Origin of the sequence: Paenibacillus sp. FSL P2-0136, assembly GCF_037975325.1 — a bacterium.
GTDB classification, from domain to species: domain Bacteria; phylum Bacillota; class Bacilli; order Paenibacillales; family Paenibacillaceae; genus Paenibacillus_AQ; species Paenibacillus_AQ silagei.
Map to the genome: position 1 here is coordinate 4612241 of NZ_CP150244.1, position 56227 is coordinate 4668467.

At 53.4% G+C, this 56227-nt stretch carries 63 protein-coding genes (2 of these 63 cut by a window edge); 13 read left to right on the forward strand and 50 right to left on the reverse strand.

The window, feature by feature from the left end; all coding sequences use genetic code 11:
• The 3 genes from spoIIM to NYE26_RS19705 all read right to left on the reverse strand — a co-directional run.
• Nucleotides 1-409, reverse strand: partial view of a stage II sporulation protein M gene (spoIIM, locus tag NYE26_RS19695; RefSeq protein ID WP_339249478.1) — the 5' portion only. Its footprint begins 227 nt before the window's first position; only the first 409 of its 636 coding nucleotides appear in the window; its start codon is at nucleotides 407-409; the stop codon falls past the left edge of the window.
• 67 nt (nucleotides 410-476) lie between these two features.
• A complete protein-coding gene (locus tag NYE26_RS19700) occupies nucleotides 477-1670 on the reverse strand; it encodes an endonuclease Q family protein (protein WP_339249480.1) in 1194 nt (397 codons plus the stop codon).
• Entirely contained in the window at nucleotides 1661-2233 is a 573-nt protein-coding gene (locus NYE26_RS19705) for an NUDIX hydrolase (protein WP_209871107.1), read from the reverse strand. Before NYE26_RS19705 ends, NYE26_RS19700 begins: the two co-directional genes overlap by 10 nt.
• 77 nt (nucleotides 2234-2310) lie before the next feature.
• Here NYE26_RS19705 and NYE26_RS19710 point away from each other — a divergent pair, with 77 nt between their 5' ends.
• Nucleotides 2311-2484 (forward strand): hypothetical protein, encoded by a 174-nt coding sequence (locus tag NYE26_RS19710; protein ID WP_209871109.1) that lies wholly within the window; start codon nucleotides 2311-2313, stop codon nucleotides 2482-2484.
• A 166-nt stretch (nucleotides 2485-2650) separates the two neighbouring features.
• Here the strand turns inward: NYE26_RS19710 and NYE26_RS19715 are convergent, their stop codons facing one another.
• On the reverse strand, nucleotides 2651-3778 hold the full coding sequence (locus NYE26_RS19715) for a M20/M25/M40 family metallo-hydrolase (RefSeq protein WP_339249485.1): 1128 nt from the start codon (nucleotides 3776-3778) through the stop codon (nucleotides 2651-2653).
• A gap of 99 nt (nucleotides 3779-3877) precedes the next feature.
• Here NYE26_RS19715 and prli42 point away from each other — a divergent pair, with 99 nt between their 5' ends.
• Entirely contained in the window at nucleotides 3878-3979 is a 102-nt protein-coding gene (gene prli42, locus NYE26_RS19720) for a stressosome-associated protein Prli42 (RefSeq protein WP_143803916.1), read from the forward strand.
• On the opposite strand, the gene lipB is transcribed toward prli42, so the two are convergent.
• The 5 genes from lipB to lpdA form a co-directional block, all read right to left on the reverse strand.
• Nucleotides 3976-4707 (reverse strand): lipoyl(octanoyl) transferase LipB, encoded by a 732-nt coding sequence (gene lipB, locus NYE26_RS19725; protein WP_339257544.1) that lies wholly within the window; start codon nucleotides 4705-4707, stop codon nucleotides 3976-3978. The genes prli42 and lipB overlap by 4 nt on opposite strands.
• 60 nt (nucleotides 4708-4767) lie before the next feature.
• Nucleotides 4768-6207, reverse strand: coding sequence for a dihydrolipoamide acetyltransferase family protein (locus tag NYE26_RS19730; protein ID WP_339249487.1), 1440 nt, complete (start codon nucleotides 6205-6207; stop codon nucleotides 4768-4770).
• A gap of 367 nt (nucleotides 6208-6574) precedes the next feature.
• Nucleotides 6575-7561, reverse strand: a complete 987-nt coding sequence (locus tag NYE26_RS19735; RefSeq protein WP_036698320.1) for an alpha-ketoacid dehydrogenase subunit beta — start codon at nucleotides 7559-7561, stop codon at nucleotides 6575-6577.
• Nucleotides 7562-7564: 3 nt separating this feature from the next.
• On the reverse strand, nucleotides 7565-8596 hold the full coding sequence (locus NYE26_RS19740; protein WP_036731999.1) for a thiamine pyrophosphate-dependent dehydrogenase E1 component subunit alpha: 1032 nt from the start codon (nucleotides 8594-8596) through the stop codon (nucleotides 7565-7567).
• A gap of 297 nt (nucleotides 8597-8893) precedes the next feature.
• Entirely contained in the window at nucleotides 8894-10315 is a 1422-nt protein-coding gene (gene lpdA, locus NYE26_RS19745) for a dihydrolipoyl dehydrogenase (protein WP_339249490.1), read from the reverse strand.
• 167 nt (nucleotides 10316-10482) lie between these two features.
• Here lpdA and NYE26_RS19750 point away from each other — a divergent pair, with 167 nt between their 5' ends.
• Nucleotides 10483-10788, forward strand: coding sequence for a DUF2627 domain-containing protein (locus NYE26_RS19750; RefSeq protein ID WP_036698330.1), 306 nt, complete (start codon nucleotides 10483-10485; stop codon nucleotides 10786-10788).
• A gap of 892 nt (nucleotides 10789-11680) precedes the next feature.
• Here NYE26_RS19750 and NYE26_RS19755 read toward each other — a convergent pair.
• The 3 genes from NYE26_RS19755 to NYE26_RS19765 are packed head-to-tail and all read right to left on the reverse strand — an operon-like array spanning nucleotide 11681 to nucleotide 15479.
• Nucleotides 11681-13528: an ABC transporter ATP-binding protein gene (locus NYE26_RS19755; protein WP_339249494.1), complete on the reverse strand. Its 1848-nt coding sequence runs from the start codon at nucleotides 13526-13528 to the stop codon at nucleotides 11681-11683.
• Nucleotides 13509-15251 carry an ABC transporter ATP-binding protein gene (locus tag NYE26_RS19760; RefSeq protein ID WP_339249497.1) on the reverse strand — a complete coding sequence of 581 codons (1743 nt, stop codon included), beginning with the start codon at nucleotides 15249-15251 and terminating at the stop codon, nucleotides 13509-13511. The genes NYE26_RS19755 and NYE26_RS19760 overlap by 20 nt, the downstream gene beginning before the upstream one ends.
• Nucleotides 15252-15269: 18 nt before the next feature.
• Nucleotides 15270-15479: a hypothetical protein gene (locus NYE26_RS19765; RefSeq protein WP_339249499.1), complete on the reverse strand. Its 210-nt coding sequence runs from the start codon at nucleotides 15477-15479 to the stop codon at nucleotides 15270-15272.
• Nucleotides 15480-15661: 182 nt separating this feature from the next.
• Here NYE26_RS19765 and NYE26_RS19770 point away from each other — a divergent pair, with 182 nt between their 5' ends.
• Complete coding sequence (locus NYE26_RS19770) at nucleotides 15662-16231, forward strand: thymidine kinase (protein ID WP_036731981.1); 570 nt, start codon at nucleotides 15662-15664, stop codon at nucleotides 16229-16231.
• Between the two features lie 73 nt (nucleotides 16232-16304).
• Here NYE26_RS19770 and NYE26_RS19775 read toward each other — a convergent pair whose 3' ends face one another.
• Both NYE26_RS19775 and NYE26_RS19780 read right to left on the reverse strand, forming a co-directional pair.
• Nucleotides 16305-16559, reverse strand: a complete 255-nt coding sequence (locus NYE26_RS19775; protein ID WP_339249501.1) for a hypothetical protein — start codon at nucleotides 16557-16559, stop codon at nucleotides 16305-16307.
• A 15-nt stretch (nucleotides 16560-16574) separates the two neighbouring features.
• Nucleotides 16575-17093 carry a DinB family protein gene (locus NYE26_RS19780; RefSeq protein ID WP_339249503.1) on the reverse strand — a complete coding sequence of 173 codons (519 nt, stop codon included), beginning with the start codon at nucleotides 17091-17093 and terminating at the stop codon, nucleotides 16575-16577.
• A 137-nt stretch (nucleotides 17094-17230) separates the two neighbouring features.
• On the opposite strand from NYE26_RS19780, the gene NYE26_RS19785 reads away from it, so the two are divergent.
• The 4 genes from NYE26_RS19785 (at nucleotide 17231) to NYE26_RS19800 (ending at nucleotide 19296) form a co-directional block, all read left to right on the forward strand.
• Nucleotides 17231-17887, forward strand: a complete 657-nt coding sequence (locus NYE26_RS19785) for a hypothetical protein (RefSeq protein ID WP_339249505.1) — start codon at nucleotides 17231-17233, stop codon at nucleotides 17885-17887.
• On the forward strand, nucleotides 17884-18411 hold the full coding sequence (locus tag NYE26_RS19790; protein ID WP_339249507.1) for an accessory gene regulator B family protein: 528 nt from the start codon (nucleotides 17884-17886) through the stop codon (nucleotides 18409-18411). The genes NYE26_RS19785 and NYE26_RS19790 overlap by 4 nt, the downstream gene beginning before the upstream one ends.
• Nucleotides 18412-18548: 137 nt before the next feature.
• The gene (locus NYE26_RS19795) at nucleotides 18549-18878 is read left to right on the forward strand and encodes a LytTR family DNA-binding domain-containing protein (protein WP_339249509.1); all 330 of its coding nucleotides are present in this window, start codon (nucleotides 18549-18551) and stop codon (nucleotides 18876-18878) included.
• 244 nt (nucleotides 18879-19122) lie between these two features.
• Nucleotides 19123-19296, forward strand: a complete 174-nt coding sequence (locus NYE26_RS19800) for a sporulation histidine kinase inhibitor Sda (protein ID WP_083685839.1) — start codon at nucleotides 19123-19125, stop codon at nucleotides 19294-19296.
• Between the two features lie 99 nt (nucleotides 19297-19395).
• Here NYE26_RS19800 and NYE26_RS19805 read toward each other — a convergent pair whose 3' ends face one another.
• Both NYE26_RS19805 and NYE26_RS19810 read right to left on the reverse strand, forming a co-directional pair.
• The gene (locus NYE26_RS19805) at nucleotides 19396-19704 is read right to left on the reverse strand and encodes a hypothetical protein (protein ID WP_036698353.1); all 309 of its coding nucleotides are present in this window, start codon (nucleotides 19702-19704) and stop codon (nucleotides 19396-19398) included.
• A gap of 119 nt (nucleotides 19705-19823) precedes the next feature.
• Nucleotides 19824-20483 (reverse strand): helix-turn-helix transcriptional regulator, encoded by a 660-nt coding sequence (locus NYE26_RS19810; RefSeq protein ID WP_036731967.1) that lies wholly within the window; start codon nucleotides 20481-20483, stop codon nucleotides 19824-19826.
• 237 nt (nucleotides 20484-20720) lie between these two features.
• Between NYE26_RS19810 and NYE26_RS19815 the strand changes: the two genes are divergently transcribed.
• Nucleotides 20721-21092 (forward strand): hypothetical protein, encoded by a 372-nt coding sequence (locus NYE26_RS19815; protein ID WP_036731966.1) that lies wholly within the window; start codon nucleotides 20721-20723, stop codon nucleotides 21090-21092.
• Nucleotides 21093-22143: 1051 nt separating this feature from the next.
• Here NYE26_RS19815 and spo0A read toward each other — a convergent pair.
• From spo0A to NYE26_RS19945, 26 genes are all read right to left on the reverse strand, one after another.
• Nucleotides 22144-22962: a sporulation transcription factor Spo0A gene (gene spo0A / locus NYE26_RS19820; RefSeq protein WP_036731960.1), complete on the reverse strand. Its 819-nt coding sequence runs from the start codon at nucleotides 22960-22962 to the stop codon at nucleotides 22144-22146.
• A 197-nt stretch (nucleotides 22963-23159) separates the two neighbouring features.
• Nucleotides 23160-24293 (reverse strand): SpoIVB peptidase, encoded by a 1134-nt coding sequence (gene spoIVB / locus NYE26_RS19825; protein WP_036731956.1) that lies wholly within the window; start codon nucleotides 24291-24293, stop codon nucleotides 23160-23162.
• Nucleotides 24294-24407: 114 nt separating this feature from the next.
• Nucleotides 24408-26135 (reverse strand): DNA repair protein RecN, encoded by a 1728-nt coding sequence (gene recN / locus NYE26_RS19830; protein WP_339249513.1) that lies wholly within the window; start codon nucleotides 26133-26135, stop codon nucleotides 24408-24410.
• A 49-nt stretch (nucleotides 26136-26184) separates the two neighbouring features.
• Nucleotides 26185-26634, reverse strand: coding sequence for a transcriptional regulator ArgR (argR, locus tag NYE26_RS19835; protein WP_036698370.1), 450 nt, complete (start codon nucleotides 26632-26634; stop codon nucleotides 26185-26187).
• A gap of 26 nt (nucleotides 26635-26660) precedes the next feature.
• Entirely contained in the window at nucleotides 26661-27131 is a 471-nt protein-coding gene (locus NYE26_RS19840; protein WP_235192067.1) for a hypothetical protein, read from the reverse strand.
• 124 nt (nucleotides 27132-27255) lie between these two features.
• Nucleotides 27256-28146 carry a TlyA family RNA methyltransferase gene (locus NYE26_RS19845; RefSeq protein ID WP_076079896.1) on the reverse strand — a complete coding sequence of 297 codons (891 nt, stop codon included), beginning with the start codon at nucleotides 28144-28146 and terminating at the stop codon, nucleotides 27256-27258.
• Between the two features lie 42 nt (nucleotides 28147-28188).
• Nucleotides 28189-30093: a 1-deoxy-D-xylulose-5-phosphate synthase gene (gene dxs, locus NYE26_RS19850; RefSeq protein ID WP_036731946.1), complete on the reverse strand. Its 1905-nt coding sequence runs from the start codon at nucleotides 30091-30093 to the stop codon at nucleotides 28189-28191.
• A gap of 95 nt (nucleotides 30094-30188) precedes the next feature.
• Nucleotides 30189-31136, reverse strand: coding sequence for a polyprenyl synthetase family protein (locus NYE26_RS19855; protein WP_209871149.1), 948 nt, complete (start codon nucleotides 31134-31136; stop codon nucleotides 30189-30191).
• Complete coding sequence (xseB, locus tag NYE26_RS19860; RefSeq protein WP_036731943.1) at nucleotides 31123-31380, reverse strand: exodeoxyribonuclease VII small subunit; 258 nt, start codon at nucleotides 31378-31380, stop codon at nucleotides 31123-31125. Before xseB ends, NYE26_RS19855 begins: the two co-directional genes overlap by 14 nt.
• The gene (gene xseA, locus NYE26_RS19865) at nucleotides 31364-32737 is read right to left on the reverse strand and encodes an exodeoxyribonuclease VII large subunit (RefSeq protein ID WP_339249517.1); all 1374 of its coding nucleotides are present in this window, start codon (nucleotides 32735-32737) and stop codon (nucleotides 31364-31366) included. The genes xseB and xseA overlap by 17 nt, the downstream gene beginning before the upstream one ends.
• 9 nt (nucleotides 32738-32746) lie before the next feature.
• On the reverse strand, nucleotides 32747-33604 hold the full coding sequence (gene folD / locus NYE26_RS19870; RefSeq protein WP_036698383.1) for a bifunctional methylenetetrahydrofolate dehydrogenase/methenyltetrahydrofolate cyclohydrolase FolD: 858 nt from the start codon (nucleotides 33602-33604) through the stop codon (nucleotides 32747-32749).
• Between the two features lie 92 nt (nucleotides 33605-33696).
• Entirely contained in the window at nucleotides 33697-34146 is a 450-nt protein-coding gene (gene nusB, locus NYE26_RS19875; protein ID WP_036698385.1) for a transcription antitermination factor NusB, read from the reverse strand.
• Between the two features lie 260 nt (nucleotides 34147-34406).
• On the reverse strand, nucleotides 34407-34640 hold the full coding sequence (locus NYE26_RS19880; RefSeq protein WP_036698387.1) for a DUF2273 domain-containing protein: 234 nt from the start codon (nucleotides 34638-34640) through the stop codon (nucleotides 34407-34409).
• Between the two features lie 15 nt (nucleotides 34641-34655).
• Nucleotides 34656-35195: an alkaline shock response membrane anchor protein AmaP gene (gene amaP / locus NYE26_RS19885; RefSeq protein WP_339249519.1), complete on the reverse strand. Its 540-nt coding sequence runs from the start codon at nucleotides 35193-35195 to the stop codon at nucleotides 34656-34658.
• A gap of 72 nt (nucleotides 35196-35267) precedes the next feature.
• Nucleotides 35268-35684 (reverse strand): Asp23/Gls24 family envelope stress response protein, encoded by a 417-nt coding sequence (locus NYE26_RS19890; protein WP_036698392.1) that lies wholly within the window; start codon nucleotides 35682-35684, stop codon nucleotides 35268-35270.
• A 118-nt stretch (nucleotides 35685-35802) separates the two neighbouring features.
• Nucleotides 35803-37146, reverse strand: coding sequence for an acetyl-CoA carboxylase biotin carboxylase subunit (gene accC / locus NYE26_RS19895; protein WP_036731935.1), 1344 nt, complete (start codon nucleotides 37144-37146; stop codon nucleotides 35803-35805).
• A 56-nt stretch (nucleotides 37147-37202) separates the two neighbouring features.
• A complete protein-coding gene (gene accB, locus NYE26_RS19900; protein ID WP_036698397.1) occupies nucleotides 37203-37712 on the reverse strand; it encodes an acetyl-CoA carboxylase biotin carboxyl carrier protein in 510 nt (169 codons plus the stop codon).
• 277 nt (nucleotides 37713-37989) lie between these two features.
• A complete protein-coding gene (locus NYE26_RS19905) occupies nucleotides 37990-38919 on the reverse strand; it encodes a SpoIIIAH-like family protein (RefSeq protein WP_339249523.1) in 930 nt (309 codons plus the stop codon).
• A 108-nt stretch (nucleotides 38920-39027) separates the two neighbouring features.
• Entirely contained in the window at nucleotides 39028-39666 is a 639-nt protein-coding gene (spoIIIAG, locus tag NYE26_RS19910) for a stage III sporulation protein AG (RefSeq protein ID WP_036731930.1), read from the reverse strand.
• A 17-nt stretch (nucleotides 39667-39683) separates the two neighbouring features.
• Nucleotides 39684-40487 (reverse strand): stage III sporulation protein AF, encoded by an 804-nt coding sequence (gene spoIIIAF, locus NYE26_RS19915; protein WP_339249525.1) that lies wholly within the window; start codon nucleotides 40485-40487, stop codon nucleotides 39684-39686.
• A gap of 24 nt (nucleotides 40488-40511) precedes the next feature.
• Nucleotides 40512-41825: a stage III sporulation protein AE gene (gene spoIIIAE / locus NYE26_RS19920; protein WP_339249526.1), complete on the reverse strand. Its 1314-nt coding sequence runs from the start codon at nucleotides 41823-41825 to the stop codon at nucleotides 40512-40514.
• A 47-nt stretch (nucleotides 41826-41872) separates the two neighbouring features.
• Entirely contained in the window at nucleotides 41873-42262 is a 390-nt protein-coding gene (gene spoIIIAD, locus NYE26_RS19925; protein ID WP_036698407.1) for a stage III sporulation protein AD, read from the reverse strand.
• Nucleotides 42263-42271: 9 nt separating this feature from the next.
• Entirely contained in the window at nucleotides 42272-42475 is a 204-nt protein-coding gene (spoIIIAC, locus tag NYE26_RS19930) for a stage III sporulation protein AC (protein WP_020426549.1), read from the reverse strand.
• A gap of 13 nt (nucleotides 42476-42488) precedes the next feature.
• Complete coding sequence (gene spoIIIAB / locus NYE26_RS19935) at nucleotides 42489-43007, reverse strand: stage III sporulation protein SpoIIIAB (protein ID WP_339249529.1); 519 nt, start codon at nucleotides 43005-43007, stop codon at nucleotides 42489-42491.
• Nucleotides 43000-44007 (reverse strand): stage III sporulation protein AA, encoded by a 1008-nt coding sequence (gene spoIIIAA / locus NYE26_RS19940; protein ID WP_339249531.1) that lies wholly within the window; start codon nucleotides 44005-44007, stop codon nucleotides 43000-43002. The genes spoIIIAB and spoIIIAA overlap by 8 nt, the downstream gene beginning before the upstream one ends.
• Nucleotides 44008-44089: 82 nt before the next feature.
• The gene (locus tag NYE26_RS19945; protein WP_076079974.1) at nucleotides 44090-44332 is read right to left on the reverse strand and encodes a YqhV family protein; all 243 of its coding nucleotides are present in this window, start codon (nucleotides 44330-44332) and stop codon (nucleotides 44090-44092) included.
• A gap of 266 nt (nucleotides 44333-44598) precedes the next feature.
• Between NYE26_RS19945 and NYE26_RS19950 the strand changes: the two genes are divergently transcribed.
• Nucleotides 44599-45465 carry a YitT family protein gene (locus NYE26_RS19950; protein ID WP_209871170.1) on the forward strand — a complete coding sequence of 289 codons (867 nt, stop codon included), beginning with the start codon at nucleotides 44599-44601 and terminating at the stop codon, nucleotides 45463-45465.
• Between the two features lie 388 nt (nucleotides 45466-45853).
• Here the strand turns inward: NYE26_RS19950 and NYE26_RS19955 are convergent, their stop codons facing one another.
• The 4 genes from NYE26_RS19955 to NYE26_RS19970 all read right to left on the reverse strand — a co-directional run bounded on the left by NYE26_RS19955 (nucleotide 45854) and on the right by NYE26_RS19970 (nucleotide 50016).
• Entirely contained in the window at nucleotides 45854-47107 is a 1254-nt protein-coding gene (locus NYE26_RS19955; protein WP_036731918.1) for an aspartate kinase, read from the reverse strand.
• 667 nt (nucleotides 47108-47774) lie between these two features.
• Complete coding sequence (efp, locus tag NYE26_RS19960; RefSeq protein ID WP_036731916.1) at nucleotides 47775-48332, reverse strand: elongation factor P; 558 nt, start codon at nucleotides 48330-48332, stop codon at nucleotides 47775-47777.
• A gap of 45 nt (nucleotides 48333-48377) precedes the next feature.
• Nucleotides 48378-49448 carry a Xaa-Pro peptidase family protein gene (locus tag NYE26_RS19965; protein WP_339249535.1) on the reverse strand — a complete coding sequence of 357 codons (1071 nt, stop codon included), beginning with the start codon at nucleotides 49446-49448 and terminating at the stop codon, nucleotides 48378-48380.
• A gap of 76 nt (nucleotides 49449-49524) precedes the next feature.
• Entirely contained in the window at nucleotides 49525-50016 is a 492-nt protein-coding gene (locus NYE26_RS19970; protein ID WP_076079906.1) for a YqhR family membrane protein, read from the reverse strand.
• Nucleotides 50017-50171: 155 nt separating this feature from the next.
• Here NYE26_RS19970 and NYE26_RS19975 point away from each other — a divergent pair, with 155 nt between their 5' ends.
• Nucleotides 50172-51170 carry a DUF1385 domain-containing protein gene (locus tag NYE26_RS19975; RefSeq protein ID WP_339249538.1) on the forward strand — a complete coding sequence of 333 codons (999 nt, stop codon included), beginning with the start codon at nucleotides 50172-50174 and terminating at the stop codon, nucleotides 51168-51170.
• 7 nt (nucleotides 51171-51177) lie between these two features.
• Nucleotides 51178-51516: a hypothetical protein gene (locus tag NYE26_RS19980; RefSeq protein ID WP_036731908.1), complete on the forward strand. Its 339-nt coding sequence runs from the start codon at nucleotides 51178-51180 to the stop codon at nucleotides 51514-51516.
• A 106-nt stretch (nucleotides 51517-51622) separates the two neighbouring features.
• Here NYE26_RS19980 and NYE26_RS19985 read toward each other — a convergent pair whose 3' ends face one another.
• From NYE26_RS19985 to mntR, 3 genes are all read right to left on the reverse strand, one after another.
• Nucleotides 51623-52603 carry a patatin-like phospholipase family protein gene (locus NYE26_RS19985; protein ID WP_339249541.1) on the reverse strand — a complete coding sequence of 327 codons (981 nt, stop codon included), beginning with the start codon at nucleotides 52601-52603 and terminating at the stop codon, nucleotides 51623-51625.
• Nucleotides 52604-52667: 64 nt separating this feature from the next.
• Nucleotides 52668-54347 carry a family 10 glycosylhydrolase gene (locus tag NYE26_RS19990; RefSeq protein WP_339249543.1) on the reverse strand — a complete coding sequence of 560 codons (1680 nt, stop codon included), beginning with the start codon at nucleotides 54345-54347 and terminating at the stop codon, nucleotides 52668-52670.
• 175 nt (nucleotides 54348-54522) lie between these two features.
• On the reverse strand, nucleotides 54523-54948 hold the full coding sequence (gene mntR, locus NYE26_RS19995; protein WP_036698430.1) for a transcriptional regulator MntR: 426 nt from the start codon (nucleotides 54946-54948) through the stop codon (nucleotides 54523-54525).
• A 193-nt stretch (nucleotides 54949-55141) separates the two neighbouring features.
• Here mntR and splB point away from each other — a divergent pair, with 193 nt between their 5' ends.
• Complete coding sequence (gene splB, locus NYE26_RS20000; RefSeq protein WP_339249545.1) at nucleotides 55142-56218, forward strand: spore photoproduct lyase; 1077 nt, start codon at nucleotides 55142-55144, stop codon at nucleotides 56216-56218.
• A gap of 8 nt (nucleotides 56219-56226) precedes the next feature.
• Here splB and NYE26_RS20005 read toward each other — a convergent pair whose 3' ends face one another.
• Nucleotide 56227, reverse strand: a 1-nt sliver of a protein-coding gene (locus tag NYE26_RS20005) for a cytochrome c biogenesis protein CcdA (RefSeq protein ID WP_036698435.1). It continues 713 nt past the right edge of the window; only 1 of the gene's 714 nt is visible here; its start codon lies off the right edge, out of view — the gene reads right to left on this strand; its stop codon straddles the right edge of the window (only 1 of its three bases is visible, at nucleotide 56227).

The following is a 56227-nucleotide window of genomic DNA, read 5'->3' on the forward strand; positions in this document are numbered from 1 at the left end:
GAATCAGCACCAGATTATGCGGAGCGACGGAGACCAGGGCGAACAGCATACCGTGCCAGGAATATTGGCTGACGAGAGTGCCGACGGTGAAGCCGATCAGCACGCCTTTGAGAAAATCCAGAATCAGAATGCCCGGAAGTCCGATCACGGACAAGCCGAGCACCCAGATCAGGCCGACCCACTTCAGATGAAAAGCGGCGATGCTCCAGTATGAATCCTGCGCGGCAGGCAGTCCCTGCTGATCGACCGTCACGAAGAAATTGCTTAAGTAATCGCCCAGCTCCTGCTGCTGATCCAGCGTAAGCGCAGTGACGATAAGCGCACCGAAGACCACCCCGACCAGAAATAATACCGCGACAAAAATATAAAGAGGCGTCTGTTCCTTCACCATCAGCTTTAGACTGCGCACCCTGACATTCCCCTTTCCAGTCACATGTTACACCATATGAGGGAATGTCCTGATCTATGACTTGTCCTTAGTTCTTGAGCACCTTGCCGTAGGTGCCTCCGCCACCCGAGGAGAGAACGAGCTGTCCTGTACGGGCCAGCACGATCAGCCCGGCCAGCTCCGCTCCCGCTACAACGGCAAGCTCGGCTTCTGCAGCCCGGTGCAGAATGTTCATCTCTGTGCCAAAAGCCTCCAGCAGCTGGTTCAGCTTACGCTTGCCGAGGCCGGGAATGAACTCCAGCGGCACCTGGTAATGGTACGCAGGCCGATATTCCGGAACCTGCGGCAGCGGACGGTCGGCAATGTGCAGAATGCGGTCCAGCACACCCTGGACCAGCTTCGGACTGCCGCAATACGGGCAGCGCTCCGAGGTGCTGTAGGCTTCATCGATGATGCTGCCGCAGCCGCCGCAGTAGGTCCGGTGATATTTGCCCAGCCGGGGATTCAGCCCGAAGTTGGCGCTGACCCTGCGTCCTTCCGAGCGCCGGAGCGCCAGCTTCAGCTCCTCGAAGGAGGGCTCCCGCATCTCGATGACATTGTACTCGCGGCCGATTTTGCCGAGGGAGTGGGCATCGGAATTGGTCAGGAAGCTGTAACGGTCAAGCTCCGAGATATACCCTGCCATCTCTGAATCCGCACTGAGACCAAGCTCCACCGCCGCGATGCGGTCCAGATCGAATAACTCAGCCATCCGCTCGGCCGCGCAGCCATAGAGCCCCTTATGAGGCGTGAAAATATGGGCTGGAATCAACAGCCCACCCCGCCCTGTAATCTCGTCCTGAAGCACCCTGGAAGGGGCGTACAGGCGCTGTGAGCTGAGATTCACATTACGCATATGGGCGCTCATCCAGGTGCTGAAATCCTCCATCGTTCCAAGGTCCGGCATGAAGGCCAGGACATGGCACTCCCGCCGCCCGGGCTCACGGATCTCAATCTCGGTTCCCAGCAGGATCGTTGTCCCCCGGTACGCAATTCCGCCGCCTGCGACTATCGTCATTTCACCGGAATCCAGCGCGGTATGAATATCACGCAGCACGCCCGGTGAGTGGCTGTCGATAATGCCGATCAGGCCAATCCCCTTGCGCTCCGCCGCTTCCCTGGCAATCCCGGCGAAGGTCAGATCACGGCTGCCGCTGATTTTGACCGCCTGGCCCTCCGAAGTCCGTCCGATATGCACATGCAGATCGCAGTAGACGCTGCTGAGCTCCTCCGCTAGTGCCATTGGCCTGTCAGCGTGTAAAGATGCCAGGCATAGACCGCCATCATCGTCTTGGCATCGGCAATACGTCCGTCCGCAATGTACTGGTAGGCTTCCTCCAGCGTCAGCTCAGAGACCTCCAGGAACTCATCCTCATCCAGTGCCATCTCGCCCGGCTGGGCATCCTCGGTCACATAGAGGTGAATGATCTCGTCGGCGAAGCCGGGCGAGGTGTAGAACGACTTCAGCAGCTTCAGTCCCCCGCTATGAAAGCCGGTCTCCTCCTGAAGCTCACGGCCCGCAGCCGCCAGCGGATCTTCTCCCTGATCCAGCTTCCCTGCCGGAATCTCCACCTCGGTACGGTGCATCGGCTGACGGTACTGCTCTACGACAAGCATTTTACCCTGATTCAGGGCCAGCACGGCTACAGCTCCAGGGTGCTTCACGACCTCACGGGTTGCGGTGTTGCCGTCAGGAAGCCTCACGGTATCCACCTGAAGCGAAATAATGTGGCCTGCAAAAATCGGCTTCGTTGACAATGTTTCTTCATCCAATGCGGGGTTGCGGTTTATTTCATCTTTTTTCATAGATTTGTGGTCTCCTTTGGCATCGTTATGCATAGGGTGTATTATAGCAAACTTAAGAAGAAAGAAGGAATGCAGGCATGAATAACATCCTTGTCCAAGCAAGCTCATCCGCAGTTACAATGGTAGGTAAACCGGAACAGATTATGGCCGTAATGGCCGGGTGGATGAAGCAATACGGGCGCGATATGCCCCTGGCTTACATCCTGCTGCTCCAGGCAGATTCGCGGATCAAAGCTTCCAAGGCTGGATAATGCCGCTTCGTTCTTCCGGCAGCGTCTATGATATTCCAGGGTATAAGAAGGAGCTGTCTCCCGGATCATCCCGGAAGCAGCTCCTTTAATTTTATTCTTAAGCGGCAGCAGACCGCCTCAGCAAAAGCCTTGCCCTGGTCAGTCCCAGCACAGCCTCTTATTTGGCTTAGCCCTTCTGGCTCTCGGCCACAATGGCTACAACCAGGCTGGCCACCTTGACGATGTCTGCGGCCTTGATCCGCTCCTTCGTGGTGTGGATATCCTCGTAGCCAACCGCCAGATTCACAACCGGAACGTTCAGGCCGTTGAACACGTTGGCATCACTGCCACCGCCGGAAGCGAATAGGCGGGTAGTCAGGCCGAGCGACGTGATCGCCCGGTCAGCCAATTGAACAACCGGATCATTCCCATTAAAGCTGAACGCCGGATAGATAATCTCGCTGCGGAATTCACTCTGCGCACCGTGGTCGCGTGCGGTAGTCTCCAGCGCCTCACGCATAGAGGCAATCTGCTTCTCTACCTTCTCCTGCACAATACTGCGGGCCTCCGCATCCAGCTGCACATGATCGCAGACCACATTCGTCGGTCCGCCGCCGGCGAACTTGCCGATATTCGCTGTCGTCTCGTTGTCGATCCGTCCAAGCTTCATAGCCGAGATCGCTTTGCTCGCTACCTGAATGGCGCTGATACCATCCTCCGGGTTCACGCCTGCATGGGCGGATTTGCCGAAGATCTGCATCGTTACCTTCGCCTGGGCCGGTGCTGCAATCGCGATGGCTCCCACTTCTCCGTTGGAATCCAGCGCGAAGCCCATATCTGCATCCAGATGCGCCGGGTCCATGGCGCGTGCGCCCATCAGCCCCGACTCTTCGCCTGCCGTAATGACGAACTGAATCTGGCCGTGCGGCAGCTTCTGCTCCTGAATGACCCGGATTGCTTCGAACAGGGCAGCCAGTCCCGCTTTGTCATCCGCTCCAAGAATGGTACTGCCATCACTTCGAATCCAGCCGTCTTCCCCCAGGGCAGGCTTGATCTTCTGGCCGGGCACTACGGTATCCATATGGCACGTGAACAGCAGCTTCGGCGCGCTCACTCCGCTGTCCGCAGGCCAGGTCACGAACAGGTTGCCGGCTCCGTGCCCCGTTCTCTCCTGCGAATCGTCCTCCACCGCAGTCAGCCCCAGGCTGCTGAACTTCTCCTTAAGCACATCGGCAATTTGCCGTTCATTCCGGGTCTCACTGTCAATCTGGACAAGCTCCATGAACTCATGGATCAATCGGTCTTCTGATATCATATGGACTTCCCTCTCTTTCTCAGATACGTTACAATGGTTGTACTGCGTTCAATTGTGGGCTTATGCTCATAACTTAAACTAATCTCAAAGGAGTCACTCATGCAACGACAAAAATGGTTTCGCATTATCATCTACATCATGCTGTTCGCTATGATCGCCTCTACGGTGCTGTTCGTCATCGAGCCGTTTTTGGCCGGTTAATCACGCTTAGCACTTAAGTAACAGCGTCCGGGTTCCCCGGGCGCTGTTTGGCTATACGGAAACTGCTCCAGGAAGTAAGGCACCAGCTCTTCAGCAACCGTCCCGATGTCAAAAGCGCGCCCTGTGCATTCCTCAAGCGAGGTCACTCCGTATTCTGCAATACCGCAAGGGATAATGCCTGTGAAGCCGCTTTGCCCGATCCCGGCCGATACGTTGAAGGCGAAGCCATGACTGGTGACAAACCCACGGCGGAATTTACACTTGTTGAACTTTACGCCAATTGCACAGATTTTCTCATCCCCGACCCACACCCCGGTATACCCCTGCTTGCGGGTTCCCGTAATTCCATAGGCCTCCAGATACGCTATAATCACCGACTCCAGCTTGCGCAGATAGCCGTGCAGATCAACCTTGCCATTCTCGCCCAGCTTCAAAAGCGGGTACCCGACCAGCTGGCCGGGCCCATGATATGTAATATCTCCCCCGCGGTCAATCTCAAACAGTGCAATTCCCTGCTGCCTGAGCTGTTCCCCGCTGAGGAGCAGATGCTCCGGATGATTCTGCGAACCGATGGTATATGTGGGCGGATGCTGCAAAAGAATCAGCTGCTCGGAAGCAGTGCCCGCGTCAATCGCATGCACCGCTTCCTTTTGCAGCTCCCAGGCCGCCCCGTACTCCATCACCGGAAGAATGGTAACTGTAAGTTTGCTTAGGTTCAGGTTCTCCATCATCATAAGTTCCCCTTTGCTTCTCATTCTCCCTGTCCCAGGAGTCCGCAACCGCCTTACTTAGTAGAGCTTCGTCTCCGGGGTGTAGCCTTCCACATTATCCTTCACGCGCTGCAGGAACCGTCCGCTGATGACTCCGTCCAGAATCCGGTGATCCAGCGACAGACAGATATTCGCCATCGAACGTACGGCAATCATATCATTGATGACGACAGGCTTTTTGACAATGGATTCAAAAGTCAGAATTGCTGCCTGCGGATAGTTGATAATCGGGTAAGACAGAATCGAACCGAACGAGCCGGTGTTGTTCACCGTGAACGTGCCGCCCTGCATATCGTCCAGGCGCAGCTTGCCCTCCCGTGTCTTGAGTGCCAGTTCGTCGATCTCGCGGGCCAGCCCGGCGACATTCTTCTGATCGGCTTTTTTGATGACCGGCGTCATGACGGAATCCTCTGTGCCTACGGCCAGTGAGATGTTGATGTCGCGTTTGACGATGATTTTGTCAACGGCCCAGACGGAGTTCATGATCGGGTAATCCTTAATCGCACTGACCACAGCCTTCATCAGAAAAGCGAGATAGGTCAGGTTAATGCCCTCTTTGCGCTTGAACTCATCCTTAAGCTTGTTGCGCAGCACCACCATATTGGTCACATCGACCTCGATCATCGTCCAGGCATGCGGGATCTCCGAGACGCTCTGGCGCATTCTTGTAGCGATTGTATTACGGATCGGCGTAACATCGATCAGATATTCCGAGCTGCTGCCCCGTCCGCCTTCGATCTCAATCGTCGGAATCTTCGGTGATTCGCTGAGGTGCAGGCCGGAGTTACGGACCTGCTGATGCTCATCATGTACCGGCTGGAACACAGGCTGCAGCGCAGCGGGTGCAGGGGCTGCGTCAGGTACAGGCGCAGCGGCAGGGGCTGCTGCGGGTGCCGGCGGCTGAACGGAGGCGCCGTTCTCCAGGAACGTGAGCACATCCTTGCGTGTGATACGTCCGCCCAGGCCGGTGCCCGGCACGGCCGCCAGGTTGATGCCGTGCTCGGCGGCCAGCGTCTGCACAGCCGGAGAGTAACGGGCCCGCATTGGAGCTGCGGCGTCATAAGCCGCAGCGGGCACGGGCGGCCGCGCGGCGGCGTGGGCCGCCTGCGGGGCGTTGCCGGATGCCGCAGCCGGGGCAGCGGCAGGTGCAGGGGCGTCACCGGAAGCTGCCGGTGACGGGGCCGCAGCGGCTGGCGCAGCGGAGCCAGCCACTGCGATGCGGGCGATGATCTCGCCGACACTGACCGTCTGGCCCTCTTCGGCCAGCAGCTCGGCCATGGTGCCGTCTACCGTTGCAGGCAGCTCCGCGTTCACCTTATCCGTGATCAGCTCGCAGATCGGCTCATATTGCTCTATCGAATCACCCGGCTGCTTCAGCCACTTCCCGATAGTCGCTGACACCAGCGATTCAGCCAGCTGCGGCATAATTACATCCGTCAGCGTTGTATTGTCAGACATAATGTCACTCCTTAATGTTTTGTAAGCATGGACTTCTTGAATTTGCTTCGTACAAAACTGCTTCGGAAGCATAGGCTTAGTTTTGTAAGCGTGGACTTCTTAAATTTACTTCGTACAAAACTGGCATCGGAAGCCAGCCATGAAATCCTGCACTTAATACAACATTCGCTCATACAAATCTGCCCAAAATCAAAAATGTTGCTCAAAACGCAGCAATTCTCTTCATTCGGGCGGCTGAGCGGACATATTGTTGTATTTCGTGCAGCATTCTTCCCAATTCACTATATATTTCATATCCAAGTTGCACTTTCTGCAACATTCTTGCTCGGGTCACGGTCGCGGTGTCCGGGAGGATGAATTATTGAACTTAATACTGCGCCAGACGCAGCATCTCAGCCTTGACCTTGTCCTTGCTGAGCAGGAAGAATTTCTCCATCGGCGGTGAGATCGGCATCGCCGGGACATCGGGTCCGCACAGGCGGAAGATTGGGGCATCAAGGTCGAACAGACAATGCTCGGCGATGATCGCCGCCACTTCAGCGCCGATGCCTCCGGTCTTGTTGTCCTCATGGACAATCAGCACCTTGCCGGTCTGCCGGACAGCGGCAATAATCGCTTCCCGGTCCAACGGCTGGAGGGTGCGCAGATCCAGGATATGTGCGGTTACGCCATGCTCCTTCTCCAGCTCCTCCGCTGCCTGCATCGCAAAATGCAGCGGCAGGCTATACCCGATCACCGTAATATCGCTGCCTTCACGCAGCAGATTCGCTTCACCAATCGGCACCGTGTAGTCGCCTTCCGGCACATCGCCCTTGATCAGCTTGTAGCATTTCTTGTTCTCGAAGAACAGCACCGGATCAGGATCACGGACAGCGGCCTTGAGCAGTCCCTTCGCATCTGCAGCCGAATAAGGAGCCACAATCTTCAGTCCCGGCGTGCCGAAGAAGATCGACTCCGGGCACTGCGAATGGTACAGCCCGCCGAAGATGCCGCCGCCGATCGGCGCACGGATGACAACCGGACAGTTCCAGTCATTATTGGAACGGTAGCGGATTTTGGCTGCTTCGCTAATAATCTGGTTGGTTGCGGGCAGCATGAAATCCGAGTATTGCATCTCGGCAATCGGCTTCATGCCGTACATCGCAGCGCCGATGGCCACCCCTGCAATAGCAGATTCCGCAAGCGGCGTGTCCAGTACCCGTTCTGCGCCGAACTGCTCCTGCAAGCCTTTGGTCGTTGTGAAGACGCCGCCCTTCACGCCGACATCCTCACCCAGCACGAACACCGACTCGTCACGTTCCATCTCTTCCTTCATCGCCAGCCGGATTGCATCGATATATTCCATCATCGCCATGGCTTAAGCGCCCCCCTTCAGGCCGGATTCATCGTAGACATGCAGCAGCGTATCTTCCGGTTTCGGGAACGGCGCATTCTCCGCGTAGGTTATAGCCTCTTTCAGTTCAAGATTATATTCGGCAGCCAGATCACGCTCCTGCTCGTCACTCCATAGACCGAGTCCGGTCAGATAAGTGCGGAACGCGGCGATGCCGTCTTTTTTCCAGTTCTCATCCACTTCCTCCTGGGTCCGGTAAGCCAGATCATTATCCGAAGTGGAGTGCGGCGACAAGCGGTACATCATCGCTTCAATCAAGGTCGGGCCTTCACCGGCAAGCGCACGTTCCCGGGCCTCCTTCACCACACGGTAGACCTCCAGCGGATCATTGCCGTCCACCCGGATGCCGGGGAAGCCGTAGCCGAGCGCACGGTCGCTGACCTTGCCGCCAAGCTGCTTGTGAGCAGGAATCGAGATCGCATACTGATTGTTCTGGCAAAAAATAATCATAGGCAGCTTATTCACACCGGCAAAGTTACACGCTTCATGGAAATCCCCCTGGTTGCTGGAGCCTTCCCCGAAGGTAACGAAGGAGACGAACTTCTTCTTCTGCATCTTCGCCGCCAGCGCGAAGCCTGCCGCATGCGGAACCTGGGTCGTGACCGGGCTTGAGCCCGTTACAATCCGCAGGCGCTTGCTGCCGAAGTGGCCCGGCATCTGCCGGCCGCCGCTGTTCGGATCTTCCGCCTTGGCGAAGACGGAGAGCATCAGCTCGCGCGTGGTCATTCCGACAGAGAGGACAAACGCATAGTCCCGGTAATAGGGCAGGAAATAGTCATTCTCCCGGTCCAGTGCAAATGCCGCCGCGACCTGTGCCGCCTCCTGCCCGATGCCGGATACATGGAAATTGATCTTGCCCGCACGCTGCAGCAGCAGACTGCGCTCATCATATTTCCGTCCGAGCTGCATGAATCTGTACATATCGATAACCTGGCCGTCTGTGAGTCCAAGCTGCTTATGTCTGTTAACGGTGTCTACAGTACCTTGGGATTCCATATAAGAGGTACCTCCTAAAAAGTATTGCCGGCGCTCAGCTTCCAGCCCCGCTATCTCTAACAGGTTCAGGATGCGTCCGCCAGGCGGGTTGACCCTAATACTAAATATATATATGCCCTGATCCTATCACCAGGTACTAAATCCATTATAATCTTTTTCGCGGCAAAAAGAAAAGCCAAAATCCCTCCGCCAAGGCAGGGCTCTGGAACCGAACAAATATAGCCGGTATGGAGCGATATCAGCGCATTACGCGCGTTCCGCTCCCTCCGGCCTTCTTGTTAAGCTCTCTATCGCACGCTAGTATCCGATTGCTCTTCCATCCACGGCCAGCATCGCCTCGCCCAGCACCTCCGACAGTGTCGGATGAGCATGTACAGCCTCCCCGACCTCCCAAGGTGTAGCATCCAGGATCTGGGCCAGCGCCGCTTCGCCGATCAGATCGGTCACATGCGGGCCGATCATCTGCACGCCGAGGATATCCCCGTTCTTCGCGTCAGCCACCACCTTCACGAAGCCGTCCTTCATGCCGTAGACAATGGCTTTGCCGATGGCGGAGAACGGGAATTTGCCGGTCACCGTCTCACGGCCGAGCTCCTTCGCTTCCTTCTCTGTGTAACCGACACTTGCCACTTCCGGCCGTGTATAGACACAGCGGGGAACCAGATGAGTCTCATAAGGATGGAGCGCTTCGCCCGCCAGATGGTTGACCGCACGGATGCCTTCATGGCTGGCGGCGTGAGCCAGCTGCAGTCCGCCGATACAATCGCCAATCGCATAGATATGCGGCTCACCCGTCTGCATATTGGCATTTACCGCAATGACACCTGTATCGAAGCGGATATCTGTGTTTTCCAGTCCGAGATTCTCGATGTTCGCCACGCGTCCCACGGATACGAGCAGCTTATCAGCCGATAGACTCTGGCTCTGCTCCCCCTTGCGGGCTTCAATCGTAATCCCTGTCTCCGACACTGTGCAGGTCTCGGCATCCACCGTTGTTCCGGTGAGTACCCGGACCCCGCGTTTCTTCAGCAGACGCAGCAGCTCGCGGGCCACCTCTTCATCCTCCTGCGGCAACAGCTGCCCGGCTGCCTCGGCGACAGTCACCTGCACTCCGAAATCAGCCAGCATGGATGCCCACTCCACTCCGATTACCCCGCCGCCCACAATAATAATCGAGGCCGGTAGCTCCTCAAGCGTAAGCGCCTCTTCACTGCTCAGAATCACCTTGCCGTCAGGCACCAGGCCAGGCAGAATGCGCGGACGCGAGCCGGTAGCGATGATGAGATTCGTGGAGACCACGGTCTCCATCTCGCCATTCTCCAGTTCTACAGCTACAGCGCCGCTTCGCGGGGAGAAAATCGAAGGCCCGATGATCCGGCCTTTGCCCTTCAGCACCTGAATCTTGTGCTTGCGCATCAGATACTGCACCCCCTGATGTAGCTGCTCTACTACCGCTTCCTTGCGCTGCTGCACTTTGGGGAACACCAGCTTGGTGCCCGTAGTCTCTATACCGTAGCTTTCGCTCTCGTTGATTTCAGCCAATACCTCTGCACTGCGCAGCAGTGATTTGCTGGGAATACAGCCGCGGTGCAGGCAGGTTCCGCCCAGCTTGTCCATTTCAATAACGACAACGGATTTGCCCAGCTGCGCAGCGCGGATCGCTGCCACATAACCGCCGGTGCCTCCGCCAAGTATCGCCACATCACAGGTCATTGTCATGATATGTATCCTCCAGTCATTCCTCTTGAATTCAGTTCAATCTATTATATTGTACTCTCTTTCGGGAGTAATTCAAAACTTATAAACGTCATGTATTCATGGACTTTTGCAGGTTAAAGCGTTATCATATGGGTGAATTCAAACGGCTGCGAAGAGGAGCGACTGTGATGAAACTGCTGATTTCACGCTTCATTGCCATCCTTATTCTGGTGATCCCCGGCCTCCTGGCGATGACGGGCTTCCTGATGATGAAAGATGATCTGTTCAACTATTTCGCCATGCATGGCGATGAGACTGCTATTCCCAAATTTGCGTGGCTGCATTTCGGCGGCGGACTGCTGCTCTTCCTGGCCGGAATGACCTTCCTCGGCGGCTGGATTCTGACCCGTGACCGCAAAAAGAACTACGTAGGCCCCCGCTTCCGGGAGAAGCAACAGGCGCAGCAGCCCCCGTCCTCCGAAGCCCGCTCCTAATTATATTCCATTGAAACAGGGGATGCCTCAAGCCATGAACGAACCGGCTGCTGAGGCATCCCCTTGTTAGTAGCTATCGAACTTTTAACTGGAGGACTCCCGATCCACGCCAGACACCGCGTGAACAGCACGCTGTACTCTGTGAGAGTGCGCTACGAGTCTATCGTTCAAGCATTACGTGCCTGTTACTCAAGTGCTAAGTGCATTTTGTACAACTATAATGCTCGATTTCGGCCCATGGAGAGGTATAGCTGCACTTCGTACACTTATAAATCACTACTTTACGTATAAAGACTAATATGCCCAATCTTAGTTGTACGGAATACATCTATCCGAGCTTATTGGGTAATCCGCAGCTTTATAGCTGCACGAAATACAACTATCCGTGAGATTACGAGATACGAGATACGAGATACGAGATACGAGATACGAGATACGAATCACAGTATGCGGTACGATAGTAGAGCTTACCAACAGTACAATTGCACAATGTACAACAGAAAAGGGTAATCTCCAGCAGAATTCAAAAGCTATTGCACTTCGTACAGTAGAATTCGAACAACTCCCACTTTTCTGCTCAAACCAGCAAAATCTAATGTATCAAATACAATAGAATAACATTTTCCACTCAAAAATCAGATTTCTACTGCACAAAATACAGTTACCTTACCAATTTCACCGCCGTAGTCTCTACGTACAGCCTTCAACGCAAGCGTGAGCATTAGCATTAGCATTAGCGTTAGCGTTAGCGTTAGCGTGAGCATTAGCGTTAGCGTGAGCATTAGCGTCAACATTAGCGTGAGCATTAGCATCAGCATCAATGTCAGCATTAGCTACACTTCCTTGCTTCATCCTCACCATGCCTCACTCATGCCTCAACCATCCCTCATCCTTACTCCCCGGCCGCGTCCTTACTTCCCCGCACCAGCTGACTATAGAGGCCGCCCTGCCGGAGCAGCTCCTCATGCGAACCCTGCTGAAGCAGGCGTCCGCCCTCAAGCACCAGAATGCGGTCGGCTGCGCGGATCGTGCCCAGCCGGTGGGCGATGACGAAGCTGGTCCGGCCGCGCATCAGCGCCTGGAGCCCTTCCTGAATTTTGATCTCGGTCACCGTATCGATGCTGCTCGTTGCCTCATCCAGCACCAGCATAGACGGATTCGCCAAAATTGCCCGGGCAATAGCCAAGAGCTGCTTCTGTCCCTGGCTGATACCGCTGCCGTCCACAGACAGCATCCGGTCGTAGCCGTCTTGAAGTCTCATGATGAAGGCATGGGCATTGGCCAGCTTCGCAGCCTCCTCCACCTCTTCATCGGTTGCATCCAGCCGGCCGTAGCGGATATTATCGCGGATCGTACCTTTGAACAGGAAGGAGTCCTGGAGGACGAAGGCCATATGGCTGCGCAGACTCTCACGGGTGACCGTTGACAGCTCCCGCCCGTCCAGCGTAATGCTGCCCCGGCTCGGATCGTAGAAGCGGGACAGCAGGCCGATTAGCGTCGTTTTTCCAGCACCGGTAGGTCCGACCAGCGCAATCATCTCACCGGGCTTCGCTTCAAATGAAATATCCTGCAGCGTATCTGCCCCCCCATCATAGGAGAAGGAGACCTCCGAGAACTTCACAGCGCCCTCAACATGCGCAAGCTTCACCGCCGCGCCCTCATCCCGGGCCTCGGTCTCTTCATCCAACACCTCGAAGACGCGCTCCGCACCGGCGATCGCCGACAGCAGCGTGTTCCATTGGTTCGCCAGATCATTCAGCGGCCGGGTGAACTGGCGGGCATATTCGGCAAAAGCGATAATAATCCCCACCGTCACCAGCCCGCGGATTGCAAGCAGCCCCCCGACTCCGGCCACGATGGCAAAGCTTAGATTGTTCAGACCATTCATCAGCTTAGGAATGAAGCCCGAAATCGATTGCGCCCAATACCCCGACAGCATAATCCGTGTATTGCGCTCTCTGAAGCCGGTAATTACCCGCTCCTCCTGCGAGAAGGCTTTGATAATCCGCTGTCCAGACAAGGTCTCTTCAATGAACCCGTTCAGCTCACCCATATTCCGCTGCCGCTCCTTGAACAGCGGGCCGGTCCGCCGGGTAATCCAGCGCATCCCCAGCATCATCAGCGGCACCACAATGAAGGTTAGCAGCGTCAAGAGCGGGCTGAGCCATAGCATTACGCCAACCGTTCCCACCAGCGTCAGAATACTGGAAAAAATCTGAATCGCCGAGCTGTTCAGCGTCGAGCTGATATTCTCGATATCATTGGTCAGACGGCTCATAATCTCTCCCTGCTGCCTGCGGTTGAAGAAGGAGATCGGCAGGCGGTGCAGGTGCGAGAACAGATCCGTCCGCATCCGGTAGACCGTCTCCTGGGCGACTTCGATCATCCAGACATTTTGCAGCCAGGAGACCAGGGAATTCAGCAGGTAGACGAGCGCCAGCACCAGCAGGAAGAGGCCCCACGTTCTGCCGCCCTCCCCGCCCAGATAGTCGTCCACTGCCCGGCTGATCAGGTAGGGTCCAAGGAGCGACAAGGCTGAGCTTAGCAGAACCATGAACAGCACAAGTATCAGCTTTGTCCGGCGTTCAGCGAGATAAGTCCATATGCGTCCTAATGTGCCAGACCAGTTCTTGGCCTTCGCCTTCGGCTTCCGGCTGCCCATCGCCCCGAAGACCTTGGCTTCGCCGTGGCCTACTTCCAGCTTCGGATAGCGGAACGGCTCAATGAGTGCTTTGAACATGCTGCCCCTCCCCTGTCTGCGATTGATAGATTTTGCGGTACAGCACGGACTCATCCATTAGTTCGGAATGGGTCCCCTGCGCAATAAGCCGGCCTTCGTCAAGCAGCAGAATCAGATCCGCCGAGGCAGTGGAGCTAATTTTCTGTGTGATCAGGAAGGTCGTGCAGGACAATTTCTTCAGCTCTGCCAGCAAAAGCCCCTCCGTCACCGCATCAAGCGCACTGGTGCTGTCATCCAGAATCAGGATCGCCGGTCTGCGCACCAGCGCCCGTGCAATGCTCAGACGCTGCTTCTGCCCGCCCGACAGATTAACTCCGCGTTGCCCAAGGGCAGTATCGTAGCCCTGCGGCAGCCCGGCAACTGTGTCATGAATCTGTGCTGCCGCTGCTGCCTGCTCAATCTCTGCCTGACTCGCCGCTGCATTTCCCCAGGCTATATTCTCCCGGATCGAGCCGGTGAATAGCAGTACCTCCTGAGGTACATAGCCAATCGAGCCCCGTAAGGTCTGCATATCCATCTCCGTATGCTTCTGTCCGTCCACCAGGATGCTCCCGCTGCCGCATTCATACAGCCTGGGAATCAGCGTTACCAGAGAGGATTTGCCTGAGCCGGTCGCGCCCATAATCGCCACGCGTTCCCCCGGCTGCACCGTGAAGGAGATATCGTCAAGCACCTTAATATCACTGTCGGGATAGCTGAAGCTGACCCGCTGGAATTCCACCTTGCCTTGAACAGCTGACGCAAGACCTTTTCCAGAAGTCATACCCAGCTCGCCCGGGCCATCGCTTGCCGCCATCACTTCAGTGACCCGTCCCGAAGACGCCCGTGCGCGGGAGAAGCTGACCATAATCCAGGATAGCGCTGACAGCGCTCCCATCGTCCGCAGCGAGTAGTTAATAACAGCAACCGTCTGTCCCAGCGTCGCATCCCCTGTAGAGATCTCTATCCGCCCAAACCATAACACGGCCAGAATACCGGCGTTGACGATGATCATAATGAACGGGGTCGAGGTCTCGGTAAGCCGCAGCGCAGCAATAGTCGATCTCATCAGCTCTCCGCTGAATGTTGCGAACCGTCCAATCTCATGGCCCATCCGCACAAATACACGGATCAGCCGGATTCCGGTCAAATTCTCCTGAATAACACCATTCACGCCGTCGAGCCGGCTCTGCACATTGCGGAACAGCTCGGACGCTCTGCGCATCAGCCAGATCATGAAAATCACCAAAAACGGCAGCGTCACGGTCAGCAGCAGCCCCAGCTTGATATGTACCACAAGCGCCATAATCACGCTTCCGATCACAACCAGCGGAATACGGGTCATGAACCGTAGCCCCATGAATATCGTATCCTGAATTTGTGTTACATCCCCGGTAAGGCGGGTGATCAGAGATGAGGTAGGGAAGCGGCTAAAAATATCGTAAGAGAACGACTGTACCTTTTCATACAGCTTGTCACGCAGGTCGAATGCAAACCCCTGACTGACATGCGACGCAAAAAAGGAGCTGAGTATTCCCGCCAGAAACGCCACAGCGGCACTCCCTACCAGCACCCCGCCCCACAGCCAGACGACAGCCGTGTCCTGTTGCCGGATACCGTCATCAATGATTTTGGAGATCAGCAGCGGCTGCGACAGCTCCACGGCCAGCTCAATCAGCATCATGACCAGCGCGGCAATGGCGGCGACCCGGTATTTTTTAAGAAAAGTCAACATTAGCTTCATCGAAGATACCCCATTTGCTTATTCGTAGAGCGCATCCCGCAGGCGGGTAGACATGGCAGAGCCTTGTCCCGACTTCAAAATGACCCGGCGCAGTGCCTTGTTGCTGCGGTTCAGCTCGGTGAGCTCGGCCAGCATGTCTTCCAGTAAATCCTCTGCACCTGGGATCAGCTCCCCCTTCTCCCGCAGCACATTGATCCGTTCCTTATATTGCTCCAATTTCTCTGTCACCTGACTAACTTCCCTTCTGTTCACTATATTCTCCTGCTGAAGACACAATTGCGTTCATTATAGCACATCCCGGGCGGAAGCAATGTTTGCACTGGCTACTCCGGCCCCGAGTATGATACTCTAGAAAGGTCGATTTTTGGGTCGTGTTGCAGATTAGCTCAACAGTGAAAGGATAGATGGACGTGGCACAATTATTTTTCAGGTATGGAGCTATGAACAGCGGCAAATCCATTGAGATTCTCAAGGTTGCACATAATTATGAAGAGCAGGGCAAGTCGGTGCTCCTCTTCACACCTTCCATTGATAACCGGGATGAAGTGGGATACATCTCCTCCCGGATCGGACTGCGCAAGCAGGCCATTCCTATCGACGAGCAGACCGATATCTACAGCATTGTCAGCAGCAGTCTGCCGAAGCCGCACTGTGTACTGATCGACGAGTGCCAGTTCCTGAGCAAGGACTGCATCCTGCAGCTGGTGCGTATTGTGGATGAGCTGGACATTCCGGTGATGGCTTTCGGCCTCAAAAATGATTTCCAAAACAATCTGTTCGAAGGCAGCAAATATATGCTGATCTACGCTGACAAGATTGAAGAAATGAAGACCATCTGCTGGTTCTGTGCACGGAAAGCCACTATGGCGCTGCGGGTCGAGAACGGCAAGCCGGTATACAGCGGCAAACAGATCCAGATCGGCGGCAATGAAGCCTATTACCCGGTCTGCCGGAAATGCCACAAGAATCCTCCATTGTAAAATACCCTAAAACAGAACATTAAAACGCACTCCAGCCCTCAACAGGCCAGAATGCGTTTTTTTGTGTGCCAGTCTATTGAACCGCTTGAAGCGCCCTGTGCTCATCCTCCTTGCGGACGAACAGATCATGCTGGATCGTAGCCTTCCCGCCGAAGTTAGCACGCCTTGTGGTCTCTCTCATCCCGCCATTAATCCGGGAACGGTGCGGAATGCCTGCTGCTGCAAGGCGGGTTTTGACCCGGAAATATTGTCCCTGATCGAAAGTGGTATACACTAGTGTGCGCTCCCTCGGGACGAAGAAATGCCAGATGCCTCTAAGTAAGCCCACATGCGTCTCCTCCCTTTAGTTCAGATAACGTTCATGAAGAACCCGCAGATGATGCCGCTCATGTCCAATGATCAGAGCAATCTGCGCTCTAACCGACATCGCAATACCATTGGAGCTGCCTGTACGGGTATAATCATTATCCACCAGACTGTCTACCAGCGCCAAGGTGGACTCGCGGACGATCCGGTAGTGCGCAATCATCTCTTGCAGCGTGAAGCGGTCGAACGCCCCGGCAGCCGCATAATCATTCTCCTCATAGCCCGGCAGCGGCGCCTGTTCTCCCCTCGCAAAACAAAGCAAGCGGTAAGACATAATGCGGTCATTATCCGTCAGATGCCCTAGCATTTCCTTGATACTCCACTTCCCGGGGGCATAGCGGTAGGCCCCTTGTTCCTCTGTCAGCCCGCCGAGCAGAGCCAGTAGCTCCTGAGTCTGCTCTCTTAGAATAACGCTCAGTTCTCCTTCAGGCGGCACCAGTGTAATATATCTGGACTGAAATTCGGTATACTCTCCTTGCGCAGGACGCTGATTCATGGTAAAAACCCCTCTCCAAACCAATTTTTAAGAAATATTTGCCGGATTGTGTCAAAACCTGTTGTTGTATCTTAGCCTATTATGTATAATATCACCAGGATTACAGATTTGTTAATCTATTTCCCGGGAGTGTAAGCATGCTGGATTTTGTGCTTTATATGGTATTTTCAGTTTTAGAGAGTTCTGCCTTATTCTATCTGGCATTTAAAATTTTCAAACTCGACATTTATCCAAAAGAAATTGTGTTTGCAGGCTTAATTATGGCATTCATTTCTTACACCCTTCGTAATAATTATGGGCTCTCTAAAATAGACGTTTTTCTCCAGTATACTTTAACTTTCCTATTTATTTGGCTTTTGTTCAGGATTCATATATTTTTTGCTGTTATTGTAACAGGCGTTGCTTATCAAGCGTATATGTTAATTCAATCAGTTCTATATTTATTTATAAATAGTACCGGTATATATGAACTGAAATTCCCTTCCATATCTATAGGGATATATATTTTGCAGATTTTAACTTCTGCAGGAGCATTCATTGTTGCTTACAATATAGGCGTAAAAAGAAAAGGCTTTGATTTCATCCCTGATAAACCTGAGGGAAGAGTTACAATTAGCAAAAGTGATAAAATATTATTTGCTTTGTGTATCCCTTCTGTTCTTGTAGTAATACTGATGCTTTACCTTATTGAATATTTACCTCACTTTTTCTTTGTTATACCTTTATTTTATGGTTTTCTATTATTTGGATATCTCTATTTATCAAGTCAAAAAAATCGTGGTGGAATATATTGAATACTCTTGCTTTTAAAATTTCGACGGCTATTAAGAACGCAAATCCAGAAGAAACAGGTTCTATCGAGGTCTTGCAATACTCTCTCAATATTATTCTAAATACTTTTCTTATTATTACCTGTTCTTTATTTTTCGGCTGGTTGCTGAACAATACAGCAGCTACGCTATTGTTTTTCGCAAGCTTCTCCGTACTAAGAATTTTTTCTGGCGGATTTCATTTAAGAACAGCTACTGCATGCAATATAGTGACCACCCTGCTTTGTGTGCTTACCCCTTACTTTTTTATTTTAACGGGCTCTTTTCTTCTGATGGCTCTCAACATGATTAGCTTTATTATAATGTGCTTTTTTGCCCCTAATCCAGATAAAAATGCCCGAATTCCATATCATTGGTTTCCTCATTTAAAAGTTATCTCTATTTTTCTAGTAGCATGTAATTTTTTTATTGGCTCATCGGTTTTAGGACTGGCTTTTTTTGTTCAATCATTAACCGTATTACCCTGGAAAAGGAGGTTGAAATTATGAAAGCCATGACAGCTAAATACGTTTCAAAAGCGTTAGAATCTTCCGCACGCTTTTTTGTTTCCGTTATGAAGATTAGTCTGCACAGCCCTGAAGCTCCTCAAGAACTGCGTAAGTAATCATACAAGGATGGGGAATACATGCGTGTTCTACTAAATGACGGTTCTTCCCGCGATATCCTGGAAGAAGATATATTGTATTTCTCTAATTATAAAAATACAATATTCGTCCATACGAAAGAAGGCGAATTTGTTTTCCCCACCACTCTTTCCGATCTCTTATCAGCTTATAGGGATGAAGGGTTCGAACGGCTAGATCGCAGTAATGTAGTGAGTCTAAGCAACATTGAAGCTTATGATTCGGAGCGTAAGATCGTTCTGTTTAATCAAGGAAAACAGTTTGCCCATGTATCGGAGTCCAACGAATCCAGAATTAAGAAATACTTGACTAATCGCGAATTCGATGATTAATTCACCGTAGAATGTAAAGAGAGCAGCGATCCTTTTTATAGGTTCGCTGCTTTTTTGTAGTCATGACAGGCTAAGAGAAACAAAATCAACTATTATCACATATTATCCAACTTATGTAAAGTAAAATTCAGAGGGCGAATGACAGCAGACGGATTATATTCCAGATGGTACCATTTACATAGAAGCATTTCATTAATATCTTAATTATCTTTTCCACTACTCTCAACCATGATGGAGGAATACAATGGATACTTACTTTCATCCTTCTCCGCGCCCCTCATCACTTGAGCTATTGTCTGACGAACAATTAATGAACATCTACGAATTGGCGCTGGAAGCCAAGGCTTCACCGGATTTTATCCAAATTATCAGGAATGTTCTTACCACGCGGAATCTTTCAGGTACCCAACATCATTAGAATGCGAAGCTCTCCACCCATAGGATATACCTCCACAGATGCCAAAAAACCATCCTCCACAATGTGCGGGGATGGTTTTGGTGAGCAGCAAGCTTACGCTTACTCGATGATTTCGGTCTTGAACACATTCTCCAGTTTTCCGCCTAGCCGCTTCTTGAGGGGAACCTTGATATCGCGTCCCAGCTCCTTGAAGAAGGTCTCGGCATCACATTTGACGTTCTGGGCCATAGCAATGACAGTTCCATCGGCAACGATATTCTGATTCACTTCAAGCGGCACATCTACTTCAATATCGTATTTTTTGGTCAGTGTCTTGATGTATCTTGCAAAAATCTCCAACAGCTCTTCGTTGTTGAAATTCTCGATGGCCGCTTTCCCTTTGCTGGTGAACTTCATATTGATTCTCATGATTCTTATCCCCTTTTCTGTCTAACCATTTGTAGTTTGTTTATGGATCAAGATGAATAGATGGCTGCAAGAAAGGGCAACATTATTCATTTTGCAAGCACGCTAAGCCGGGCCCTTCTTTACTTGTACACGCCCTTGATCTGTTGTACTTTGAACTGGGTGAATTCCTTCAAGGCCTGAATGACCTGGTCCTGTTCCTCTTCCTTCAGCTCGAAGATACCTTCACGCAGCCATTCTCCGAATAAGTATGCCTGACGCCCTTGGCGCGGCTGCCTGCGGAGACTGTCCAGACTTCCCTCGAATATATCGTTAAGCACATCGGTCAGGTTGTACTTCTCGATCTTCTCTATAACCATTCCTGCCCCATATTCCGTCTCATAAACGATGACCTCGTCAGAATCAAAGGAAACATATGACGTTTCTTTGTCTTCCTTCGCCCGGAATTCCTTCAGCTTGTTGAACGCCGTCTCGTAAATGTAGTCCTGGGACTGATTATGCTTAGGCAGCTTGTAGCCCTGCTTCAGCGTCTTGATGTACTCAATATCAGGCATGTAGTCGGCCAAATGATACATCCGGTTCTTGAGATCCCCTCCGAGTGCTTCAATGATCTTATCCAGGTTATCCTTAAGCGGGATACTCTCTCCCCGTTCAATCTTGCTGAGCTGTGAATAACTGATGCCGCTCTTCTCTTCCAGCCCCCTGAGGGTTAACCCACGGGCCTTCCTGAAGTGCCGGATGAAATTCCCCAGCTCATCGGGGTAATTATCGAAATCGTTCATAAGAGCCACCTCTACCTATATCATAACACAAGACAACAATTTGTGTTTCATAATAACAATTGTTTGTGTAAATTCTTTAGGCGAGAAGCGTAAAACCCTCCATATCCCCTTAATATATGGGGTTAATTCCCATAAATGAGAACCATTCTAATCCGTTTTCCTTATTCTCTCAAATAGACCCCAATCTTATCCGATATAACCTAATGTAAACTTAATACCACAACTGGAGGAATGTTCATGTCTTACACAATGGAAGTCAATCTTGCAAAAAACCAGGTGATCGTTAGAGCCTACGGCCTCACTGAGAGTGACGTACCCGCCTACATAGCAGATTTTGAAAACGCTCTGAAGCAGCTGAAGCCAGGCTTTACCGGAGTAACTGATGTGACAGGTTCCCCAACCGTGCTCTCTCCTGAAGTAGCCGCAATGCTCGCTCCCACCGGTGACCGCGCGGTAGAAGCAGGAGTAGGCGGCTGGGTATACGTTGCAGACTCCCCGGTCTGGAAAATGCAAATGAAAAGACTGTTCGGCAAATTCGCCGTGCATTATCCTACATATCAAGAAGCCGATGCTTACCTGAGCAGTCTGGGCAACCAGTCCGTTAATTAAGGTATATGAAATATAAGCTTATATTTATAACAAAACCGACCAAGCAATGGCTTGGTCGGTTTCTTTTACAGAACAGTAGCAGCCAATCCGGTAACTAGCTGCTATAGATTCACCACATGTAATGACCCAGGTGCTTTTTGTTATTCCTTAATACCCCGGCCAAGGACGCCGCACACAATATAATATAGAGTCCCAGGAAAAGCGGCATAGACAGGACCGACTTACGCTCAACAATCCCCATTCCAATAAAAGTCATCCCTAATATGAGATAGGGCAGGACCATCCCTCTTTGAAAAGAGGCCCGCTCCTCCTTACTCAAACTATCCCAAACGGATTGCCGAAGGAACACATCGAGTCCAGAAAAGTGACAAGCCGCTTGTGTGAGCATCCAGATCCCTAAAAGAATCTGCGCTATGATTTCTCCCACCTCCTTTGCTTATCCCTTCATTATAAACTAAAAAAAGCCACTCCATGAAGGAGTGACTTGATTTACTACCTATTTGTCGTACAGTCTAATGAATGGCTAAGTATCTTTATTGCCTTCGTTGCAATGTATGTATGCGCTTGTAACTGGTGTTTTCAGACCCAAACGCAAGTCATGACCCAGACGCGGCTGTTAATCAATGGGGACTGTCTCGGGAGCCTGATTGTTGCACATTTTGCAGGATTACACTTAAAAATATTAATGGCCACGGTGCATTGTTGCATTATTTGCAGTAATTCCGTTGTTTAGAGCAAGTTAGCGCTGGCTTTGTTGCATTTCATGCAGGATTTCAGCATCGGTCGATTCTATTGGGCAACATTGCTGCACTTCTTGCAGGATTTCTCTACAATGTTACGGGCTGTGAAGCATTAGGCCCATACATCATCGCAGCAGTATAAATTGTATTCGGTTTTTCGCATACAAACTACTTGGGTGTAGTAAAACAAAATACCACTTGCTATTGGGGAATACAATTTCCCATTAGCAAGTGGTATTTATTATTATGCTATTCCGGTATTTTTAGGCTCTAGACTACTTAACCCCTAACGTATCCTGCCCCTAACCCTTTCAAGACACCTTATGCTCAATGCGCAGCTTATCCGCTACCATGGCAATAAATTCCGAGTTAGTTGGCTTGGATTTGGAGATATTAATGGTATAGCCGAACAGGTGAGAGATGCTGTCGATGTTGCCACGGGTCCAGGCGACTTCAATCGCATGGCGGATGGCGCGTTCTACGCGGGAAGGCGTGGTCTTGAATTTCTCGGCTATAGCCGGATACAGCGTCTTGGTGATGGCACCAAGGATCTCAATGTTGTTATAGACCATGGTGATGGCTTCACGCAGGTACTGATAGCCTTTGATATGCGCAGGGACGCCGATTTCATGAATGATTGAGGTAATATTCGCATCCAGGTTCTTGCCCTTGGACAGCGGAACCACATTACTGGAAGATCTGGAAGAAGAATAGCCGGACATGCTTCCGGAAGTGCTCATACTGCCCTGCGTGCCAACCAGCTGGCGCACACGGTTCGCCAGAACCTCCATGTCAAACGGTTTCAGAATATAATAAGAGGCGCCAAGCTGAACGGCTCTCTGCGTAATATTCTCCTGGCCAAAAGCGGTCAGCATAATGATCTTGGGCTGCGGGTTCAGATCCATATCACGCAGGCGTTCCAGCACGCCGAGGCCGTCCAGATGCGGCATAATGATATCAAGAATAAGGACATCGGGGATCTTACGTGCTCCGCTGAGCATCTGTAGTACCTCTTCCCCATTATAGGCAATGCCTGTTACGGTCATATCTTCTTGTTCAGTAATGTACTCGGCGAGCAAGTTCGTGAACTCCCTGTTATCATCGGCCAACAACACTTCAATATTCTGCACTGGCTACTTCCTCCTTATATATCTGCTATTCAGAAAATAATGATCATCTTCTCTCCCTATAACTTTCGACATCAGGTTTGAATATCCTTCTGTCGAAAATTATTTTTCTTTATTTTTTTTCGGTGTTGATTTATAATTAAATATTTTGTTTCACGTTTCGAGGATAATCGCTGCCCTTCGACAAAAAAATCTTAAGGCTAAACCGCCTTAAGATTGTATTGAGGCTCCTGATCCTGTTGAACCACACCGGAGTCCCTGAGCATCCACTCAATGAAGCAGCCATACCCTGACTTGGGATCATTGACGAACACATGGGTCACTGCACCGATTAGACGGCCGTTCTGGACAATCGGGCTGCCGCTCATTCCCTGGACAATCCCTCCGGTCTTATCGAGCAGACGCGGGTCGGTGATGCGCAGCACCATACCCTTAGTAGCAGGGGTCTGCTGACGGGCCACATGGATGATCTCTACGTTGAAGCGTTCGACCTGCTGACCATCGACAACGGTAAGAATCTGCGCCGGTCCTTCCTTCACTTCAGTGCTCATGGCCACCGGAATCGGCTCCTGATATAGGCTGTGCTCAGGATTACGGGTCATTTTACCGAATATTCCGAAATCCGTGTTGCTCTCCACATTCCCGAGAACCTGGCTTTCCTTCAGAAAATGGGCCCGTTTCTCCCCAGGATCGCCATCCTGGCTCTTGGAGATTGAAGTGACGCTGGACTGCACGATATGGCCGCTGCCGACCACAATCGGCGTACCTGTGTTCATGTCAGTGATGACATGCCCAAGGGCCCCGTACACACCCTGCTTCGGGGCGTAGAAAGTGAGGGTCCCTACACCTGCTGCGGAATCACGGATGTAGAGCCCGAGCCGCCACACCTTGTCTGTGCGGTCATACGCTGGCTTCAGCTGAGCTGTATGCTCTTTACCGCCGCGTTTGTAGACGATGCTTAAGGAATCATTGCTCCGGCCGGCTTGCTCGACCAGCCTTGCTACCTTCGATACCTCGTCCAGCTTCACCCCGTTAATGGAGATCATCAGATCGCCGGGCAGGATGCCGCTGTTCTCGCCGGGTGAAATCTTGGACTGCTCCGATACTTCAATCAGATGATGACCAACAACCAGCACGCCTGCCGACTTCACCTTCACGCCAATCGTCTGACCTCCGGGGATGACCTTAAGTTCACTCTCGGTTCCCTGTACCGCCCTAAGCGGCTGATGTTCAAGCGGTGCTGCGTGGATCTGTGAGGGTCCCGTTATGCCTGATAAACTGAGAAAGAAGGCAAATAAAAGGCCGGGCATTAACTTCCTGAGGTTAGGCTTCAATGGCTGTCACACTCCCTTTTGCTTCTTTCGCTTGACGAAAAAGGTGGTCGCCAATTGCGTACCTATAAGATAACCTTGCCCTCAGGCTTTTATTACTGTCAATCATTGTCCCGCTTAGCTTGCAGCTGCCTTGCTGGCCTCAGCCAGACCCAGCATCTCCTGCGCGTGATGCAATGTTTTTTCGGTAATTTCCACACCGCCCAGCATCCGGGCCAGCTCCATTACGCGGCCTTCGGCCGAGAGCGAGTCCACCTCAGTCATCGTGCGTCCGTCTTCAACTTTTTTGGCAATCAGATATTGATGATCTGCCATACAGGCCACCTGCGGCAGGTGGGTAATGGAGAACACCTGGCAGGTGGAGGACAGCTTATACAGCTTGTCCGCGATGGACTGGGCCGCCCGTCCGCTGACTCCGGTATCCACCTCATCGAAGATAAGGACAGGAATTGCATCATGCCGTGCAAAAATACTCTTCATCGCCAGCATGATTCGCGACAGCTCTCCGCCGGAGGCAATCTTGCCCAGCGGACGCAGCGGCTCGCCGGGATTCGGGGAGATCATGAATTCAGCACTGTCGATCCCCTGCCGGGTCAGACGGTACCGCCGTCCCTGATACTCCATGCCGCGCGGATCTTCGAGCGTCTCCATCTTCACCTGGAGGGAGGTCCGCTCCATCTGCAGATCCTTCAGCTCTCCCTCGACCTGTGAAGCAAGCTCAGTTGCGCACTGCCGCCGCGCTCCGCTCAGCGCTTCGGCTGACTCCATTAAGATATGAAGCAGGCCATCGCGTTTGGCCGTTAATTTCTCAATATATTCGTCCTTATTCTCCAGAAGATCCGTCTCCCGCTCAATCTGCTGATAATACTCCAGAATCTGCTCCACGCTATCCCCGTATTTGCGCTGCAGTCCGGTGATCAGATCCAGCCGGTTCTCAATATCCTCCAGCCGTGCCGGATTGAATTCGATCTCTTCACGGTAGTCGCGCAGCTGAAACGCCGCATCCTCCAGTTGGTAATAAGCCGACTGCAATTGCTCGAAGACTGCCCGCAGACCCTTCTCGTCATACCGCACCGCATCTTCAAGCCTGGAGATTACATTGCCAATGGACTCCAGCCCTTGCCTGTCATACAGCAGCTCGTATGCGCCGGATACTGAATCCATCATTTTCTCACTGTGGGATAGTTTTACCCGTTCTTCGGCAAGTAATTCATCTTCTCCCGGTTTTAGTCCCGCAGCAGAAATTTCCTCCAGCTGAAAACGGTACAAATCAAGCATCTGATACGCCTTATGGCTGGATTCCTGAAGTTCCCGGAGTTCTTTTTCCACTTTGGCGAAGGCTGTATATTTCTCCTGATAATCCGCTTTGAGCGGTCCGATTACCGCCTCCCCATAGGTATCCAGCAGACCCAGGTGACGTTCAGCCTTCAAGAGGTTCTGATGCTCATGCTGTCCATGAATATTGACCAGCTGCTCCCCGATTTCGCGCAGCATGCTCAGATTGACCATCTGACCGTTCACGCGCGAAGTACTCTTGCCCTGGGAGGTAATCTCCCGGCGGATCACCAGATGCTCCTCACGTTCTGCCCCGATGCCCAGCCGCTCCAGCGTATCCCAGACCGGGTGACTTCCCGGCAGGCTGAAAAGCGCTTCCATTTCGGCCTTCTCACACCCATACCGGATGGAGTCAGCGGAACCGCGCCCCCCGGCAATGAGTGCGAGCGCGTCGATAATAATTGATTTCCCGGCACCGGTCTCCCCTGTAAGGACATGGAACCCCGGATAAAAATGCACATCCACCGCCTCAACCACGGCCAGATTGCGTATAGACAATGTCTCTAACACGAATACAGCACCTCCGACATGATGATTGCCTGTCTGCCCGTAAGCAGAACTACGATATATAGCCCATAATTTGTGAAATAACGTCCTTGCTGTCCTCCGGCTGGCGGCAGATTATCAGAATGGTGTCGTCTCCTGAGATCGTACCCATAATTTGCGGCCAGTCGATATTATCGATCAGCGCAGCCACGGAATTGGCTGTTCCCGGCAGACATTTCATCACCACAAGATTCGCGGAATAGTCGATTTGTACAAAATTGTCCACCAGCACCCGCTTCAGCTTCTGGGTCGGGTTGTAACGCTGGTCAGTGGGCAGGGAATACTTGTAACGCCCGTCATCCATCGGAACCTTGATCAGCAGCAGTTCCTTAATATCGCGGGATACGGTAGCCTGTGTGACTTGAAAACCCGATTCACGCAATGCCTCCACCAGATCATCCTGGGTTTCGATTTCCTTTTGCGAGATAATCTCTCTAATCTTGATATGCCTGTGTCCCTTCATTGTTGCCTCCCGTATTTATATAGTGCTTAACTGGATTCTCCGTCGTCCTTGCCGAAATTAATTACATGAATGTTGGAATTCACCGTATCCACATAGAGTACCCCGCTACAATCCGGGTAGATCAGCAGATAGGGGAGGATATGGTCCCGGAGTCCGCTGCCGGTGAATTCAAGCTCCTTGCGGGGGCGGGACAGGATGACCAGATAATAATGCTCCTCATTCCTGGTGGCTACATAATCAATGAACAGCCTGCTGTACATCGGTGCCCCATTCACCTGAAAAGACAGCGGAATCTTCAGCTTACCGCCAATGACCTCATATCCCGCATCCTCCAGCAGAGCGATGGACGGATGGGACTGAATGACCTTGTTGATCGGCACCCGATCCTTCATGAAGGAACCCGGGGACCCCTGCAGCCAGATATAGATTCTATAAAGGATAAAGATTGCCGCCGCCAGTCCCATAAGTGCCACTACAGCCTTGTCCGAGCTCGCCACTCCCATCACCTCGGTGAATCTATTCGCGCGAGGGCGGGTGAAATCCTGCTTCGGTCTAACAATCTGCCGCTAATTTCCGGTTCAAGGAGGCTAATAAATTCTTATATTAGGCAGCAAAAGAAACTCATCGCTTGGATGAGTTTCCATGGCCCGCAGCGCTGAAGGTTGCATTCGCTTCCTTAATGACCGAGTCGGCAAGCGCGGCGAAATTATTCGGCTGTGCTTCAGCCGCAGAAGTCTGCTGCACTGAAGTCTGCTCCGCAGCCTCAGCAGGAAGCAGCTTCCAGTGTGCCAGAAATTCAATATTACCTTCCCCACCGGTAATGGGGGAATACGTCAGTCCTGCAAGCGTGTAGCCAAGTTCGGCTGCCATGGACAGTACGTTTATCAGCACCTCCCGGTGAACAGCCGGTTCGCGCACAACTCCAGACTTGCCCACCTTCTCGCGGCCGGCTTCGAACTGCGGCTTAATCAGCGCAGCGATATCAGCAGGACGGTTCAGCAGCGCCATAAGCGGCGGCAGGATGATCTTCAGTGAAATGAAGGAGACATCGATACTTGCAAAGTCAGGTACCGGTCCCTTCAAATCTGGCGGGGTCATGTAACGGAAGTTGGTCTGCTCCATTACAGTTACCCGTTCATCATTACGCAGGCTCCAGTCGAGCTGGTTATGTCCCACATCGATCGCGTACACATGGGCCGCTCCGTTCTGAAGTGCACAATCGGTGAAGCCTCCTGTGGAGGAGCCGATATCCAGCATATTACGGCCGGTCAGCTCGATACCGAACTGCCGCAAGGCCTTCTCCAGCTTCAATCCGCCGCGGCTGACATAGGGGTGCAGTGCTCCCTTGACTCTTAGGACAGAGCTGCGCAGCACCTTCATCCCCGGCTTTTCTATCCGTTCTTCGTTCGCAAGCACAAGCCCCGCCATAATGGCAGCCTTGGCCTTCTCCCGGCTGTCGTAGAAGCCTTGCTCCACTAACAACACATCAATTCGTTCCTTAGGGTGTTCCATGTTCATCTCCCGATCACTTCGGTCCGCCTTCCGCCCCTGCCCTTACGAGGTGGAAGTTGACTTATAGGTATAAGTGCTAAGACCCTTCATTGACTTTATACGTGCGCACACGGCTTCAACGGTAAGGCCGGTTTCCTGGCGTTGCTCCTTAATCGACCCATGCTCGACGAAAATATCCGGCACGCCCATCAGGTGGACATGCGCATCATATATCTCATGCTCTGCAAAGAACTCCAGCACCGCACTGCCAAGGCTGCCGGCCTGGCTCGCTTCTTCCAGCACCACCATCCCTGTTCCGGCATGTGCCAGATCAAGCAGCATGGTGTTATCCAGCGGCTTCAGGAAGCGCGCATTCACCACACCGACCTGAATCCCTTCACGCTTCAGCACTTCTGCCGCCTCTTCAGCAACCTGAACCATCGGGCCGCAGGCAAGCACGGCATAATCCTCACCAGGACGCAGACGTTCCCAGGTGCCGATAGGCAGACTGTGCAGCTCAGCATCCATAGCCACACCCGTGCCGTTAATCCGCGGATAACGGTAAGCAATCGGTCCTTCATTATAGTCCAGCGCCGTCTTCATCATGTGGCGCAGCTCATTCTCATCCTTCGGCATCATAAGCACCATGTTCGGGATATGACGCATAAAAGCGATATCGTACACGCCCTGATGGGTCTCCCCGTCCGCGCCGACGAAGCCCGCACGGTCGATGGCGAACATAACATTGGCATTATGGCGGCAAATGTCATGAACGATCTGATCATAGGCACGCTGCATGAAGGTGGAATAGACGGCAAATACCGGCTTCATGCCTTCCATAGCCAAGGCCGCACATAATGTGGCGGCATGCTGCTCCGCAATCCCGACATCAATCATCCGGTCCGGGAATTCCTTGGCGAACGGGAAAAGTCCCGAGCCGCCCGGCATCGCCGGTGTTACGGCAATCAGCCGCTTGTCCTGATGCCCCAGCTCAATTAACGTCTGTCCGAAGACTTCCGTGTACATCGGATTGCCGACCGCTTGAAGCACCTGGCCAGATTCGATTTTGTAGGGGGAAATGCCGTGCCATTTATAGGAATCGACTTCCGCCGGTTTGTAGCCCTTGCCTTTGGTGGTAAGCACATGCACCAGCACAGGCCCAGATACATTATCCGCCTGATGGAAGGTGTCGATCATCTTCTCCAGATCATGACCGTCCACGGGTCCCAGATAGGTAAATCCGAGTTCTTCAAACAGAACGCCGGGCACCAGCATGTTCTTCAGGCCGTCCTTCACATTCTGCGCAGTCTTCGCCAGACGTCCGCCGATGGCCGGAATTTTCTTCAGCAGGCCTTCGACCTCGTCCTTGGCCCGCAGATAATGACGGTCTGAACGGATCTTGCTTAGATAGTTATGCATAGCCCCTACATTAGGAGCAATCGACATTTCATTATCATTAAGGATAACCATCAGCTTGCGGCCCTCATGTCCAATATGGTTCAAGGCTTCAAAAGCCATACCGCCGGTAAGGGCACCGTCGCCGATCACGGCAATTACCTTATTGTCTCCGCCCTTCAAATCACGGGCCATCGCCATACCCATGGCTGCGGACAAAGAGGTACTGCTGTGTCCGGCTTCCCAGACATCATGCTCGCTCTCTGTACGCTTGACGAATCCGCATAATCCGCCGTGCTTGCGCAGTGAATCGAACCGGTCCTGGCGGCCGGTTAATATTTTGTGGACATACGCCTGATGCCCTACGTCATAAATCATTTTGTCCCGTGGACTGTCATAACAGTAATGCAGGGCCAGTGTAAGCTCCACGACGCCCAGATTGGATGCGAGATGCCCCCCTGTTACAGACAGCTTCTCGATCAGAAACTGGCGGATCTCCTCCGCAAGTGCAGCCAGTTCCCCGACTGATAGAGATTTAAGTTGCTGAGGATCATTTATTTGTGGAAGCAGCACGAGTATTCCCCGCTTTCCTAGATGTTGTAAAATATAAACCCCATTATAACACAAACGAAACGGCTGTCGAAACACAGCCGTTTGCGAAACTTCATTTAGTGATCGCGTGACATCAAATAATCGGCAATTTCCAGCAGCCGGGAAGGGTCCTGGAACCCACCCTCAAGGATCGCATGACGCGCTGCTGCGGTCAATTCCTTGACCTCCGCGCGCGAAGCTTCCAGCCCGATGAAATACGGATAGGTTACTTTTTGCTGCTTGATATCACTGCCGGTTTTTTTGCCCAGCTTGCTCTCATCGCCGATGAGGTCCAGAATATCATCCTGAATCTGGAAGGCCAGGCCAATCTGTGTGCCGAAGCGGCGCAGGGCTTCCAGCTGCTGCTCATTCGCACCGGCGATTCTGCCGCCCGCAAGCAAGGAGAAGATCATCAGATCGCCGGTCTTGTGCAGATGAATGTACTGAAGCTGCTGCAGATCGGTCATTCCCTGCTCGCCTTCCATATCAGCTACCTGACCGCCGACCATACCGCGCGGGCCGGCCATCTCGGCCAGATCCTCCACGATGGAGAGCACGCGCTCTGCCGGAACCCCATGCTTACGGGAGGCTTGTACCACACTGTAGAACGCATGGGTCAGCAGCGAATCCCCGGCCAGAATGGCCATCGCTTCCCCAAAGACCTTATGGTTCGTCAGCTTGCCGCGCCGGTAATCATCATTATCCATCGCCGGCAGATCGTCATGAATCAGAGAATAGGTATGCACCATTTCAATCGCTGCTGCTACAGGCAGCGCAGCTTCACGGCTGCCGCCCAGCGCCTCGCAGGCAGCGGTGACCAGCAGCGGCCGCAGGCGCTTACCACCAGCTTGCAGTGAGTATTCCATCGACTCTCTTAGGACCCGGGGGACGTCCCACTGCTCCGGTACAACCCCGCTGAGAGCAGCGGCAACCCAGCGGCTAACGTCTGCTATATATTCCTCCAGCGGTTCGCGGCCCTGCGCCGCTGCCGAACCGCCCGATGGCTCAAGCTCAGAATGACTCATCGCTATCGCCTTCCAGCCGGTTGCCGAATGGCTTCTTGCGAAGTTCGCCATCCTCCACAGTGATCATTTCAATTTTGCGTTCCACTTGCTCCAGCTTACTGCCGCATAGCTGCGAGAGCTTCATTCCCTGCTGGAATAAATCAATCGCCTTCTCCAGGGGAACGTCACCGTGTTCAAGCTCACGCACGATACCCTCCAGGCGCTCCATAGCTCCCTCAAAATCCAGTTCAGCTTCCTTCGCCATTCGCTTTGCCATCCTCCTTCATTCCCCATACGTGGCAGTTTAGTTGTCCGTCATTAAGCTTTATGTTGACCACATCGCCAAGCTCTACTTCCTTCAGCGATTTGATTAAATGCTGTTCTTTCTCGTCATACACAAGGCTGTAGCCCCGTGACATGACCTTAAGCGGGCTGAGCGCATCCAGATGGCGCAGCTCTGCCCCGAACCGCGCGCGCTTATCTGCAAGGCGCGCCTGCATGGCCGCCGTCAGCTCACGGGTGAGGCCATCCGTGCGCCGGCGGGCAGCGCTGACGCTGCTAAGCGGATGGAAGCGCTGCAGGCTCTGGTGCAGCAGCGCGCTGCGCCCCTGCGCGCGGCTGTGCCTTGCCTCTGCTGCGCGGAGCAGGGCCGCGCGCAGCATGTCCAGCCGCTGCGCGTGCTGGGCCAGCTGCCGGCGGGGGCCGGCCAGCGCCAGCGAGCGCTGCAGCGCAGCGAGGCGTTCGCCGCCGCGCTGCGAGCGGCGCAGCAGCCCTTGGCGCAGCCGCTGCCGGGCCATGCGCAGCTGCCCGGCCAGCTCGGCTGCGCTCGGCACAGCGAGCTCCGCCGCTGCCGTAGGGGTGGCCGCCCGGAGATCGGCGGCGAAATCGGCGATCGTGAAGTCGGTCTCGTGGCCCACGGCCGAGATGACCGGAATCCCGGAGGCCGCAATCGCCCGGGCAACGGCCTCTTCATTGAAAGCCCACAGCTCCTCCAGGGAGCCGCCGCCGCGCCCGACGATCAGCACATCGGCCTCTCCCATGGCATTCAGGTTCTGTATGGCCTGTACAATGGACGGTCCAGCCCCCTTACCCTGCACTAGTACAGGGTGGAGTACAATCGCAACCTGCGGGTAGCGCCGCTGCAAGGTGATGATGATATCCCTCACAGCCGCTCCTGTCGGGGAGGTCACAACCCCGATGCAGCGCGGGAATTGCGGCAGCGGACGCTTGCGCTCCGCTGCGAACAGGCCTTCCTTCTCCAGCTTGCTCTTCAGCTGCTCGTAAGCCAGATACAGGCTGCCGATTCCGTCAGGCTGCATATGTGTCGCATAGAACTGGTATTGCCCGTCCCGTTCATATACAGTCACATTTCCCCTGGCGATTACCTTCGTGCCTTCCTTCGGCACGAACGGCAGCCGTGAGTTATGTGAAGCGAACATGATGGCTTTGATCCGGCTGCTCTCATCCTTCAGCGTGAAGTACATATGCCCGCTTCCGTGATGGGTGAAATTCGAGATTTCACCGCGAATCCATACGTCGGACAGCAGCGCATCCGAATCCAGCTTCATACGGATATATTTGTTAAGCTCCTTGATGGAGTAGATCTGCCGCTCTGCCGCCATAAGTCCGGCCTACTTCAGGCCGCGGCGGCGTTTGGCCGCGATCAGCGTGTTGCTCATCAGCATGGTGATGGTCATCGGTCCCACTCCGCCCGGCACCGGCGTAATGAACCCGGCCACTTCCCGGGCACTCTCATAATCGACATCGCCGGCAAGCTTGCCGGTATCCAGACGGTTCATGCCAACATCAATCACAATCGCACCCGGCTTCACGAACGAAGCATCGATGAAGTTGGCCCGTCCAATCGCTACCACCAGGATATCGGCCTGACGGCTAAGCTCAGCCATATTCGCTGTGCGCGAGTGGCACATGGTTACTGTGGCATTCTCCCGCTGTAACAGCAGGGATACAGGCTTGCCGACAATATTACTGCGGCCGATCACTACCGCATGCTTGCCGGAAATGTCCGTACCGGTCCGCTTGATCAGTTCAATAACCCCGGCAGGTGTACAGGGAAGCAGACTGTCGTCCCCGATGACGAGGTTCCCCACATTGACCGGGTGGAAGCCGTCCACATCCTTCTCTACCGAGATGGCGTCAATCACAGCCTTCTCTTCAATATGCTTCGGAAGCGGCAGCTGAACGAGGATGCCGTCAATATCGCTGCGGCCGTTCAGGTCTGCCACCAGTGCCAGCAGCTCCTGCTGGGTGGTAGCTGCATCCAGCCGGTGCACCTCGGAATGGAAGCCCAGTTCAATACAAGACTTCTCCTTGTTGCGCACATAGACCTGGGAAGCCGGATCTTCACCGACCAGAACGACAGCCAGACCCGGCTTCACGCCGCGCTCCGCTAAGTCTGCAACCTCCCGGGCAATCCCGATCCGAATGTCGTCCGATACCTGTTTACCGCTGATAATCGCTGCTGTCATGTAAGTCTCTCCCCTATTGTCTATTGAAGGCTTATAAGCCTGTTACTGCCGCTTGCTGTGAATCTGAATCTGAATCCGAAGCTGAAGCTGGACTACAGCTCGGCTCTAAGCGTGTCCACATCCTGAATCATTTTACCGAGGACACCATTCACGAATTTACCGGAATCCTCTGTGCCGAAATGCTTGGCCAGATCAATCGCCTCATTGACAGACACCTTGGCCGGCACATCGCTGGCGAAGATCATCTCGAAGGTAGCCAGACGCAGAATCTGACGGTCTACACGTGACAAGCGGCTCATCTGCCAGCCCTTAAGATAATGCTCCAGCATATCGTCGATCGCCATTTTGTGTTCCCACACGCCGTTGACATGCGTAACTACATAAGCCTTCAGTTCGATCTCATCCGTAATGACACGCTCGGTTTCGTTCTCATCCGCCGCTTCTTCAATCAGCATGTCAACCGCTTCGGTAACCTCTACATCGTTCATTTCCATCTGGTACAGGCTTTGTACAATAATTTCTCTCGCTAAACGTCTCTTCATGTGTTCCTCCTACGAACTAACCTCTTGTTTTGGTGTTACAGATTACAACGATTATAACCGGACCAGCTTCTATACTACATTTCCTAACATAAACAGCCGCATAGGCTGATATAGGAGCATTTATACCCTTAATTTTCTCAAAAAGCCCACTCCGGGCAATTTATATTGCCTTTTCAGCAAAAAACCGCGCAGCCTTTCTTCCGCAGGTCAGCAACTCAAAGTAACGGGTTCCAGGCTTCCGGGAGAAAGACTATCGCGGTTCATTTGAAGGGACGCCACCGTCCGGACAGCCGCTCTGCGATCTCCTGCCATTGAAACAGGGGACCCTGCGCGGTATCCTTTCGTTTGCCGAACGTATATCCGATGAACACTACCAGTGCAAAGAACAGCATATCCCAAAAACCGCTAATCAGATAAATCAATCCGAGAAAGACACCGAAGGCAACTCCGGTAATTCTACCCCCGTGACTTTCCCATACTTCTCTCCAGGACATAAGGGAAACTCACCTCTATTCCACTCGACTTTTGAAGCTTGGTGCCTGTGTGAGGTTAGCAATGTATACAGACACATCTGCAACCGGAATTCCGGTTGTCTCCTGTACGAAATCATGTACCTGGCGCTGTACATCCGTAGTAAGCAGCGGCAGTGAATGCTCACCGTCGACGACCGCACGGATCATAATCTCAAGACCCGCCTGTGAGACACGGATGCGCGATTTCAGGTCGCGGATGCCCTTCACTTTGCCCGCAGCCTTCAGACTCAGGTTCTCAATGGTCTCCATTGAGATCTGAATATCCCCATACTCTGTACGCTGATCCACAGACGGCAGGGAAGCGCGGTCGCGGCGCAGGGAGATGTAGAAGAAGCGGATGCTCAGCAGGAACAGAATGACCGCCACCGAGATCGCAGCGATATAGACCGCCGGTCCGTCCGAAATCTCATACTTGTCCGGAATGACACCGCTTAAGAGGAGGATGGCAATTACAGATAGTATTCCAATGCTTAAGCTGTACAGGAACAGCAGAAGCCTGTCCAGAATTTTGGCCACGAGTCTCACAACCTCCTTAAATTAAGGTAAACCCTCGACGCACTGTCGGGGGTTTATGGAAGAACTGAACCCTTACTTCACGCGGATAACCGCATCCGTGTCCTCGCTCTTGTCAATGCTTGTATTGCTTTTGAACTGCACATCATGGATATGCACGTTCACTTCCACAACGGTCAGACCGGTCATGGTTTCGATGGAACGCTTAACATTGCGCTGAATTTCAGCAGCCACTTCCGGAAGACGGTAGCCGTATTCGATAATTACGGACACATCCACCGCAGCCTCGCGCTGTCCAACCTCAACCTTAACCCCTTTGGACAGGTTCTTGCGTCCGAGAAGCTCCACGATTCCGCCGGCGAAACCGCCGCTCATTCCGGCCACACCTTTCACCTCAACGGTTGCCAAACCGGCGATAACCTCGATCACCTCTGGAGCGATCTGGATTTCACCGATTTCCGTACGTTCAAATTCTGTCGGCAATGTACTCATTTGGACTTCACACCTTTCCAGCAAAAAAGTTGTAGGGGCACTTCAAGCGGGCAGTACGCCTCTTATTAAACATACTATATCATTTGACGAACTTTATGACAAACCATGAGAAGCCGTCCTAAACTTCATACTCCTCAAGGAACTTGATATCGAAGTTCCCGTCCAAAAACACCGGATGCTCCAGCAGTCTTTGGTGGAATGAAATGGTGGTATGTATGCCCTCCACCGCAAATTCAGCCAGTGCACGCTTCATCTTGGCTATAGCCTCTTCCCGGGTCGGTGCCCAGACGATCAGCTTGGCAATCATGGAGTCATAAAAAGGTGAAATGGTATAGCCCGGATACGCCGCGCTGTCGACCCGCACCCCAAATCCGCCCGGTGGCAGATAGAAGCCGATTTTGCCCGGAGACGGCATGAAATTACGCTCAGGGTCCTCGGCATTGATGCGGCATTCAATCGACCAGCCGTTGATCACAATATCCTCCTGGGTGAAGGAGAGGGGATTACCTTCCGCTACTGAGATCATTTCCTTAATGAGATCGACGCCGGTGACCATCTCCGTTACCGGATGCTCCACCTGAATCCGTGTATTCATCTCCATGAAATAGAAATGTCCGTCAGGACCCAGCAGGAATTCCAGGGTACCTGCCCCCGAGTAATTAACCGCCAGTGCAGCCCGTACCGCCGCTTGGCCCATCGCATCGCGGACCTCCGGGGTAAGTACGGCGCAAGGCGCTTCTTCGATCAGCTTCTGGCGGCGGCGCTGCACAGAGCAGTCACGCTCGCCCAAGTGGACGACGTTGCCGTGATTATCGGCGATGATCTGAATCTCCACATGCTTCATGCCGGTCAGGAATTTCTCCAGATAGACTCCGGCGTTGCCGAAATTCTTCTGCGCTTCCTGCTGGGCAGCGGTAATCTGCTTCACCAGTGACTCTTCATCCTCGGCGATGCGGATGCCCTTGCCTCCGCCGCCTGCCGTAGCTTTGACGATAAGCGGGTACCCGATATCACGGCCGAGCATTACGGCTTCCTCTAAGTCACCGACAATCCCGTCCGAGCCCGGTATAATCGGAACTCCGGCCAGCTTCATCGTTTCTTTGGCAACAGCCTTGTCGCCCATCCGGGTAATCGCATCCGGAGACGGGCCGATGAAGGTAATGTTACAGGATTCACAGATCTCGGCGAAATCCGCGTTCTCGGCCAGGAAGCCATAGCCGGGGTGAATAGCATCGCATTCCGTCAGCGTGGCAACGCTCATAATATTAGTAAAGTTCAGATAGCTGTCCTTGGCGGGCATCGGTCCGATACAGTACGCCTCATCTGCAAGACGGACATGCAGGGAATCGCGGTCCGGCTCCGAATAGACAGCCACGGTGGCAATACCCAGCTCGCGGCAGGCCCGGATAATGCGGACCGCAATCTCGCCGCGGTTGGCAATCAACACTTTTTGAATGTTCATGCGTTTCCTCCCAAAGTTTAGCGAAGCTTGCAAGCTCCTCTTCATTCTCGCGGCAATTATTCCGCTCTCACCAGAAACAGCGGCTGACCGTATTCCACCAGTTGGCCGTTCTCAACCAGGACAGAGACAATCTCGCCCTTCACTTCGGCTTCCAGCTCATTCATCAGCTTCATCGCTTCAATGATGCAGACCGTAGATTTCTCATTCACCCGGTCTCCGACATTAACAAAGGAAGGCGTCTCCGGTGAAGCGGCACTATAGAAGGTCCCAACCATCGGCGAGACGATTTTATGTAATGCGCCTTCAGCGGAGGTTGCGGGCTGCTGCGCCGCAGCAGGAACTTCACTAACAGCCTGAGGGGCAATAATCTGCGGACTTTGCGGCTGCGGGGCTGGCGTAAAGGGGTAGGTATAAGGAGCCGCCTGAATTACTGTTCCTTCAGCTTCAGAGCGATCCGGTTTACGGATAGCCAGCTTCATACCTTCGCTTTCAATCTCCAGCTCGTGCACGGAGGAAGTCTGGTCCAGCAATTGAATCAATTCCTTAATCTCGCTTAACTTGAACATTGGGTAGTTCACTCCTTCAGCTTTCTCTCGAAGCCATTTTGGGACGCTGGCTGAGCAGGGTACGATATCCGTTCTGACAAGCATACCCGTAACGCGGGTCTGCTCTGTAATTCTCTTGAATCGCTACCTTGTGTAACCGCTGCCTGCGTAATCTTCTTTTTCTATACATCGATAACTTTATGTATTATATCACAAACGCTAGAAATGGAAAGAGCCTGGGACGCGCCCGGGCTCTTTCGGCATTTTATTCTATTTTCCCTGGTTTTATTCAGCTGGCTTACTGCTCCGAGACGTATTGGACCTTAATCTTGTCCTGGGTAACGCTCAGTTCCTTCATTACAAAATCCACGATGCCGACCGCCTGCTTCACATCCAGCTTATCGCTAAGCACCACGATCGTGTAGGCGTCACCGGCTTCTTCTTTCACAATGGCCTCACCGTATTTTTGTTGAAGCTTCTCTTCAATCCCGGTGATCTTGGACTCTTTCTCTTCCAGCTTGCTGAGCTGCTCCTGGGCTGCTGCATTCTCAGCCGGTGTCTTATCCATATCGTTAATCAGCGCCAGCAGATCATTGTGATCCTTCAGGTTCTTCTGTTCGCGTTCGTACAGGTAGTTCGTGAACAGGCTGCTCGCCGATACGCTCTGCGAAGCCACTTCATCCAGAATCGCCTCGTCGTCCTTCGCCGGAGTCTTGTCTACAGCGGCTGACGTATCCTTGCTGTCTTTGCTGTCCTTAGTATCCTTGGCATCCTTGGTGTCCTTATTGTCCTTGGTATCCTTGCTGCCAGCCGTATCCTTGCCTTTATCAGCCGTAGTAGTGGCCGCCTTGTCTGTTGCAGCAGTTGTATCCTTAGCAGTGTTACTGCTGTCAGCAACCACACTGCTGTCATCTATCACGGCCGGAGTCGTGCTGTCATCCGTTGCCACTGTCGATGCCGCTTCATCCTTGGTGGTCTTGCTGCTGTCATCCACGGTTCCTACTGCAATTCCTTTGTCCGTGCTGACCTCTTTGATGACAAGTCCGCTGTCCAGCGTAGTCGCAGTTCCGCCGCCCGTTCCGTCTTTTATAGTGTCCACCTGGATGCTGCCTGCAGTTTCTTTGGGGATGGGAGCCCCCGTATCTTCCGTGAACAGATAATATGCAGAGAGCACTACCATCAAACTGAGCATAGAAACCAGCCAAATCGTTTGTCTTTTGCCCTTCATTGTTTATACCTCCTATAATTTTGTTGCCAGCCCTCTTGTCGTCTGTGCCCGTGTGTATCGTACAAGCCTCTTCTGTTAAAGCATATGCCGGGGTTGCCGGAGACATGCCTATTCCTGCTTGCGCGGGACAACAGAAATCCGGTAGACCGGTACGTTAAGCCCTTTTTCAACCGCCTGCTCAATCAGACTGCGCACGACCTTGTTCTCTGCCCCTTTGGCGACCACCAGCACTCCCCTTACCTGAGGCTTCACCCGCTTGGTGATGATCGGAGCCTCATTCCCTGACTGGCTGTAAGTGACGATCTGGCCGTCCCTGGTGTACTGGGTGGTATGGCGTTTACCGCCGCTGGCATCTGTTTCTTCACTTTGCTGCTGCGAGTCGTTCATATTGCGCTGCACGATAATCTCCTCTGTGGAATCTACGGTGACCATGATATCCACAGTACCGACCCCCACGATTTTCTCCAGAATCTCCTTCGTGCGGTTCTCCATCGCCAGTTCGATGCTGTCAAAAGAATTCGCGCTCCCGGTCTCCTGCTGCAGGACTGTCTGCGAGGTCCCGCTGTCCGGCGGTTCACGCCCTGTGTTCTCGTTGTCCAGCTTCTTCACATTCACGAAGGAGTTGAACAGCATAATTGCAACACCCAGCAGGCCGATAATGATTAGCCATCGGAAGGTGTGGCTGCGCTTCGGGCTGCCGTTGCCGCCTCCGGCCCACTGCTCCAGCTTTTTCAGCCAATTGCCCATTGATTTCCCTCCTTCAATTATGATTTCACGGTACCGCCCCCGCTGCTTTGCACCTTGATCAAAGCGGGGTCCAGGTTCCAGTTCTTCTCCAGCAGCTGGATAATTGTTCCGGCTTCTTCCGCCTGGGTCTCCTGCACTCCCTCAGTGCCGCTCCCGGAAGAGGAGGACGCCGGAGCCGAACCACCACCTGAGGATGACGCTTCCTGCGCTTCACCATCTCCCCCGCTGCCTTCCAGGCTGACCTGGACCGGCTCCACAGGGTTAATCTGTATCGGCCCGGCTGACGGGAGGGATGATGCGCCCCCACCCTGGACAGCGCCTCCAGAGGCGCTCTGCTCCGGCGGAAGCGCTACTGTGACCGAGGAGATCAGCGGCACCTCCTCGCCGAGCGGCGCATTTGGATTCGGGCCCATGGCCAGGGCCACCGTTACCTTCACCCCGCCGAGCCCGGTGCTCCCGGCAATTTGGTCGCGCATCTGGCCGGCGATTTCCTCGGCAGCCAGCTTCAGGCTCTGGTCGCGGGCTCCGGCAGCCAGCATCCGCCCGTCCGCCAGAATCTTGTCCAGCGAATCCGGTGCACCCTCCGCTCTGTTCAGCAGCCCCCCGCTTCTTTCCTGCTGCTGCATCGCCACGGTCAGCTCCTTGCTGGCATCCCCTTTCAGCAGAGAGATTATCGGGCTTAGCATTGTCAGCAGAACCAGCAGGCTGAGCACCAGTCTGGCGTAGCGTTCCATGGATTTGCTGGGCAGCAGCATCTCCACGAATGCAGCCATCAGCACGACGAGAATCAGCTCATGGAGCCAACTGCTGAGCCAGGACATGGCGCACCTCCTTGTCATTTCGTTCTAGCGCATCATTACGGTCACATTGCCCGCAGTCAGCATAATGGTTACTGCCAGGAAGAACATCAGCGAGACGGCGGCCAGCGCCGCGAAGACATAAATCATGCTTTTGCCGATCGTCTGCAGGCAGGTCACAATCGGTGTCTCGCCCAGCGGCTGCATGACAGCGGCGGCCAGATTGTAGATCAGGGCGAGGATCAGAATTTTGATTGCCGGGAACGCACACAGGAAGAGGATAATGATCACTCCCGACAGCCCGATGGCGTTCTTCACCAGCAGTGAGGCCGAGATGACCGTGTCGGTGGCATCCGCGAACATTTTACCGATCACCGGCACGAAATTCCCTGTAATATATTTGGCCGCGCGTATGGTCACTCCGTCTGTAACCGAGCTGGTAATCCCCCGGACGGAGATCACGCCGAGGAACACCGTCAGCAGCACCCCGAGCAGCCCGGCCCCGATATTGCGCAGCAGATTCGCCAGATGGGTCAGCTTGTATTTCTCCGACATGGCGCTCACCAGATGCAGCACCGCCGAGAAGAACAGCAGCGGGAAGACCAGCGTATGAATCAGCGTGCCTACGGTATGGATCATGAATACGATCAGCGGATGGGTCACCGACACCGTGACGATATTGCCCATTGAGGCCAGCAGCGCGAACAGCAGCGGAATCATAGCCATCATGAAGTCGATCATCCGGTCGATGGCATCCTTGGCATAGCCGATAGCGACATTGAAGCTGTTAACGGCGATGACCAGCACCACCATGTAGCAGAGCATATAAGCAATCTTGCTGACAGATTTCCGTTCAAAAGCGGTCTGAAGCGTCTCCAGAATCATACTCAGCACACTGATCATCACAATCGTGACCAGCAGCTTGCCGTTGTAGAGCACCTCATGCCACATGAAGTTCATCAGGCCGGACAATACGCTTTTGAAGCTTAAGCCCTTATCTCCCGGCAGCAGCATATCCATCAAGGAAGGTGTCCGTCCCTCCGGGAAAAATCCCCCGTAATCCTTCATCAGCTGGTCCCAGTAAGACTCGACTTTGTCTTTTGGCAGATGCTCCACCTGCCCTTTCACCCACTGGTCAACAGGAGATGCCAGACCTCCGCTGCCGCCTGTAGCCGGAGCTGAAGGAACAGGGGACCCGCTTGCAGTACTTGCCACACTTCCCGCGCTTGCAGCATTCGCAACACTTGCCGCACTTGCCGTGCTTCCACACAGCAGAAGCAGCTGGAGCACCAGCAACAGGGCTGGCAGAAGCAGGAGCGCCTTTCCCCCTTTTGGCGGCCGAAAAATACTATGCTCCTGCATTCCCCTCACCTCCGCTCTACTCCAACTTGTCCGGCATGTCCGCTGTATCAGGCTGGCAGCAGCTTCATGACCGTTTCAATAATAATGCTGATAATCGGAACAGCCAGCACCATGATCAGCACCTTGCCGGCCAGCTCAATCTTGGAAGCAATCGATTCCTGCCCGGCATCCCTCACGATCTGCGCCCCGAATTCCGCAATATAGGAGATGCCGATGATTTTGAACACCGTTTTGATGTGGATCATTTCCATCCCGGAGGACTCCGCCACCCGCTCCAGCGTACCGAGAATCGTTCCGATCTTGCCGATCAGGAACAGGAAGATCAGGATGCCGGCCGCCGTGGTCAGCAGGAAGGCGAATACCGGCTTTTGTTCCTTCAGGACGAGGATAAGGACCGTTGCCAAGATGCCGATTCCCACAATCTGAATGATTTCCATAACTCCAGCCTATTGAAAAAGAAAAATCGTTTTGATTTCCTGCAGCAGCCCATCCAGCATCCGGATGACCATAAACAGGACGATGATAAAGCCGACAATCGTTACCCAGTGGGCGATATCCTCTTTGCCCATCTGCTTAAGCACCGTATGGATCATGGCGATAATGATGCCGATGCCGGCAATCTGAAAGATCGCGTTGACTTCAATATTCATTCCTGGCACCTCGCTAAAAGATCAAAATGACGATCAATGCTCCAAGCAGCAGACCCAGGCTTTTACTCACCTTCTCATACTTGCCCTGATCTTCTCTGGCCGCTGTCTCCTCCTGCTTCAATTGCTGTAAAGCCAGTGCAATATGCGTGCTCTGATTCGGCCGGTCACTGGTTCCGAGCGTGCAGCTTAGCTGCCGGATGATCTCCTTCTCTGTGCCCCGCAGCGATGCGCTGCTCCAGTGGGCTTCCATCGCCCGCCGGATGGCCTCTTCCGCACTGTAGTTATGCGGCGGGTTCATCTCCTCCGCCGCCGTAAGGAAGAAGGCCCGCAGCGGCTCCTTCGTCTGCATTCCAATCCGGCGCAGCGCCTCCGGCAGCGGCGTGTAGCCGTACTGGATCTCGGTCTCCAGGCGCTGGAGCGCGGCAATCAAGGCCCGGATATGCCTCGGCCGGTCGGCATACTGGGCCGCCCGCTTGAAGCCGGCCAGGGTTCCCGCCAGCACGATCAGTACCGCGCCAAGCAGCTTAAGCATGGCGGTCACCCCCTGACACCGGCTGCTGCTCCGGCGAGACCAGCAGCAGCCCGCGCTTCTGGGCGTCCAGAATGCGGAAGGACAAGCCAGAGGCTCCGCGGTGCAGTATCACATACCGCTCGAACATCCGGTGCTCCAGCAGCCCGCCAAGTCCGGGCCGCCGGGCAAGCTCGGACACTTCCTTGCCGTGCGCAGAAGCGACCACCGAGATCCCGGCGTGCAGCGCCTCGGTCACCGCCTCTGCATCCTCCATGCGGCCGATTTCATCGGCGATCAGCACATCGGGCGACAGGGAGCGGATCATCATCATCATGCCCTCCGCCTTGGGGCAGCCGTCCAGAATGTCCGTGCGCGGCCCGACATCGAAGGCCGGAATTCCCCGGCGGCTGCCTGCGATCTCGGAGCGTTCGTCGACGATGCCGACCTTCAGCCCCGGTCGGCTGCCTTCCCGGCCGCCGCTTGTACCTGCCGACAGCTGCCTGGCCAGATCGCGCAGCAGCGTAGTCTTGCCATGCTGCGGCGGGGACAGAATCAGCGTATGCATCACACGCTGCCGCCCCCGGTCCAGCAGATACGGCAGTACGCCGTCGGCGATGCCGTGCACCTCACGGGCAATCCGCACGTTGAAGCCGGTAATATCACGCAGATGCTCCACGCCGCCCCCGCTCAGCACCGTCCGGCCGCAGAGACCGATCCGGTGTCCGCCCGGAATCGTGATGAAGCCCTTGCGCAGCTCCTCTTCCATCGTATAGAGGGAATGATTGCTGATGAGGTCCAGCAGCCGGTGCGTATCCTCCCGGTCCGGCCGGTAAGCCTCGCCGGGAAGCTGGGTCAGGGTGCCGCCGGCACCGATGAAATGATACTTGCCGGAATAGTTGATCTCTAGCGGCCGTCCCTCACGGACGCGAATCTCCTCCACCTTGTCCAGGAGCGCAGCGGGGAGGCCGCCGAGCAGCGCTCTTACTTTTTCGGGAAACAACAAAAGCCAGTCATTTGCCATACCAGGTACCCCCAAGCTGTCCTCTACTAAATAGCTTTATCTCATATTTATGCTTGTACTTATGCTTTATGCCTATCATCTATCATTTCTTGAGAATCCCGAATAAGAGAATAGCTACCCCGCAGCCAATCCAGCCGAGCTTCCCCCAGGACAGCTGCTCTGCCATCCCTGTAAGGCCCACAGCCGTGGTCAGAATGAGAATCGTAGGACCGACAAGCGCCAGTCCCGAATTGACAGCCAGTGCCTTATCCACCTGATTCAGCTTCAGCATAATCAAAGCCGCCGCAATTTCTACACTGCCAGACAGCAGCCGCAGGGCCGACATCCAGCTTACATACTTGTCCAAATATCCCATCTCCCTTTTCCAAATCTATGGGCCCGCCCGCCATTTCACTGCAAATCAAACAAGCTGTTATCCATGGATATGCGGAAGGGGGCGACTTTAGACAAGAAGAAATGGGGATACTAGCACAGATTTCAGGAGGTGTGAAAGATATCATAGTGCCGCCCTCCATAAAAAAATATCATCGGTATGATAAAATTAATTTTTCCGCATCCAAAGATAACTGAGCAAAGAAGGGGATCACAATCATGCAAGTTCGTAATTTCGTAGTACCGCTTGTATCAGGAACGATAGGCAGACAGGTAAAAGAGGTAGCTATCATTGTATTTTCAGCCTTTCTGGTAGCAGCCGGGCTCCGCCTGTTCCTGATTCCGCATCAGCTGCTCAGCGGCGGTGTAGCCGGGACAGCTTCCATCATCGGGTATTTGACCCATCCAAAGTATATTTCGTTGTATTATTTCGCCATCAATCTCCCGATCCTGATCTGGGGCTTCGTCGCCGTGGGCAAAAAGTACATCTGCTATAGCATGCTGTCTGTACTCTCCACCACCTGGTTCCTGAACGTGATCCCTGTGGTGAAGCTTACCAAGGACCCGATTCTGGCCAGTATCTTCGGCGGGGTGATTATTGCGGGAGGGGTTGGCTTCTCTCTGCGGGCGGGAGGATCTTCCGGGGGCTTCGACATTCTCGGCTCCATCATCACCCGCAAGCGGGATATTCCCATGGGGACGGTGCTGTTCGTAATGGACGGTCTCGTCATTCTGTGTCTGGGCTTCTTCAAAAGCTGGGATTCCGCGCTGTACGCGATGCTCTGTATCTTCGTCAAAAGCCGGGTGGTGGACATGATCCACATCCGCCATATCAAGCTGACCTGCTTCATCGTCACGAAGGAGCGCGAGAAAATGCTGAACCGGCTGACCAGTCTGCCGCACGGCATCACGGTTGTGAACGCCGAGGGCGGATACAGTCACGAAGGCAATACGATGCTGATGACCGTAACCACCCGCTATGAGCTGGCAGATCTGCGCAAGACGATTCTGGAGACCGATCCGAAATCCTTCGTTAACGTGCTGGAGACCGTGGAGATTATGGGCAGGTTCCGGCGGCTAAGCTAAGCAGGAGCGAGCTTGCTGCCACCCGCCGGAGCGTCAGGCAAGCAACATATTTTGCGGCAAAAGAAAAGAGTGCTGTTCTCCGCTTTTGCGGGTAACAGCACTCTTTTTAACTTAAGATTAAGGGAGCGGTTGTTCACTGTGTCTTTATCTTATACATAAACCGCTTTACGCTTACGCCGGCACAGAACCGGCTCATTTAGCCTTTCGTAGGCGTAATGTATTCGGTTTTTGACATACATTCAGCCCGCCTAGCCTTTTTCGGGCATGTACAGGACTTTCCCTAATCCGAAGAGGACTCCCCAGCCGCCATACGCCGAACAGGGATGCCCGCCAGCCTTCCGGCTGAAGAACATCCCCGATGTATTGTTGTAACTAACTATCCAGCGGCTTAGCGGCGGTCCTGTGGACCTCCAACGAAGGCTTGCTCTTGTGTATCCAGGTTATAGGCGGTATGCAGCGCCTGGATGATCTGCTGCAGGTTGCCGGATTCAATCACACAGGATACCTTGATCTCGGAAGTGCTCACCATCTTGATGCTCACGCCTTCATTCGAGATCACCTCGAACATTTTGGCGGCAACCCCCGGGTGGCTGACCATCCCGGCGCCGACAATCGACACCTTGACCAGACTGTCCTCGGAAGTCACTTCACGGTAAGGCAATACGCTGTGCAGCCCTTCGATGACCTCTTTGGCCTTCACAAGATCTCCAAGCGCTACAGTGAAGGAGAAGTCAGCCGTCTTGTTCTGCACTCCGCTCTGCACGATAATATCGACATCCACACCTTCATCGGCCAGCTTGCCGAATACCTGGGCGAGTACCCCCGGCACATCTGGAACTCCCAGAATACTGATCCGGGCCACATTTTTATCATAGGCAATTCCGCTAACTACTACACCTTGCTCCATGCTTGCTTCCTCCTTCACCACAGTACCTTCATTATGGTTAAAGCTTGATCTTACGACCAGCTTCACTTGATATCGTTTGGCATATTCCACGGCACGCGGATGCAGCACGGCTGCCCCGAGATTCGCCAGCTCCAGCATCTCGTCATAGGAGATTTCCTTCAGCTTGCGCGCCGTCTTCACAATCCGCGGGTCAGTAGAGTAGATTCCGTCTACATCGGTATAAATCTCGCAGACATCCGCCTTGATGGCTGCAGCCAGCGCAACCGCTGTCGTATCTGAGCCTCCGCGGCCCAGCGTAGTGATCTCGCCATCCAGCGTCATGCCCTGGAAGCCGGCTACAATCACAATCTGCTCCCGCTCCAGCGACTCCAGCACCCGGCGCGGGACAATCTCACTGATCCGTGCCCGGCCGTGGGTCTCATCGGTGCGGAACCCGGCCTGCCAGCCTGTATAGGATACGGCATTCCGGCCGATCCCGTGAAGCGCGATCGACAGAAGCGCTACGGAGATTTGCTCCCCTGTAGTCATCAGCATATCCATCTCGCGTGCGGGGGGCTGACCGTTCAGCTGATTCGCCTGATCGATCAGATCATCTGTGGTATCTCCCATAGCGGAGACCACCACAACGCAGCGATGTCCTTCATCCTGCTTGGCCGCGATCCGCCCGGCGACCCGCTTCATACGTTCAATGTCGCCGACGGAGCTGCCCCCGAATTTCATGACATAAAGTGACAAAGTTCCATTCACTCCCTATTTCGCTCTAAAGTAGCTTAAATTTTGGTTAATGCTTTAACACAGTATAATACGAAAATCATAACATGCGTTAATGGTTTCACAAAATAAAATGCCCATTTTTGATGAACCCGGCCTTAACCCCGAACCCGTACGGCCGGAATCAGGTGCACTAATGCTCCTCATTCGCTCGTCCAGTCCGTTTCGGCCCAATTCAGGGGCACTAATGCTCCTCATTCGCTCGTCCAGTCCGTTTCGGCCCAATTCAGGGGCACTAATGCTCCTCATTCGCTCGTCCAGCCCGCTTTGGCCCAATTCAGGGGCACTAGTGCACCTCATTACTCCCTTCACTCCACATTCTGCCCCACCTGAGACGTCCGCCAGAGGGATTTATCCCTTTGTTTCCCTATATGCCGTACGCTTTCTGCAAATCTGAGGGATTTATCCCTTTGATTTACCCTTCCTCTCCACTTTTAGCTTAATCTGAGGGATTTATCCCTTTAATCCCTCCGTTCAGCTAACATTCCACTATATCAGAGGGATTTATCCCTTTCATCATTTTCATCCTTTTCCCTTCACTTCTTCCCTCTCCCCAGCCTGACACAGCAAAAAGACCTCCGCCGCATCAAGCGGGGAGGCCCTCAAGTTACATCTGAAATCCAAAAAGGCTCTACGCGCGGGAGATATATTTACCTTCGCGGGTATCGACCAGAAGAACATCTCCTTCATTGATGAACAGCGGTACCTGGACCGTATGACCGGTCTCCAGAACAGCGGCTTTGGTTGCGCCTTGAGCCGTGTTGCCCTTCACGCCCGGTTCGGTCTCGGTAACCTTCAGCTCTACGCTGGTCGGCAGGTTGATCCCGAGGATTTCGCCCTGGTAGCTGACGATATTCACGGTCATGTTCTCTCTGAGGAAGTTAAGCTCCCATTCAAGCTGTTTGGCTGTCAATTCGAACTGGTCGTAAGTCTCGTTGTCCATGAACACATGCTCAGAGCCGCTTGCATACAGATACTGTACGCCACGGTTCTCGATGATGGCGCGGCCAATCGTTTCACCGGCACGGAACGTGCGCTCAACCGTATTGCCGTTACGCAGGTTCTTCAGCTTGGAGCGGACGAAGGCTGCGCCTTTACCCGGCTTCACGTGCTGGAAATCTAGGACGGTGAAGATGTCCCCTTCTACTTCTACGGTCAGGCCTGTCTTAAAATCGTTAACTGAAATCACAAAAAATCCCTCCTGGAATCCATAAATGAACTGAATGATAGTGTCTTACAGTACCAAATAATCCTTCGATGAATGTGTCAGCAGCGTGATGCCGCTCTCGGTAATGACAATATCATCTTCAATCCGTACGCCGCCAAGACCCGAGAGATAGATTCCCGGCTCCACAGTGACAACCATCCCCGGCTGGATGACTTCATCCGCCAGCTTGGACAAGCGCGGCCATTCATGTACTTCCATCCCGAGACCATGGCCTGTGCTGTGGCCGAAGTATTCACCATACCCGTAGCGGGTGATGATATCTCGGGCCAGGGCATCACATTCACGGCCGGTCATGCCGGGCTTGATATGCGCCAGCGTATGAAGCTGCGCTTCAAGCACAATATCGTAGATCTCCTTCAGCTTAGGGTCCGGTGATCCCAGAGCAATCGTGCGGGTCACATCGGAGCAGTAACCGTCCAGGAGCGCGCCGAAATCGAAGGTGACGAATTCGTTGTTCCCGATAACCTTGCTGCTCGCTACACCATGCGGCATAGCTGAACGCTCACCGGAAGCGACGATTGTATCGAACGAAGACGAAGTTGCACCATGCGTACGCATGTAGAATTCCATTTCCAGATCGACATCGCGTTCCGTCATGCCCGGCTTGATCACATTCAGGATATGACTGAAGGTGGCGTCTGCCAGATCGGCAGCCCGCTGCATCACAGCCAGCTCTTCCTCATCCTTGAACATGCGCAGGTTCTCAACAGCCTTCGATACCGGTACCGTGGCTGCCGGGGCAAGAGCCTCCGCATAAGCGGTGTACGCACTGAAGGTCACATCATCCTGCTCGAAGCCGACACGGACTTGTCCGCCCTTCGGCAGCAGTTCCCGCACGGTGTCAATGAATTTCGAGTCATGCTGTACCACCTTGAGGCCATTCACCTGTTCCGAGGCCTGTGTCATATACCGGAAGTCCGTCAGCAGATAACTGTCATCACCGGTAACCAGTACGTACCCGGAGGAGCCGGTGAACCCACTCAAATAGCGGCGGTTATATCCGCTGGTAATTAACATCGCATCCAGTCCCAGTTCCTGCAGAACCTTACGCAGCTTGGAGACGCGCTTGTTGCCCATTTTCATTCTCCTCTCGAAATAGCCACATTGTATTTTACCATAGCGGCAGGCCAACTGAGAAGTTTTTTCGAAGGGCCTAGGCTAGCTTCGTCTGCTGTTCGCGTTTGCGTTCATCCGTATACTCGATGGCCGCCGTATATCCGATGAATAATCCCCAGAGCAGGAAGAGACAGAATTCGCTGATCACCGTGTCCCACGGCAGCTTGAACGGCGGCTGGAGCAGGAATAAGCGCGAGCAAGCCAGGAACAGGACCGACCACCACAGCACCCCGTACAGCATCCCCGGCCAGGGCCCGTTAAGCTTCCGGAACACCAGCACATAGATTAGGGATGAGAGTACCGACAGAATGATAAAAAATAAATATCCGAGCAAATACCCGGCAGGCGTCACCAAAAACTCATGCTTAAAAAAAGGCTCCGCCAAAAATCCCGGAATGACCTTAGTGAAGTGCAGAACATACATCAGCCAGTGCAACCCTCCCCAGATTAAACCGGCGAAATAACCCAGTTCAATGGAGAAATAAAAAGGATTCGTCTGGACGCTTTTGTGCTTGCTTGAAGAACTCATAGAGCTCCCTCTCTTTCGGTATGGGGTTAATCCGGTTTCCACTCCGCTCTCTACAGCTAGTATGTACAGCTAAAGGCAATCCAACTAGTAATGTGTTTAAAAATTAGTTACAATGTATTATATAAATCATATCAATATACGGGAAGGTGAATTGGTTGTCCCAGGAAACTCCCAGTTACGGCGGCCAAGCCGTCATCGAAGGCGTCATGTTCGGCGGCAAGCATGTCAACGTAACAGCCGTAAGACGAAAGAATCAGGAGATTACATTTTTGGAGGTGCCGAAGAGCGATAAGAGCTGGGTCCTTAAACTGCGCAAGATTCCGCTGCTTCGCGGCATTGTCAGTATTATAGATTCCAGCGCCAAAGGCTCGAAGCATCTGAACTATTCGGCAGAATCCTATGCCGAGGATGAGACGGAGCCGGAAGAGCTTGCCAAGCAGCAGGCGAAGAACAAGAAGAAGGACGAAGGCTGGAGCCTCGGAATGATCTTCGGCGTAGCTATAATGGGGATTCTGTCTTTCCTGTTCGGTAAGCTGATTTTCACGCTGGTCCCGGTATTCGTAGAAGATTTTTTGTTCAAAAATGTATTTGACAACTATATTCTGCACAACCTTGTGGAAGGCGGCATCAAGCTGATTCTCCTGCTCGTCTATCTCTGGGCGATCTCGCAGACGCCAGTGATCAAGCGGCTCTTCCAATATCACGGAGCTGAGCACAAGGTCATCAGCGCCTTTGAAGCCGGTGAAGAGCTGACCGTAGCGAACGTACAGAAATACAGCCGTCTGCATTACCGCTGCGGAAGCAGCTTCATGATGCTGACGATTATCCTCGGTGTAATTATCTACTCGGTCGTCCCGTGGAATTCCCTGATGGAACGGGTGCTTCAGCGTATCGTTCTTTTACCGGTGGTCATCGGAATCTCGTTCGAGGTACTGAAGGGCACGAATGCGGTAAGAGATATTCCCGGCCTTAAGTATCTGGGATACCCGGGCCTGTGGCTGCAGCTGTTGACTACCAAGGAACCTAAGGACGATATGGTAGAGGTGTCGATCGCTTCCTTCAACCGGATGCGGGAGCTGGACGCTGCAATTGAAGCAAAGGGATATTCGGAGGCAAGTGTGTCAGGCGGCATTTTGGATCCTGCGAAAGGATGATTAGCCAATGATCAGACATGCTTTGATATTTTGGATTACGACAGCTCTTGCCGTATGGGGCCTGATGGTAGATATTATGGCACGCGGCCTGATGGCTCTGTCCATCTTCATCTTACCCCTGATTCTGCTGGGACTGTTGTATTACGCCTACAAGGTAGCCCCCGGCAGAATGGGAGGCGGACCCGGACGTCCGCGCACTAAGGTTAAGCCTTCGGCCAAGACGATGTCCAAGGTTGCCGGCATCCGCAAGACCACTGGCTCACCGGGCAAGCGCAAAAGCTATCCCTTCCAGGTCATCGAAGGCAGTAAGGGTAAGAATGACGATCAGTTGCCCAAATATCACTGAATACTGAATGTAACGAAGCAGAGCTGCAAAAGGCATCCCCACATGATTTCATCACTTGGGGATGCCTTTTTTCTGGTAAGATAAAAATTTATATGTTGTGGTTTAGTTACCGCCTTGGAGCAGCGGGATGAAGGGTTACCCTCCAGGTATAGGAAGGCGGTGCCGGACGATAGTTAGCGAAGAACTCTTCTCCGGCTGCGATGCCCGTCGTATACAAGGCGTCAGTCTGTGCCTGCGTGATATGAAACTCGGTGGTGGAGATGCCCAGCGTAGGGATTTTGACCGTACGAACGAATTTATCCGTCTCAATATACCGTTCATCATGCGCGGAGAGCATCGTCTCCACCATCGCCTCCAGCATGCTGAACGGCCCCGTAATATGATGCGGCTGCGGAGCCGTCTTCCCGATCAGCTGGTAGCCTATGGTTGGTGTTCTGCGCCCGGGGGACTGGAAGCCGTCCTTCTTCTCATCGAACAGCCAGAGCGGGAAATTACTCAGCACCCCGCCGTCCACCATATAGACCAGCTGCCCGCTGAACGGCTTCCCCCTTGCCGCCTCTCCGGCCAGCCGCAGGATCACCGGATCGAAGAAATACGGAATGCTGCAGCTCATCCGCACAGCCTTGGCGACTTCGAAGCTGTCAGGCTCTATCCCGTACAGCACCAGATCGTCGGGCAGCACCACAATCCGCCCGTTGGTGATATCTGATGTAATCACCCGCAGCTTGCCGCGCGGCAGATCCCGGAACGTAACAACCCTCTGCTCCAGCAGCAGGTTGCGTATCCACGCTTCCAGCGCCTGGCCTGAGTACAGCCCCTTCTTGAGCAGCACACGCAAGGCCGGCCCAACGAAGGCGGTGTTGTAGAGCGCTCCCCGCTTCAGGAAGGAGGTGAACGGTGTCCGCCGGATAATCCGGCTCATGGCCTCCCCGCTGTACCCCGCTGCCAGCAGTGAGGCAATGATCGAACCGGAAGACGTCCCTGCCACCTTACCGAAGGTGCGGCCTGCGCGTTCCGTCGCCTCCACCGCACCTGCCAGGGCAATTCCTTTGACTCCCCCGCCTTCAAATACTGCGTTAATCTCCATACATGGCAAACCCCCGTTCCATAGAATGTATTGTTATCTATGAGCACGGGGGACTATTCATGACTTAACTCTTGAAATAGAAGCTGAGCAGGCTGGCTAGCCCGTAAGGGTCACGGACCACAATATCATTCGCCCGGAAAAGGATGCTGCCAGCCACCTCATCGTATTTCTCATTATATTTGAGCTGGTTGATAATCTGATCTCCGCTCTGCCATTCCGCAGTCTGCTTGGTATCCCCTACCTTGTAGGAGGCAAGACCGATATACAGCTTAACCTTCGTTCCTTTAACCTCGTTCACCCACCAGTCCACCAGCTTATCATAACGGGCAGCGCTGAAGGAGAGGCTCCAATAGACCTGCGGGGCAACATAATCGATCCAGCCGCTCTGAATCCAGGTGCGCACATCCGCATACATGTCATCATAGGCTGACACCCCTGCTGTAGTATCTGAGCCGGTGCTGTCCGCTTTTTTGTTGCGCCATACCCCGAACGGGCTGACCCCGTAAGAAACGGACGGCTTCGCTGCATGAATCTCCTGCCCCAGCTGACGGATGAACTGGTTGATATTATCCCGCCGCCAGTTGCCTTTGCTGCTAATCCCTTGTGAATTGAAGGTCTTGAAGGCCGTATCATCGGCAAAAGCTACATTGGACGGATAGAAATAATCATCCAGATGTACCCCGTCGATATCATACCCTCTGACCACCTCCATCACCGTGTCAATAATATGCTGCCGAGCTTCCGGAATTCCCGGGTTTATGTACAGCTTGTTCTCCGCCTTGACGATCCAATCCGGATGAAGCTTGGCTACATGGTTAGGGGCTAGGCTGCTGGTAGAAGCGTCTGTCGTAGCCCGGAACGGATTGAACCAGGCGTGCAGCTGCATTCCCCGGCTGTGGGCACTGCTAACCATATAGGCCAGCGGGTCGTAGCCGGGCTCCTTACCCTGAGTCCCGCTAAGCACCTTGGACCAGGGCACGATCTGTGAAGGATAAAGTGCATCTCCAGACGGTCTGACCTGGACGAATACACTATTGAATCCGGCCGCCTTCAGCTTGTCCAGCAGGCTGTCGAACTCCTTCTTCTGCTTGTCGGGATTGCCTGCCGAAGACGTCGAGGGCCAATCCAGATTATACACAGTGGATACCCAGGCGCCCTTCATCGCCTTACTGGTCTTGGCACCAGGAATAGAAGGTACGGTTGGTGACGGTACCGTTGGTATTGGCACAGACGGCGTAGGTGGTACAGTTGGTGTAGGCACTGACGGAACTGACGGCACCGCAGGCGTTGAAGGTCCGCCGATCTCCTTGCCGGAATATAAGGAAATATGCTTCGTCGCCTGATCCCAGAGTACCTGAAGCCCAAGCTGCTCGCTTACAAACCGCAGCGGGACCATGACCCGCCCCTGTGTGATCTGCACAGAAGTATCCAGACGGACAGACGCCCCGTTAACGATGGCACTTGTTTTGCCGCTGGTCAGCTGCAGTATATTATTATCTTTGCTGATGGTTGCTGTCTTACTGGCTTGATCCCATTTCACACCGGCCCCCAGTCCCTGGCTAATCACACCGGCAGGCACCATCGTAACATTAGTACGTGTAATATACGGCGGCACATCCGGATTCAGCGTCTCCCCATCCAGTTCAATGGTGATTTGCACAGAAGCTGCGCGCACACCCGGCGTCCATACAGGCAGACATAGCATAATCACGAGCAATCCTACGATCCATTTACGGTAATTCATAATTCCTCCCAGGTCTTGAAGTTGTATTAGACAAAAAAATAGCCCTCTCGTCCTTGGGTCAGGGAGAAGGCCGTTCTTTTGTAAACGGAATCCTTCCTTAGTGAAAAAGGAACGGTATCCGTTTTGACGTAAAAAAACTGGAAAGGTTGCGCTAATCAAACAAAAAAAGCCACGTTTATGAATCGCTGGCTATCTCATGGTGAATATCGTACAAGGTCTGCACACGCGCTTCATCCCGGCGGAAATACTCCACCAGCGTTTCGATCCGGGTGATGGAATCCCAGCTCAAGTGATGCTCAATGCCTTCAACATCCTTATAAATATGCTCTTGCTGTACCCCAATAATCCCGAGGAACTCCTCCAGCAGCTGATGGCGGTCCACAAGACGTTTCCCCACTTTTTTTCCTTTGCTTGTTAGGACAAGCCCACGATATTTCTCATAGATGAGATATTCGTCCTTATCCAGTTTTTGGATCATCTTGGTCACAGAGGAGGGATGGACTTCCAGCCCCTCGGCAATATCCGAGACCCGCGCATAACCCTTCTCGTCGATGAGCTTATATATGCGCTCCAAATAATCCTCCATGCTGGGTGTTGGCATTCTAGCTTACCTCTTTTCTATAATGAGCGTAACGGTGGGACCGGGCCTTGCTCTAACAATGATACATGCTTCTGCCGCTCCTTGGCAAGTCCTGCCGGTCATCCGCTTCCCCGCTTAGTGATGTTTACCATGATTCCATTCGCCTGCGGATTGGCACAATAACGGTATCCTCATCCCGAAGGAGCGTGAAATAATGACCTTAATCACACCCGAACGCCCTCCTGCCAAAAGACAGCGCAAGCCCACCGGACTGTTCATCCCGGAGCTGGTTTTCTTCGAGCCCGATGCGCTCAATTATCCCAAAGGGGAGCGGATCATGGAATGGGTCAAGTCCCGGAATATTCCTTACCGCATGACGACCTCGCATAACCGGATTACCAATCTGCCGGGCGAGACAGAAGTCGAGCAATACAAAATCGCCAAACGGACGCTTGTGGTCGGCTTGCGTAAAACGCTCACTTTTGACCAGTCGAAGCCGTCTGCCGATTATGCGATTCCGATTGCCACCGGGTGCATGGGCCACTGCCATTATTGTTACCTGCAGACTACGCTTGGAGCGAAGCCCTACATCCGCGTCTATGTCAATACCGGGGATATCATCGATGCAGCCAAAAAATACATCGTCGAACGTTCGCCCGAAATTACGACCTTTGAAGCGGCGTGTACCTCCGATCCGCTCGGCCTTGAGCATATTACCGGCTCGCTGACGGAACTGATCGAATTCATGGCGGAGGAGCCGCTCGGGCGGCTGCGCTTCGTGACCAAATACCAGCATGTCGAGCCGCTGCTTAAGCTGAAGCATAACGGCCATACCCGTGTACGCTTCAGCGTGAACGCCGACTATGTGATCAAAAACTTCGAGCCGGCCACCTCACGCTTCGAGGAACGCATTGAGGCCGCCGGACAGATCGCCCGTGCCGGGTATCCGCTGGGCTTCATCATTGCCCCTATTATCTGGCATGACGGCTGGGAAGACGGCTACAGCGAGCTATTGGAGAAGCTGGCGCATGCCCTGCCGCCGGGGATTGGCCAAGGGCTGACCTTCGAGATGATCCAGCACCGCTTCACCAAGACGGCCAAGACCGTCATCGAGAAGCGTTATCCCAAGTCGAAGCTGGAGATGGACATCGAGAAGCGCAAGAAGAAATGGGGCAAATGGGGACAGAATAAATATGTCTACCCGGACGAACAGCAAACCGCCCTGCGCGAATTCATCACAGAGCGGATTTTTGAACATTTTCCGGAAGCGGCTATTGATTATTTCACTTAAGTCCCTAAT

Coding starts and splice junctions, on each gene's coding strand:
- spoIIIAD (WP_036698407.1), bottom strand. CDS start 42,262: ATGGAAATCATTCAGATTGTGGGAATCGGCATCTTGGCAACGGTCCTT.
- NYE26_RS19880 (WP_036698387.1), bottom strand. CDS start 34,640: ATGTCCTGGAGAGAAGTATGGGAAAGTCACGGGGGTAGAATTACCGGA.
- splB (WP_339249545.1), top strand. CDS start 55,142: ATGACCTTAATCACACCCGAACGCCCTCCTGCCAAAAGACAGCGCAAG.
- xseB (WP_036731943.1), bottom strand. CDS start 31,380: ATGGCGAAGGAAGCTGAACTGGATTTTGAGGGAGCTATGGAGCGCCTG.
- spoIIIAA (WP_339249531.1), bottom strand. CDS start 44,007: ATGGCAAATGACTGGCTTTTGTTGTTTCCCGAAAAAGTAAGAGCGCTG.
- spoIIIAG (WP_036731930.1), bottom strand. CDS start 39,666: ATGGGCAATTGGCTGAAAAAGCTGGAGCAGTGGGCCGGAGGCGGCAAC.
- NYE26_RS19740 (WP_036731999.1), bottom strand. CDS start 8,596: ATGGAATCCCAAGGTACTGTAGACACCGTTAACAGACATAAGCAGCTT.
- NYE26_RS19705 (WP_209871107.1), bottom strand. CDS start 2,233: ATGAAAAAAGATGAAATAAACCGCAACCCCGCATTGGATGAAGAAACA.
- NYE26_RS19980 (WP_036731908.1), top strand. CDS start 51,178: ATGATCAGACATGCTTTGATATTTTGGATTACGACAGCTCTTGCCGTA.
- NYE26_RS19905 (WP_339249523.1), bottom strand. CDS start 38,919: ATGAAGGGCAAAAGACAAACGATTTGGCTGGTTTCTATGCTCAGTTTG.
- NYE26_RS19965 (WP_339249535.1), bottom strand. CDS start 49,448: ATGGGCAACAAGCGCGTCTCCAAGCTGCGTAAGGTTCTGCAGGAACTG.
- argR (WP_036698370.1), bottom strand. CDS start 26,634: ATGAAGGGACACAGGCATATCAAGATTAGAGAGATTATCTCGCAAAAG.
- NYE26_RS19795 (WP_339249509.1), top strand. CDS start 18,549: ATGCGTGTTCTACTAAATGACGGTTCTTCCCGCGATATCCTGGAAGAA.
- NYE26_RS19990 (WP_339249543.1), bottom strand. CDS start 54,347: ATGAATTACCGTAAATGGATCGTAGGATTGCTCGTGATTATGCTATGT.
- NYE26_RS19800 (WP_083685839.1), top strand. CDS start 19,123: ATGGATACTTACTTTCATCCTTCTCCGCGCCCCTCATCACTTGAGCTA.
- NYE26_RS19780 (WP_339249503.1), bottom strand. CDS start 17,093: ATGAATCAGCGTCCTGCGCAAGGAGAGTATACCGAATTTCAGTCCAGA.
- NYE26_RS19970 (WP_076079906.1), bottom strand. CDS start 50,016: ATGAGTTCTTCAAGCAAGCACAAAAGCGTCCAGACGAATCCTTTTTAT.
- NYE26_RS19735 (WP_036698320.1), bottom strand. CDS start 7,561: ATGGCGATGATGGAATATATCGATGCAATCCGGCTGGCGATGAAGGAA.
- NYE26_RS19950 (WP_209871170.1), top strand. CDS start 44,599: ATGCAAGTTCGTAATTTCGTAGTACCGCTTGTATCAGGAACGATAGGC.
- xseA (WP_339249517.1), bottom strand. CDS start 32,737: ATGGCGGCAGAGCGGCAGATCTACTCCATCAAGGAGCTTAACAAATAT.
- NYE26_RS19700 (WP_339249480.1), bottom strand. CDS start 1,670: ATGGCACTAGCGGAGGAGCTCAGCAGCGTCTACTGCGATCTGCATGTG.
- NYE26_RS19945 (WP_076079974.1), bottom strand. CDS start 44,332: ATGTCGGCCCTGCGGCTGCTGTCTGGCAGTGTAGAAATTGCGGCGGCT.
- spoIIIAC (WP_020426549.1), bottom strand. CDS start 42,475: ATGAATATTGAAGTCAACGCGATCTTTCAGATTGCCGGCATCGGCATC.
- lipB (WP_339257544.1), bottom strand. CDS start 4,707: ATGGAGAACCTGAACCTAAGCAAACTTACAGTTACCATTCTTCCGGTG.
- NYE26_RS19985 (WP_339249541.1), bottom strand. CDS start 52,603: ATGGAGATTAACGCAGTATTTGAAGGCGGGGGAGTCAAAGGAATTGCC.
- NYE26_RS19845 (WP_076079896.1), bottom strand. CDS start 28,146: ATGGAACACCCTAAGGAACGAATTGATGTGTTGTTAGTGGAGCAAGGC.
- folD (WP_036698383.1), bottom strand. CDS start 33,604: ATGACAGCAGCGATTATCAGCGGTAAACAGGTATCGGACGACATTCGG.
- accC (WP_036731935.1), bottom strand. CDS start 37,146: ATGAACATTCAAAAAGTGTTGATTGCCAACCGCGGCGAGATTGCGGTC.
- lpdA (WP_339249490.1), bottom strand. CDS start 10,315: ATGACAATGACCTGTGATGTGGCGATACTTGGCGGAGGCACCGGCGGT.
- NYE26_RS19715 (WP_339249485.1), bottom strand. CDS start 3,778: ATGATATCAGAAGACCGATTGATCCATGAGTTCATGGAGCTTGTCCAG.
- NYE26_RS19750 (WP_036698330.1), top strand. CDS start 10,483: ATGAAACTGCTGATTTCACGCTTCATTGCCATCCTTATTCTGGTGATC.
- accB (WP_036698397.1), bottom strand. CDS start 37,712: ATGTTCAAGTTAAGCGAGATTAAGGAATTGATTCAATTGCTGGACCAG.
- NYE26_RS19815 (WP_036731966.1), top strand. CDS start 20,721: ATGTCTTACACAATGGAAGTCAATCTTGCAAAAAACCAGGTGATCGTT.
- NYE26_RS19805 (WP_036698353.1), bottom strand. CDS start 19,704: ATGAGAATCAATATGAAGTTCACCAGCAAAGGGAAAGCGGCCATCGAG.
- mntR (WP_036698430.1), bottom strand. CDS start 54,948: ATGCCAACACCCAGCATGGAGGATTATTTGGAGCGCATATATAAGCTC.
- NYE26_RS19810 (WP_036731967.1), bottom strand. CDS start 20,483: ATGAACGATTTCGATAATTACCCCGATGAGCTGGGGAATTTCATCCGG.
- NYE26_RS19730 (WP_339249487.1), bottom strand. CDS start 6,207: ATGTCTGACAATACAACGCTGACGGATGTAATTATGCCGCAGCTGGCT.
- spoIIIAE (WP_339249526.1), bottom strand. CDS start 41,825: ATGCAGGAGCATAGTATTTTTCGGCCGCCAAAAGGGGGAAAGGCGCTC.
- NYE26_RS19710 (WP_209871109.1), top strand. CDS start 2,311: ATGAATAACATCCTTGTCCAAGCAAGCTCATCCGCAGTTACAATGGTA.
- NYE26_RS19760 (WP_339249497.1), bottom strand. CDS start 15,251: ATGAAGCTAATGTTGACTTTTCTTAAAAAATACCGGGTCGCCGCCATT.
- NYE26_RS19755 (WP_339249494.1), bottom strand. CDS start 13,528: ATGTTCAAAGCACTCATTGAGCCGTTCCGCTATCCGAAGCTGGAAGTA.
- NYE26_RS19890 (WP_036698392.1), bottom strand. CDS start 35,684: ATGAGTACATTGCCGACAGAATTTGAACGTACGGAAATCGGTGAAATC.
- NYE26_RS19785 (WP_339249505.1), top strand. CDS start 17,231: ATGCTGGATTTTGTGCTTTATATGGTATTTTCAGTTTTAGAGAGTTCT.
- spoIIIAB (WP_339249529.1), bottom strand. CDS start 43,007: ATGCTTAAGCTGCTTGGCGCGGTACTGATCGTGCTGGCGGGAACCCTG.
- prli42 (WP_143803916.1), top strand. CDS start 3,878: ATGCAACGACAAAAATGGTTTCGCATTATCATCTACATCATGCTGTTC.
- NYE26_RS19855 (WP_209871149.1), bottom strand. CDS start 31,136: ATGAGTCATTCTGAGCTTGAGCCATCGGGCGGTTCGGCAGCGGCGCAG.
- nusB (WP_036698385.1), bottom strand. CDS start 34,146: ATGAAGAGACGTTTAGCGAGAGAAATTATTGTACAAAGCCTGTACCAG.
- spoIIIAF (WP_339249525.1), bottom strand. CDS start 40,487: ATGTCCTGGCTCAGCAGTTGGCTCCATGAGCTGATTCTCGTCGTGCTG.